This window comes from Paenibacillus ferrarius, from assembly GCF_002027705.1.
Classification (GTDB): Bacteria; Bacillota; Bacilli; order Paenibacillales; family NBRC-103111; genus Paenibacillus_E; species Paenibacillus_E ferrarius.
Genome location: NZ_MBTG01000008.1, coordinates 57,672 through 115,342 on the forward strand (window position 1 = coordinate 57,672; position 57,671 = coordinate 115,342).

Below are 57,671 nucleotides of genomic sequence, written 5' to 3' on the forward strand. Positions count from 1 at the left end.
AATGTTCCTCTTTCAGTAGTATAGTAGGATAAGAAAGCGTTGTCTATCAATTAATATATACGCACTAAATCGTATTGTATTAAAGGGTTGCTTTACTTGCCTCTGTTACTTTAGTAGTATAACAAGTATCGAATAAATGAGGAGCTGTAAACATGTCCAATGACGAGATCATATTAACCCCAGAGGGTTTACGCAGTTTAGAATTAGAGCTTGAAGACTTAAAAACAGTTAAACGCAAAGAACTGGCAGCCCGGATCAAGATGGCTATCAGTTACGGAGATCTGAAGGAAAACAGTGAATATCATTCTGCCAAAAATGACCAATCCTTCATGGAGACCCGAGTTTTGACAATTGAAAGAATGCTGAAAAAGGCTCGTGTTGTGAAGAATATCGACACCTCCAAAGTTCAGGTTGGCTCCATTGTTGTCCTGAATGATGTAGAATTTGCTGAGAAAATCGAGTACAAAATCGTCGGCACCTCTGAGGCTGATGTTAATGAAAACAAAATTTCCTATGAAAGCCCGCTTGGTATCTCGCTTATGAATAAATCGGTTGGCGATACAATAACGGTTAATGCCCCTATGGGTGTCATAACCTATGAGCTGCTTGAAATCAGAGTGTAACAAACACATTCCAAAGTAAACCAGAAAAAAGGCGTAGTCATGCAGCATCTGCTGTCGGACAACGCCTTTTTGTATGTCATTTATACGCCAACTTCCTGAAACAGATGCAAGGCGCGTTCCAACTTCTGGATGTAAGCCGCGTCGTGGCTCGAGCACATAAACTTAAGATCGCCCCGTCCTTCTCCACGGAGTTGACCGCGATGCTCTAAGAGTTGAATCAGCCGATTAACGGTTCCTGCACTGCCATCAACAATTTGAATATGCGCTGGCAAAATGGTTCTCAAAATTCGTCTATAAAAAGGATAATGCGTACAGCCCAGAACAACAGTCCCATAGGAACTTAGATCATATTCCGATAGTTTCCCTTGAAAATATGCGATAATAGACTGACCTTCCACCTGAAACTTCTCACAGTATTCAACAAGTTCAGGGAGCGGCAGCGAATCTACCATCCCTGTATCATCTATGCGTGAAACCAAATCTCGATACTTGGATTCCTTCAGTGTCAAAGGTGTCGCGAACACGAGCACTCTTTTGCCTGAAGAACGGTTCATTTCAAGTGCTGGCTTAACCGCAGGCTCCATCCCGATAATAGGCATATCATAGAGCTTTCTTAACTCTGTAATCGCAATGCTGGTCGCCGTATTACAAGCAATGACAAGAGCTTTAACCTCTTCCTTGTGAATCGCTTCCACGCACTCTTTTACGAAAGCAAGAACCTCTTCCTTCGATTTGGTCCCATAGGGCACATGCAGCGTATCTGCAAAATATAAAAAATCCTCATGCGGCAGCTGCTTCATGGCTTCGTGCAAGACCGATATTCCGCCTATCCCTGAATCAAAAAAAGCTATTCTCATTGTATTCACCCTATATGTATTCTGGCTTAATTAGAGCAGCCCTGCCGTAACCAGGCCGTTGCGAATGCCTTCATCGTCCACATGCGTAGTTACGTGATCGGCATAAGGCAGCAAATCCTTGTGGGAATTCCCCATCGCAATGCCAAATCCGACAAAATCCAGCATCTCCATATCGTTCAAACCATCGCCAAATGCAACAGCATCTTCCGGCTTCAAACCTAGAAGCTCCAGCATCGCGGCGATTCCTTGTGCTTTCGAGCCGCCGGCAGGCAATACGTCCATCGCTTGCTGATGCCAACGGATCAGCTTGAATTCCTTCTGTAATTCTTCATACAACTGCTCATCCCCATCTTCACAATGCAGGAAAATTTGGTAAACATCATTCGTTTTCCAGAAATGCGGATCATAGGCAGGCAAATCTACTTTCAAGGACGATACGGCCCCAATTACAAACGGATGATCTTCCGTGTCAGTGAAGTAAGCATGCTCTCCTTCAAATACCAGAGAGTGCTTGTGTTTTGCAGCCAAATTGACCAAAGCTTCGATGCTGCTTTTGGCCATAATGCGCCTATAAAGCGGCTCGCCGCGGTATACAGCGTAACCCCCGTTTAAGCACACGTAGGAATCTATGCCAAGCTGCTCAGCTAACGGTTTAATGAAATAAGGCGCTCTCCCCGTGGCAATAACGGGCTCAATGCCTTGCTCTTTCAATTGATGAATAGCTTGTATCGTACTAACGGGAACTTCTTTCTCTTCGTTAACTAACGTACCATCAATATCAAAAAAGACAATTTTGTACACGGTGCGGATCTCCCTTTCCCTAGGCGGCAGCACAAGCTGCCTACCAACTCTCTTTCTTTCATTAAACACCAAATAGCGATAAAAAACAAAGAAAAAGAGAATCCTCTCGGCTCCTCTTCTCCGCTTTTATACAATTTCGTCAATGATCCCATGCGTCAACGCCTCATCCGGGCTCATATACCAATTCCGCTGATTCTCCTGAACACGGAGCAATTCGTCGGAACGCAGCTTGGTTTTCGATAAAATGTACTCGTCATAGATGTTTTGCAGCCTCTGTGTTTCATCCACACGGTTCTTTAGATGCTCCAAATGCCCGTCAATATGTGTAGAGACCGAATGATACATAAATGTACTTAGTTTGCCGGCGTGCCGTTTATGGCCGCTTACGGCGATCAGTAAGCTCATGCTAGCAGCAAGTCCATACACGTAGGTATGCACAGGCGTCTTGCTATTATCAATTACATTAATCAAAGCCAAGCCATCATACACACTGCCACCGTTGCTATTAATAATCAGGTCAATGGGCAGACGCTTGAAATCCTTCTCTCGCTTATCCTTGTCATCATCATATTGATTAATTTTCATGATTTGTTCCACAATTGTTTTCACAGAGCTTTTATTTATGCCATCGAATAGATACAAGGTTCTGTCATTCATAACATGCCTCCTGTCCGTATGGCCTACTGATACAGTTAGTCTATTCTCGTCTTTTAAACTTTGTAACTACCGATTATTCTTTTCTCAACTTTTGGGCTAAGTGTTCCATCATCCAAAAAAGAAACCCCACAACTGAATCATCAAGTTGTGAGGTCGGAAAAGGCTATAATGGCTCCATCTCATGCCGGTATTGTTCAAGTGAAATATAACGCTGATCCTTGATCGCGACACCCTCGGCTTGCAGCAAAAAGCTTTGCATATGGGATCCTTCATCATCTTGAATCGCGATTTCACCCTGCGCATTGATGACTCTATGCCAAGGAAGACGATGTTTGGTGCTCATCGCATGCAATATGCGCACCACCTGCCTTGCTCCTCTTGGACTTCCGGCGAGTCGAGCGATCTGCCCGTATGTCATGACCTTCCCCTCCGGGATAGCCTTGATGATCTGAATAACGCGCTGCGTAAATGGTGTCATTGCGCTTCTGCGAATTTAATGCAAACCGGCTTAGACAGCTTAAGCTCGCTTCCGGTTGGAGTCAGTTTCCCTGTTGCCGCGTCTCGAGAGAAGGAGACAATATTGTCCGTGTCTTTATTTGCAACAAGCACATATCGCCCATCCGGAGAGATCGCAAAATTACGCGGGTGCTTCCCTAGCACAGGCGCATACTCAACGAGCGATAATAGGCCCGAATCAGCGTCGATTGCATAAATCACGATACTTTCATGTCCACGATTGGAGCCATAAAGGAATCGGCCATCAGGCGATACATGAATATCTGCGCAGGCATTTTCTCCTTCAAATGTATCAGGCAGTGTAGAAATGGTTTGGCTTTCCGTTAACTTGCCGTTTTCCTCGTCATAACGGAAAGCCGTAATGGTAGAGCCAAGTTCATTGATGACATAACCGAATTGATACGACGGATGAAAGGCAAAATGCCTTGGACCTGATCCCGGAGTTATCTGCACTTCATGATGGGGAACAAGCTTCTTCTCTGAGAGGTCCAGCTTGTACATGATAATTTTATCTAAGCCCAAATCACACACGCCTGCAAACTGGTTCTTGCGATCCAAGAAAACAGAATGCGCACGTGGTCTGTCCTGCACGGACAAGACACTTGCTCCTTGGTGCTGCTGAATATCAGCGGTAGCGCCTATGCCCCCATCTGGAAGCACGGGAGACAGCCCAACCATTCCTCCATGGTAGCTGGCGACCATAACGACTTCATTTGAACGGTCCAATGTAATATGACACGTCGTTGCCGGCAGCGTGATCACATTGTTAATAAACGTTAACTCCCCGGAAGAAGGATTAATGTGATAAGAGCTTGCTGCTCCACAGCGCTGCTGATTGGCATCTACGCCTTCTGTGAGCGAGTAAAGCTTCCAATTCTTCGCATCAATCGCCACAAAAGTTGGATTTTGCAGCCCCTCCACTTGATGCGCAACTTCTAAGCTGCCGTTCTCCACATCATATTGGCAAGTGTAAACTCCGGGCTGATTCGATTCCGCATATGAACCTATAAAGGCAAATGTCTTTTTGTTCGTATCCAAGCATGCCACTCCCATTCTTCAACTATGTATAAATTCATTATCTCAAATCCCCTTCTCAGGAGCAAGCGTTCGGCAGGTGACCGAGGATTGCAGCAATGGTTTGACCGCCAGCATGCGCCGACGCACAACACCCGCCCAGGATTCGTCATGCCCGCCCAAGCTCCAGCAAGCTAGAATTGGCATCTTTCCCGATTATCCCAGCTGGCACCCCGCTTCGAAATCAGGTATACTTTAAATATCTAAATCAAGCTGGTCGTGAAGCACACGCTGCTTTCCATGATGCCGCTCAGGGTTCATTCCTGGTCGGACATTAAGGAAAGCGGCGTTTTGTTTTATTACCGGGCAAATCTAAGGAAGATAGGATGATGGGGATGAAATTTGAACAAGCGTTCGAGGCGTTCATGTCTGCACAAATTATTGCGGAGACGAACAATCGCCGGCGAGAACGGTTAGAGCGTGGACTGGGACATGCGGAAACAGAGTTCCTACGATGTGTTTGGTATCCTGCAGCAGGACATTTCAACCATTTATACCCTGAATGGGAGGTCAGAGATTTCTCCAATGGATACCGCTACTTGGACTTTGCCTATATGCCCGGTGAAATAAAAGGAGCAATCGAGATTCAAGGCTACAGCTCCCACGCCAGAGATATCGAAATATGGCGATTCAAGGACCAGTGTTTTCGCCATTGTCATCTGGCTTTGGACGGATGGGTCGTCATGCCGATTGCCTTTCCTTCGATCTCAGAGTCACCCAAGCAATGTCAGCAGCTTATGCTTTCTTTTATCGAAAAATTCATTTCAGGCGCACGCCCCGAATCTTTGTCTTGGGTTGAAAGCGAAACCGTCAGATTCGCACGAGGCTTGCTTCGTCCCTTCCCACCCTCCGAGCTTGCGGCTCATCTCAAAGTAAGCACGAAATACGCAAGGATGATTCTGCAGCGTCTATGCGGCATGCAGTTGCTAGTTGTAACCAAAGGACAGGAACGTGCCCGCATGTACCAGCTTAATCTAGCGGTTTAATCTCGAAGTGACAGGCCTGGCTGCGGAAAGTTTGGGCAACAATGCGCTCGAGAAGGAACTATGATCCGCTATTTGACTCTAAATCTGATAATTGTTGCTGAAAGGGAAGTATGTTCCCTTATTTCACCTCTGAAGGGTGATATTCCATCAGTTTAGGCAAATTAGCGTACCGTAGTTCCGTCTGACTAGCTAAATGGCTGTTTGGATGATGAATAAGGGAACATAGTTCCCTCCCGATAGTTAAGGGCTTGATTTGAGCAAAATCAAACAAGCGCCACGCCGCTCTCACCCAGCGGTTTAGGCGAAGCGCAGCTGTGTACGCCAAGTGCAGCCGCGTACGCCAAGCGCTGCTGGGTACGCAAAGCGCTGCTGCGTACGCCAAGCGATGCTTCGCACGCCAACCCCTGCCGCATACAAAAAAGAAGGCCGGACTCACGTCCGCCTTCTCTTGTCAACCATTAAACCTTGCGCGAAGTCAGCTTCGCTTGAGTGAACAGCAGCAGGTAGTCGTAGCCGCCTGCCTTGGAGTCCGTTCCCGACATGTTGAAGCCGCCGAATGGGTGAACACCTACCAAAGCTCCTGTACATTTGCGGTTGATATACAAGTTGCCGCAATGTACGGTGTCAAGAGCCTCAGCGATACGCTCCTCATTGGTTGAGAAGTAAGAACCCGTCAACCCGAATTCTGTATCGTTGTACAGCGCGATTGCTTCTTTCCAGTCTTTGGCTTTGGCAATAGCCAAAACAGGCCCGAAAATCTCTTCTTGCATTAAGCGCGCTTTACCGCCTACATCTCCAAACACCGTTGGCTGAATGTAGTAGCCATTGCCTTCTGCCTTCCCGCCGCCGGCAAGAAGGGTGCCTTCTGTTTTCCCGATTTCGATGTAATCCAGAATTCGATCATAGGAAGCTTTGTCAATAACAGGACCTGCCGCAAAGTTAAGCTCAGGCAGACCGCTCTGCAGCTTATTCGTCAAGGCGACCACTTTATCGACGACTTGATCGTAGACGGATTCTACGATGACAGCACGAGAACCAGCCGAACACTTCTGGCCCTGGAAGCCGAAAGCCGAAGCTGCAATCGCAGCAGCAGCTGCGTCGAGATCAGCCGTTTCATCTACGATGATCCCGTCTTTGCCACCCATTTCAGCGACAACACGCTTGATCCAGATTTGCCCTGGAACCGTGTCCGCCGCAAGTCTGTTGATACGCAAACCGACTTCTTTGGAACCTGTGAAGCTAATAAAACGCGTCTTCGGATGCGTCGTTAGATAGTCTCCCACTTCAGCCCCGCTGCCCGGAATAAAGTTGATAACACCTGCAGGAAGACCTACTTCCTCCATCAGCGCTACAAATTTATGCGCAATAACCGGTGTGGTTGAAGCAGGCTTGAGAAGCACCGTGTTACCGGAAACAACCGCCGCTGTCGTCATCCCGACACAGATCGCAAGCGGGAAATTCCAAGGTGGAATCACAACGCCAACGCCTAAAGGAATATAGGAAATGCGGTTGTTTTCTCCGGGGATTTTCACCAGCGGCTGCGTCTCATTGATTTCACTTAAACGAATCATTTCTCGCGCATAGAACTCGATAAAATCAATAGCTTCTGCGGTATCTACATCCGCTTCCACGTAATTTTTACCAGATTCCAAAATCATCAAAGCAGAAAACTCATGTTTGCGAGCACGCATTAAAGCCGCAGCTTTGAACAAATATTCCGCGCGTTCTTGCGGGGGCACCTTTTTCCACGTTTCGAACGTTTCCAGCGCCACATTCATTGCTTTCTCAGCAAGGGCTTGATCCGCTTTACTCACATAACCGATCACTTCATCTAGATTGCCCGGATTAATGGACGTAATTTTGGCTTCAGTCATGACTTTTTCAGCACCAATACGAAGCGGGTATTCACGACCTAGTTCATCTTTCACTTTGGCAATAGCCGCCTGCAGCGCTTTTTGATTCACCTCAAGGCTAAAATCAGTAAAAGGCTCATTAACATAAGGACTAACAGTTGTAAAAGTACGCATGGGATCTCTCCTCTCAAATTGGGGAAGCTGAATTGTACCTATCTCAGGTTTTGATTACTTGAACATATTTTTCAGAACAAACCAGACATTTGCTGGACGTTCAGCCAGTCTTCTCATGAAATAACCAAACCAGTCTACTCCGTAAGGCACATAAATACGAACTCGGTAGCCTTCTTTGACTAATTGTTTTTGCAGCTCATCGCAAATCCCGTACAGCATCTGAAACTCAAATTGATCGTTCGAAATTCCGTGTTCGCTGACAAATTGCTTGGTGTGCTTAATAATGGCTTCATCATGACTGGCAATAGCGGTGTAATGTCCGTTGGTCAGATGTTTTTCAATGATTTTTTTATAATTCTCATCGACCGCGCTTTTATCCGGGAAAGCTACCTGTGGAGACTCCTTATAAGCGCCCTTCACAAGCCGCAGATTAGCTCCAAGAGAAGCTAAATCGTCGATGTCCTGCATCGTACGGAACAAATAAGCTTGGATAACAATACCGACATTGTCATAGTCTTTTCGAAGTTCCCTGTAAATATCTAACGAGATTTGGCAGTGCGCATAGTCTTCCATATCAATCCGCACAAAATTGTTATGCACGCGCGCACGTTCAAGAATACGTTTCATGCTGGTTACGCAAAGGTCTCTGCTAATATCAAGCCCCAGAGAAGTCATCTTCAACGAAAGATTGGACTTCACACCGGACTCAGCAATCGCATCTAACGTCTTTATGCACATCGCGGCAGATTCCAAAGCCTCTTCTTCGCTAAAAACAAATTCGCCTAAATGATCCAGTGTCGCAACACGGCCATCCTGATTAAGGCCTCGAACCGCCGTAATCGATTGTTGAATCGTCTCTCCGGCTACGAAACGTGCCGCGCCGAAGCGTAAACCATATTTTTTGGCTAATCGGTTGGCTGTGCGACTTTTGCCCAAGGATTGAAACATATTTTTCATAATAAGTTCCATATGTGTTATTCCCCCAATGGAATTTGTACAATAGTGTTTAATTATTTAATTTTATTGTACACTATAAACAATAATTTGAACACTATTTGTTCAAAAATATATTTTGAGTAACTTTAAACACTTTTATCGGTTATCCTTCATCATACTCACATCCATCGTCCAGCGTGTTGAATCACCTTGGTATTCATGGTAAATTTAAAGCAAATGAACGCTACACAAATGAGGTCAACTATGTTCAAAAATGAACACCTTTCGTTGAACACCAATTTCGTCAAATTACCATTGGAAACAACACTGGAAGAGCTTTCTTCCTATTTACATCAAGGCACCGCTGTTATTGCTTCACAGAGCAGCGAGATACATCTGTTCACACCGGAAGATGCAGCACTCCTGCCCGTCTTCTCAGCCAACAACCTGCAAGAGGTATTGTCCAAAACCAATTTTTTTGCTGCCGCGTGGGCAGATTGGGACGAATCGGGCCTGATTTCACAGCTAGATCAGACTGCGCAGCGCCCGCTGCTCTTCAAGGATGAAGCTGGACAGATTCGGGGATACTCCCTTTTATCAGCTTGCTTACAAGCCGTAATAACCGAGCAGCACAAATGGTCCTCTTATTTCTCAGCACTTGCCGAAACGGTTACTGATGCCGTGACTGTCGTTGATCGCAATGGCGAAGTGATATGCTGGAATTCTGTCGCTGAAGAGCTTTATCATTTGCCAAGCGCAGATATTTTGGGCAAGCGAATTGGCGAGCATTTTGATGTCGAAACGCTGATGGTTCTGAAAATATTAGACGAAGGCCGTGTGATTCGTAACACTTATCACCGCCCTCGACCAGATACCCATGTCTTAATCAATGCCTCGCCGATCAGAGACGATAATGGCCTTATCATCGGCGGCATCGCAACGGAACAAGATATCACACAATTGGTGCGATTGAATGAACAATTAACGACCGCAGATTCCTACGGCTTGCCGCACAAAGAGCACTCGGAAGATTTATTTACCTTAATCAAAGGAAAAGGTCCTGCGATCGGCAAAGTTATCCAATGGGCCAAAAAGGTTGCAGCAACAGAAACACCCGTCCTCCTTATTGGAGAATCGGGTGTTGGCAAAGAGCAGCTTGCTCATATTATTCATCAATCCAGTCCTCGAGCGAATCAACCGTTTTTGACGGTTAATTGCGGCATTGTGCCCGCGGGATTGCTTGAGGCTGAATTATTTGGCTTCCAAGGCGGGACGTTCAGCGGCAGTGACAGCGGGCAGGCCGGCAAGCTGGAACAAGCCAAGGATGGCACCTTATTTATTAATGAAATCGAAAAACTTCCACTGGACCTGCAAGCCAAGCTCTACCATTACATCACGCAGCAAACCATCGTTCGCTCCGGCGGCAGCCTGCCGATCAGCTTAAGAACTCGGATTATCATTGCAACGAGGGAAGATTTAGCCAGCAAACTGGTTAATCAGGAATTCCGCTCCGATCTTTATTATGCGCTCAATGTCATCTCCATTCGCATCCCGCCTTTGCGTGATCGTATTGAAGATATTCCAGCCATGGTGCAGATGTATCTCAAACAATTCTCCGCGCAGTATCAGAAGCCGGTTCCAACGCTTTCGCCAGAGGTTATCCTGGCTTTGACCAATTACACGTGGCCAGGCAATATCCAGGAATTAAAAAATGTCATAGAGCGATGCATCATTCTTAGCGATGAAGACATCATCACTCTTGATCATTTACCATCCGTCTTGCAGGAACTGCAGCCTAGTCTCATTGCGACAGAAGCTGATTCCCTTGTGATTCTCAAAGCCAAAGTATCGGAAGATGAAGAAATCACATTAATTGAAGAAGCTTTGCTCAAAACTGCAGGAAACAAAAGCGCTGCTGCCAAGCTGCTGGGTGTTTCCCGCGGCACTTTGTACAATAAGATCAAAGAGTATCAATTAGAATAAACCTCAGCTCGGCAGCTTGATTGCCGGGTTTTTTGGTGTTGGTCGAGCATTTTCGACCTGCGAGCAGCCCCTTCGGGTTATTCAAGTTTACTTATTGACCGCTTTTCGCATATTGCTCAGTAAACTCTTGGATGACTTTGTCGCCACCGGCTTTGCGCCACTGTTCAATCGCCTGTTTCCAGCCGGCTTCATCCAATTTGCCCAAAATAAATTTCGTGCGGGCATCATCAATGATCGGCTTTAATTCACTGCCTTTGGTCGTCTGTGTTTCGGAGACGAGTGGATTGGTCGGATTATTCACCGCAATGGCTTCATTATCCTTGATCATCTTGCCATACTTCTCCATCAGCGGCGTTTCTTTGCCTGTCGTTTTGGCTGTATATTTAGCTATTTGCAATTGCAGGTAACTCGAACCAACCTCGGTATCCTGCAGCTTTTGATCAATGAATACCGGCTTGCCGTCTTCGACTTTATAATGCTTGCCCTCGACTCCCCATCCTAGCAAATCCAGCATCTTCTGATCGGAAAGCTTATCGTAGAAGCCAAGAATCTGCTTCAGCTCCGCCTCTGTTTTCACACTCGATTTGGGGAACATGAATACGCTGTTGTACCCAACCCCGCCTGGCAGCCTTTCTCCCTTAGGCCCTTTGAGACGACTGACAACATCCACATCCGCACCTGGGAACGTCTTGGCAAGTGATGCCTGATAACCAGCACCATCAATCATATTGGAAATGACGGCCCCTGCCTTCCCTTGGTTAATGTCATCCTTCTTCTGCTGATTGTTTAATACAGGGAAATCCTGCTTGATCAGCTTTTCATCATACAACTTTTTGTAAAATTTCATCGCTTCAAAATATTCAGGCGCCAAGAAATCCGGGCTTAGCTTGCCGTCCTTCACTTCCCAGCTATTCGGCGCACCCATGATGGACGCTATGACGCCGAAGCCATCCATCGTTTTCTCTTCCGTCAAGCCCACAGTATCAGCTTTTCCGTTCTTATCTGGATCGTTCAAAGTAAACGCTTTTAACACATTGTACAGCTCATCAATCGTTTTGGGTTCGCTTAGACCTACATTTTTCAGCCAGTCGCTGCGGAAAATAATGCCGTACGTGGATAAATCACGGGCACGGTACAAGCCATAAATCTTGCCGTCCACTTTAATATTGTCGAACACGGACTTATTCATTTTGGATAAATTCGGGTAGTCCTTCAAATACGGACCAACCTCCCAAAATACACCTGCACGCACGGCGCTCAAAATATTCGAATCCTTGTTATTTTGCACGAGAAGCGCCTTAGGCAGCTCACCCGAAGCAATCGTAACATTCACTTTTTCTTTATAGGAAGAATTGGGCACCCAAGAGATGTCCAGCTTGGTATTCGTATATTCCTCAATCTTTTTTTGTACGTCGCTGTCCGCTTTAGGCGGCTCCGCGTACATTAATGTCATGATGCTAAGCTTCAATGGCTCTTTACTTTCGGGCTTGCTGCTCGTTCCGGCACTTCCCGCTGCTGGGCTTTTCTCGCTTCCACAGCCAGCGAGTAGAACAGTGCCAGCCAACATCCCTATCGCCGCAATTCCGGCTTTCTTCATTCCCGTATGTCTTTTCATCGTGGTATTGCCTCCCTATATTCTTATTTTATATGAATGAATCCCAATCACAATACAAAAGGGACACATTTTAACCTTTCACGGAACCAAGCATGACCCCTTTGGCAAAATGCTTTTGCAGAAAAGGATATACAATCAAAATTGGCACCGTAGAGATGACAATGACAGCCATCTTAATAATTTGTGACGGTGGAGCAATATAATTCTGATCGAACTGGGTGGAGTCGCCGATTCCGCCTTGCGAGAGGATCACGATTTGCCTCAGCCAGACCTGGATTGGCCACATTTTGGAATCATTGATATACATAATCGCATTGAAAAAAGTGTTCCAGTGTCCCACGGCATAAAAGAGTGCGAAAGTAGCCAGTACCGGCGCTGATAACGGCAGCACGATCCGAAAAAGCAAGCCAACATCGCTGCATCCGTCAATCTTCGCCGCTTCCTCAAGCCCCTCCGGCAGCTGCCGGAAAAAGCTGACGACCACAATCAGATTGAATGCGCTGATCGCATTCGGAATGAGCAGCGACCAGTAGCTGTTCAGCATGCCAAGCGCTTTCACAACGAGAAAGGTTGGCAGAATTCCGCCATGAAACAGCATCGTGAAGACGATCATCATCATAAAGAGCTTGCGCCCGGCAAAATCCGATCTGGACAAAGGATAAGCCAGCAGTGAAGTGAACAGCAGATTAATAAATGTCCCAACGACAGTAATTCCAATCGTAACAAACAGACTGTTCACGATCGTTTGCGTGGAGAAAATGTAGCGATACCCTTCTAAGGAGAAGGAGGTTGGGAAAAGGATAAAGCCACGTTTCAGCACCTCTGCCGGCTCTGCGAACGAAACCGACAAGATGTAAACAAACGGCAGCAGTGTGACTAACGCGAATACAAGTAAAAACGTATAATTGAAGCCGTCAAAAATGCGGCTGCCCAAACTTTTATTGATCATTTTGCACCTATCCCTTCTTAGTACAGACCGCTTTCGCCGAATTTTTTGGCCAACCGATTAGCGCTGACGACCAGCACCAGCCCGATTAGCGATTTGAATAAGCCGACTGCCGTACTGTAGCTGAACTGGCCTTGCTGGATACCGACATTGTAGACATAGGTATCGAAAACCTCGCCTACCTCGCGGTTCATCGCATTCAGCATCAAGAAGATTTGTTCAAAGCCGGTATCCAGAAACGAGCCGAGTCGAAGGATGAATAAAATGACGATCACACTGCGTATCGCCGGAAGTGTAATATGCCACACCTGACGAAAGCGGCCTGCTCCGTCAATCTTCGCAGCTTCATACAATTGCGGATCAACCCCAGCTAAGGCTGCGAGGAAAATAATCGTTCCCCAACCGGTTTCCTTCCACACAACCTGCGAAACGATCATCGTTCGGAACCATTCGCTGGAAATCAGAAACTCAATCTTGGGAAAACCCATGGAAGCCAATACATCATTGACAATCCCGCCTTCGGTTGTGAAAAAAATGTAGGAGATCCCCACCACAACGACCCACGACACAAAATGCGGGATATACACAATCGTTTGAATGGTTCGTTTAAAAGCCTCTTTGCGAATTTCATTTAACAGCAGGGCCAGTATGATCGGCAGCGGGAAAAAGAAAAACAGATTGTAAATGGCTAAAATAATCGTATTCTTGAACAGCATTGCGAAAGAGGCATCAAAGAAGAAACGCTCGAAATGCTTAAGCCCCACCCATTTGCTGTGCAGCATGCCCAGGGCGGGTTGATAATCCTGAAAGGAAATCAGCAGCCCCCACATGGGGAAATAGCGAAAAATAATAAAGTAGAGCATGCCGGGAAGTGCCATCAGATACAGCCACCTGTTTTTGAATAGACGGTTAAATCTTCGGCGGGCGTCGCTCCGTGTAACCGTATCCGATTCTAACGGCTTGGAAGTCAGTTCCACTGTTCATCGTCCTCCTTGTTTGTTATGACAGCGTTAGCATATCGAAGCCTGAAATTGCCTTCAATAATCAACAGCGCTCCATCTGCCTAAAACACGCAAAACCAGCGTAAATCCAGACTTTATAATCATTAGCGACCCTACTTATAATCATTGAAAGCTTGTGTACTCCCCAAAAAAGCAATTGCCTAACGAAAAGGAACTATGATCCGCTAATCGGCTCAGAATCCGATATTTACAGCTGAAAGGGAAGTACGATCCCTTATTTCACCTCGCTAGTGAGAAATTCCAGCAATTTAGACAAATTAGCGTACCGTAGTTCCGACTAACTAGCCAAATGGCTGTTTGGATCATGAATAAGGGAACGTAGTTCCCATTCGCGCGAGTTCGTTACCTATCAGGTCGCAACTACCCCACAGCTGGCTCACCTCATCTTCATCTTCATCTTCATCCTCATCCGCATCCGCAGCAGCAAATAAATAAGAGGCAAGCCCTTTGCGCTCCAAATCATCTAAATTTCTGTATAGCAAAAAACCTTGGCCCATTAGCCAAGGTTTGATCTGCTCCTTTGATTACAAGCAGCTATTGCTCTGCTCGTTTCTGTTCTCTGTATTGACCGGGGGTCATTGCTTCCAGCTTACGAAACTGACGGATGAAATTTTGTGCATTCGTATATTGCAGGCGTTCAGCAATTTCCGTAATCTTCATTTCCGTTCCACTGAGCCAACTTTTCGCCATATCATGACGGTAGCCAGCTAAATAATCACTAAAATTCATGCCCGATTCTTTGCGAAACATCCGGCGTATATAATGTGTGCTGTAATTCAAACGCAGTGCGCACTGCTCAAGTGTCAAATCACTGTCATAATGCTCATGGATGAGATCCATTACCGAACGAGAAATGCTTTTGCCCGACGATTCATGCCGTTTGCGCGTCAATTCTATCATCGGAGAAATCATTTGCGACTTGAACCACGCTTCGATTTCCTGCGGCGTCTTCAGTCCAAACATTTGTTCATACTCATTGCGATGATCTTGAGAGAACAGTTCTCCGGTATCCCCCATCTCATACAAGACGCGGATCAGATCCGTCAGCAGCATAGCAAAGGACATGCGGTACAGATTAGGATCGGACTCTACTCGCAGCACATCTTGAATAAATTGGTGAAGCAGCTCCTCTGCCTTATCCTTATCCAGAAAGACTATCGCCTGGGTAAGCTCTGAAACCAAATGATGCGGATAGTATTGCCGCGAAGCCTGCTTCGGCTTCAAGTCATCCAAATGCAGAATCGCCTTTTCGCCGAGTCGAATCCGATATTGCAGCGCTTCTTTGGCTTCGAGAAATGCCTGAGAAGTCGCAAACAAATGCGTATAAGGCCGGCTTATGCCTATACTAACTTTGAGCCCAAGAAATTCCTCGGCAGCGTTCTGGACCGACATGGCCAAAGCGCTCCACTCGCTTAGCAGCTCCATGTGATTGTCTGCATCGCTGCCAACAAGCGTAACTTGATAGTTTCCGATCGGCATCGCCTGAATTCGCTGCGGAATAGGAATAAGCTCTGAGGCTATGTTATTAATCGCAAACAACAGAAGATCCTGCTCACTGAGACTATAGCGTGTTTGGGCTAACGTATCAATTTGCAGCACCAATACCGCGTAACTTTGCCACACAGGCAGTTGAAAGCGCTCCGCTTTCTCCTCCATTTCACTGCGGTACAGCTCGCCTTGAAAAAGCTTCAACATGAAGTAATCAACCAACTGCCCCGACTGAATCTTCATTTGTCCTTCCAATTGTTCCTTGGACTGATGAAGGGATGCGAATTGATTCCCGATCCAATGCAGCTCGTCTTTGACAACAACTCTTCCGCCAGACGGTTTGCTGTGACTCATCGTAAATTCCATCAAGTTTCGTACTGGAAAATAGATCCGCTTGGAAGCCCAATATGACAATAGCGCAGCAAACAGGAGTAAAAGCACACACGCTGTTAAGGTAGCCCAGCCAATAGAAGCCGATTCTTTCTTAGCCTCCTCCAGCGGAATGACAGAGACATAAGTCCAATTATTGTACCGAGATTGGTTATAAATCACGCTGTATGGTTTACCTGACACAGTGCTGTTGAAATACCCCTGTGTTTTCTCGGCTTTCTGCAGCTCTTCGGACCACGGTTCGGAGAGGATGTTTTGGCCGATTCTCTCGGGATTGCTGTGGATGATAATGTTCATCTTGTCGTCAACAATCATCGTTTCTCTCGTCGAGAAACCACCAGTCAACAACTTGGCCAACTCGGCGCTCGACATTCGGACGAATAAGTAGCCTTTGGGCTCAGCAGCCAAAGAAGGAATCGCTTTCATTAACTTGATGCCGGTAAAAGCTTGATCCGAATCAGGCAGCCAGCGAGAGTTGTAAGCCGAATTCAGGTTGACCGCTGCCTTGGTTTTATCTGTGCCAAAATAGAAACCGCCATCTTTGATATACCATTTGTTCTGAATGCTGTGGAGCTCGGCTGTTTTGACACCCAGCTCATAGGTTTGTACACCCAGAAGACCTTTTGCCAACAAATCAATGTCTTGAAAATCTTCTATTTCCATTTTTTTCGCAACCGAATTGACGACAAACGGTGTCTCCGCGTATCTTCCGGATACTTGATCGACGACCTTAAGAATCTGTTCAACGCGGCTTTGCGATTGCTGCAAAATGAAAACATTCGCTTCATTCACCTTTGTTTGGACGGTCGAAGTCGATTGGAAGAAGGCATACACACCTAGGAATAAAAGCGGAACCGTGCTAATTAACGTAGTAGATACCAAAAGCTTGATTAGGAATGAGTATCGTGAGGGCATGGCATCCTCCATCAACAGAATTAATGGTTCCCATTGTAACATATGCATGCGATTTTGAGGACAGGCATTTCTCAGAAGCTGCCAAATGGATACCCGAAGAAAAAACCGCTTACACGGAACACTCCCCGTGTTAAGCGGCTTTGAACCTTATGTATTAGTTGTCTCCGAAGCCATATGTTTTCGTACCCTTGACTCCGGGCTTCACTGCAAAAATCCCTCCGGCATGCGGCTGCTCCGCCATTTGCCCTGGCTGAATTCCCTTGCTGGCTGTCGTTATATACAGGGTGTCTAACTCTTCTCCGCCAAAGACGCAGGAACTGACCTTTGCTACAGGGACTGGAATGCTTGCCAGCTTCTGAGCGGTTTTGGGATCCCAGCGGGAAACCTGCCAACCGTCCCAATGTGCAATCCATAACATGCCTTCTGCATCACTGGTCATTCCATCCGGAAAGCCTTGTTCCGTTTGAAAATCAATTAAGACTCTCGCGTTGCTGATTTCCCCATTCACTGCATCGAATGCAAACGCATAAACAAGCTTTTTCAGCGAATCGATGTAATACATTTCTGTCTCGTCCAAACTCCAAGCAATACCGTTGGAAACGCCAACGTTGTCTACGACTTTGCGGCAGCTACTCTCATTGTCCAATACATAAAGAGCACCCGTTGCCTCTGTTTCTGCTATTTCCATCGTTCCTGCCCAGAATCTCCCCCGAGAATCACACTTGCCATCATTAAAACGGTTGCCTGGTTGATGCGACTCTGGGTCAACCAAGGGAGTAAGCTCGCGCGACTCCAAATCGTAGGCTTGAAAACCGGATTGCGTAGCCAACATCACCTTATTCGCGCCGGCGCTGACGACAGCACCCACATATTCGCCGACAGGAAACTGTTCATTATGGCCCGTGACAGGATCGAATTGATGAAACGTCTTCCCCACAATATCAACCCAATACAGCTTTCGCTGTGCAGCATGCCAGCTGGGGCCTTCCCCTAATATTGCCTTGGCATCCAGTACAAGCTTGACGTGATCAGCACTCATCTTCTATTCAGCTCCTTTCTCTCAATAGTAAACCGAATACCGCGAGATTGGAAGATGCAGGAATATCGACATTGTGAAAGCTTGTACGACTCGGATCCCGCCGATGCTGTCAGAATGAATGCTCCATTTTAAATGATAATAGTTCTCAGTGACTATGTGTAAATTTAATCGCCTCTTGAGAATTTTCTTTGGAAATCTGGCAAGCAGCATGATAGAATGTAGTTTTACAAACGTATTCTGCCATTTAATCAGGAAGGTATAGGTCATCATCATTATGAATTCTTCAAATTTATTGCGTTCTTTTAATTTTTTGTATTTCGCCCTTCTGGCCATGTTCGTTTCCTTCCTTCCCGTTTATCTGGATGCGCAAGGGCTTCCTGCGACCAAAATTGGATTGATTATCGGAACAGGCGGTATCATTACGATTTTCTCACAGCCTTTATGGGGAATGATAAGTGACAGAACCAAAACGATTAAAAAAATTATGCTGCTTCTCTTGGGATGCTCGACAGTCGTTGGTTATTTCTTATATGCCTCCAACAGCTTTGTCATCCTGCTCCTGTTTACGATGCTGTTATACTTTTTCTTAATGCCTTTGGACCCTTTGACAGAAAGTCTGAACTTCCAGACAGCAGAAGCAAACGGAGTCAGCTATGGCTCTATTCGAACGTTTGGCGCCATTGGCTACGCCGTGATGTCACTCGCTGTTGGTTATGCGATTCAATATTTAGGCATCAATAGCCTTGCTTTCCTTTTTGCAGGCATTGGCATTATCAGCATTCTGATCTGCTTGCCCTTGCCGGATGCTCCAGTAACCGGGAAGCCGATTACGTTGAAGAGCCTAAAGACGTTCCTAAGCAATAAAGAAACGATCTGGTTTCTGGTGCTCATCTTTATTATTGCTGTACCGCAGCGGATCAATGATACTTTTCTTGGTGTTTATATTCGCAAATTAGGCGGCAGTCCTGAATTGGTCGGGCAGGCTTGGTTTCTGGCAGCGGGCAGCGAGATACTCGTGTTCGCTTTAAGCTTCTGGTGGCTTCGCAAAGGAAAAGAATTAGCGATTATTGGTTTCTCGGCTTTCTTCTACTTCATTCGCTTCTTCCTATCCGCTTGGGTGACAGAGCCTCATATACTCGTATACTTGCAGTTATTCCAAACTTTCACCTTCCCGATCTTTTATTCCGCGGCTATTCAATATCTGTACCGCATCGTACCTGAGGAATGGCGCGCAACAGGACAAACCGTACTCGCTTTGCTGTTCTTCGGCGTTTCGGGAATCGTCGCCTCTTACTTAGGCGGATGGTTCTATGAAAGTTTTGGCGGGAAACCTTTATATCTATGGATTTCAGGAATGTCTTTTATCGGCCTGCTGTTTAGTCTGGTTTTAAGTGCAATCTATGGAAAAAGGAAGATGGTATCCTAAGCATTTTCTGTTAAAATGGAAAGCACAGAGATCGAACGGGGGCAAACAACATGGACTACATTATTTTGGATATCGAATTCAACGGCCGTAAATTTGCGAGTGAATTGCCGATGGAGGTCATCGAGATTGGGGCTGTCAGGTTAAATGCTTCATTAGAGCCTGTGGACGAGTTCTCGTCTCTGATCAAACCGGTTTATTTCTCCAAGCTAAACGGATTTATTAAGAAGAAGACCGGCATTCCGCAAGAAGATATTGATCAAGCTGAAGGTTTTCCCAAGGTCATTACGAATTTCGTGAACTGGCTGAATCGCAGCGGGGAATTCCTTCTTATTACCTGGGGCGGCGAGGATCTCAAACGCATCGTCTTTGACACACGGATGCACAAAATGGATGACGGATTCTGGATGTCAGCTTCTTATTTCGATTTATTGAAGGGCTTCACCCGTTACAAAAATGTAACGAATGATGTGAGTGTCGAAGGGGCGCTGCTTGATTTGAATATCACCTCCGAGGGTTCGGCTCACAGAGCGCTTGATGATGCCCGAATGACAGGCGATGTATTTCGAGCGATATTTAGCGAGCTTGATTTCGAGCGCAAGCAGCAGTACGTCGACGTCTATGCGAATGCGAAGGAAAGAAGGCTGGTCAAGACCGCCATTCGAGCGATTACCGCACAGAAAGTCGTTCCAACTTGGGAACTGCTTGTCGAGCATTATTTCACAGAGAAAATGGCCATAACAGATCCAAGAAAGCTCGCGGAGCTGCAAGCATTATTTGCCGTGGAGATGACCAAAGATCAGCGTCCAGCCAAAGCGCCTACACAGAAGATATAAGCATAATTATTTCATCCGCCATATAAAAAGCCAATCCACTAGACCTCCTTTCGGACAAGTCTAATGAATTGGCTTTTCTTCTTCCGATGGATCAGAACTGGTCAACACCTAGACGGTTGTGGTAGGATATTGGCAACAAATTCTGTTCAAGTCGGTTCGACACATTGTGTTTAATATGAATCAATTCTTCGAACAGCTCCGCAAACCATTCTTTATCTCTTGCAGCCAGCGCTACATCAATCAAGCTTTTGACTTGTTCTTCTATATCAAATGCAGCTATAGGCAATTTCTTCACATCATGATGAACAACCTCTATCACTTTTCCAATCGCAGCGTCATGATCGGATGCGATGACATAAATGCGCGCCGTTCCTTGCCGGGTATCGATAGATTCCACATAGCCATGAATCAATTCATCTTCGTTCGTTGCTGCCATTACCCAATCACTAATTGTAAAGTTCATCATCATCACCGCCACTTCTTAGTAGTAAAGACTTTATACTGTAATTATAATTATTACAGTATGTATTGTCAAGTACTGCTTCTTAGGACTGCGTCCTATTTATTGGGTCCACTGGCGGTGATGGTGCTGGCCTTTTTATTTTTATAAGTAGTCATGACGAGGATTAGTAGTGGATATAGCAGTCCCAGCAAGATCGCTTCCGATGTCCAGGTTGTCGTATCCCATTTGGTTTTATACACAAAATTCGGGTAAACCACCAATGATAGCACGCTCGTAATCATCCCTAGAGGAAAGCAAAGTATTTTCCCCTGATTGGGCAATTGGAACACCTCACCGAACCCCGTCATCATCGCATAAAAATAAAGAGTTAGCTTGAAGTACACAAATACAAACCAAAGGAAGGCAACAATCACTTCAATTCTCTGCAAAAAATTCCCTACATTGATTTTCCTCGCTAACACGTACGTCGGATAGATTTGCGTTTCTGAATTGGCTGGCCCCAAAACCATCGTACTGACCAAAACCAGAATCATCAGAAAAATGCCGCTCAATAAGCCTCCAATTACGAAAGCTTTTCCTATTCCGGGCTTCCATACAAGCGTTGAATTAAAAGCCGCAAAGGTAATAAATAAAGGCAGGTAGGAATAATTAACAACCTGCAGAGTACCTCGAACGAGCGACATCCCCTCCAACTCGCCGATCGGAAGCAGCATCTCCGGTTTAACCTCCGGCATAATCAATAGAATAAACATAACGAATAAAAGAATAATCCAAGGGAAAAATATTTCCGCTGTCCGTGCCAAGTTGGCTATTCCGAAATTCGCTCCAAGCATGGCGGTGATGATAAATAAAACGTGAATGGCTTCAACTGGCGTATCCGGCATGATTTGTGTCGTAATGAAGCTGCCGATATAAAATAATACCTGGGCACAAATAATCATAATTGCAAACGTAATCAACAAACTAATCCCTTTGCCGAGCCAACGTCCAAACAGCCTTTCATTCATTTGAAAGAGGTTCAGCCCTTTATTTCTCTTAAAAATAAGGATATAAAGAGCTAAAAACAAAAGGCCGATACTGGTCCCCACGATCTGCAATATCCAGGCATTCTGCTTCGCCTCATTCGCTAACGCAGATGGAACAACGAGTATCGTCGTTCCAACCATAAAGAGGAGAACAAGAATCATGATTTGGCGAGATGACAGCATTTCATTCATCTTCAGGCACCTCCTTCCGTTATACCTTAAATGAAACCCAGAGAAAGAAGCAGCTTCGTGAGAGGTCTCATGGCAAACTCGATCCAATCCCCCGGATTAAGGAAAGGCAGACCTAGCGTCCTCCAAATCACCAGAAAGTTTCCTATTGCCAAAAAGATCAGATACACGCTCACGTTCCCTTTTGTCCCGCAATTACGAAGCTTCGGAATTTCAAAATAAGCTGCGAGAACCGAGATCGCAAATACACTGATTCCCAAGATCATTGCTTCCTACTCCTCTTTTTCCGTTACAGGCGATTTACCGATTGTTCCTGTGTTGCTCATGCTCGAAACGACTTCGATATGGATCGGTATCTGCGCAAAGCGCTCGTCCCAATTGCTTTTGTTCTTCTTCCAAAATTTGTAGTCAGCATGATGAACGGCAATGCCGAAGCCAAAAATATCGGTTCCGAGGCTTATGGCTTTCTGAATTGACAGCTCCATAAGAGACTTTTCAGCCGTTGACACCTGTTCGTTGATCTTCTCAATCGTCGCTAGATCCGACAAATCAATTTGGCATTCAACACTTGAAATGTTCCCATTCACACTGCTGTTCACCCATATTTCCGGGTTATTGTTCGTAACCTTGCTCCGCAACTGCGTGTGCACATGAGAGATATCTATGCCTAACTTGCCGCCACCGGGACAAGGAATATGAAGCGCTGTTCTTTGCACACGGTCTGTGAGAAGCGAATAACCTCTCGACTCATTTTCATCCAGCCACCCTACAAGCTTGTCCTTCTTTAAAACCCCAATGCCCGCATGTTCGAATTTGACCGAGGGGGCAGATAATTGCAGATTTGCCGTTTCTTTTCCTTTGGTTTTATCCCCTAGAATTCGAACTCCGCTGAGCACGGGGTCCATCCCTTCTCCCAGAATATTGTTCGCTACCTCATCCATTTTAACGGATACCACATGGGACCATTCCTTATTCGCCACCTCTAACGCATTGAATAAATAATTGGATGGAATCTTCTCCAGCGGTGTAAGAACGCTCAAAACTTCCTTCGCTGTGCTGTCTCTGGCAATCACGACATTGAAATCAGAACGTATTTCATTATCCCGCATCAGAAAATCAAGCGGCTTCGCAATACCGTGCTTAGCAACACGCTCCGAGAAGACCACGATGCGAATATGGGCAAAAAATATTTTCCTTGCCACAGAAGCCGACAACCGGCGAACCGCTTCATTCAAGGTCGCGCCTTTCGCGGAATACACGATAATCGAAGTGTTCATACTTTCTTGCTGCTTCACAAAGCTTCCCGGATTCACGATCTGTACCGTGAGTACGTACTGATTGTCTTCCAGATCAATCCCAATGCCTTGCGCGATAGAGAGGGAATTCAATTCTTTACGGCTCCAGCAGCCGCTAGTCAGCAGCATCACAGCTATTAAACATACAAGAAGCCATACTCTGCTTTTTACACCCATCTCAACAGCACCTACCTCAGATGACTTGGCTACATTTGTTAGAAGGGCTTACGCTTACTTAGTATCCTTGTTATGGTTCATGCCGCGAATCCGCGAAAAAGTCGCTTGGAAGGGCAAGCGAAATAACGCATCCCGTTGCTTCTCCAACTGGAGCGGAGCGAACGGACTTAGATACGGGACACCGAAGGATTGCAAACTATTCAAATGCATGACAAGCACAAGTAGTCCGATAAAGATGCCTACCAAGCCGAAAGAAGCTGCGAGCGCCATCATCGGAAAACGCAAAATGCGGATCGCATTGGACAAGTCATACGACGGAAAAACAAAGCTGCATATTGCCGTTATGGATACTACAATAACCATGGCAGCCGATATAATACCTGCTTCCACAGCCGCTTGGCCGATTACCAATGTGCCGACAAAAGACAGCGCCGAGCCAACGCTTCTAGGCATCCGAAGTGCAGCTTCCCGCAGCACCTCAAACGTGACTTCCATCATCAAAGCTTCAATAAAGGCTGGGAAGGGCGTCCCCTCTCTTTGTGCGCTTAAGCTAATCAGAAGAGAGGTTGGGATCATTTCCTGATGATATGTTGTAATCGCCACATACAAGGAAGGCGCCAATAAAGCGATAAGAAATCCGGCGTATCTGAGCATTCGAATCAAGGTACTAATATCAACTCGATGATAATAATCTTCTGACGCTTTCAGGAACGTTTCAAATAAGGCCGGGGCAATCAGTACAAAGGGCGTCCCGTCTAATAAAATGGCGATTTTCCCACGCATTAGCTCGAGCGCAATGACATCCGGACGTTCCGAATTGTACAGGGTGGGGAAGACTGTTATCTGTTGATCCTGAATGATTTCCTCCACGTTGCTGCTTTCTAATACACCATCAATCCGAATCTTCTTCAAACGGTCGCGCACTTCCGTCACCAGCGATTCGCGGGCCACACCTTGGATATAAATGAGAACCATATCCGTTTTCGTGACTTGACCAATTTGAAAGGACTCTAACCACAAATTAGGATCTTTAATTTTTCTGCGGATCAAAGCTGTGTTCGTTCTTATTGACTCTGAGAATGCTTCCCGCGGTCCGCGAATGACCGTCTCTACATTCGTTTCTGTCACACCACGGTCCTTCCAGCCCTTGGTGTTTGCGGCAATACCGACCGATGACCCTTCTATTAAAATGACGGAATCACCCGACAATACATGATTTAGCAAACTTTCCATATCCGCTACTTGATTGATCTCACCGATCGCAAGCGTATAGGATTGCATAACGACCAATGGATCATCCTCAGGATCTGCAATGACGGAGTCCGTCATTAATGATCTCATAATGAAATCATTAATCGTGGTTACATCAACAAGTCCGTCTGTATAAATAATGACAATCGACTTTCCAATGGCATGAAACGTGCTTTCGCGAAAAATGATATCCGCGCTGTATCCTACGCTTCGTTCGATATAGGCTATATTGTCTTTAAGACTGCACTGGATTGGAGTGGTGGTTGTCTCTTTCTGACTGGCAGGTTGCGGTGGTTCTATATTCTTTTTGGGACGCAGCCAATGAGCAAACATGTTGGATTCCCCTAGAACAATATGACATGCCTACATTATCCCCTCTAAATTCTGGTATATACATCCCTGCAAATGATCAAATTTACATTCTTGCGATCACTATTTATACTTAGAAGATTGTAAGTTACTATTATTTCTCAACAAGGAGCTTTTCCAATGAGCAATTCTCCCCTTTTAACTGATAGCCAATGGCCGAAGCTGCTCGAGTATGTTGCTGAAGCCTACAATGAGGTTACGCTGAGTCGAGGGTTTACTTTGTTCAAGCAGCAGCAGGTCACCGCACTTAATGTGACTGAGGCTCGCAGGGTGCAAGCCGTTGTCGAAGAAGCTGAGACCTACAAGGTTTCTTTGATCCTGGATAAGCTTAGCTTGAGTCTATGCTCATGTCCTATGCAAAGTTCTTGCAAGCATCTGGCAGCGGTGATGATGGAGCTCGCTGATCGTCTAGGTTACCCGGCAACCCAAATCATGAACGCGAAGCTGTATCTCAAACGGGCGGCGGACTCCAATATCGATTCCAGCCTCAAACAGCTGCCTAACATGGATGTGCAGGGATGGCAGCATTTTCTGAATCAATACGCTTCATCTATTAAGCCATCTTACGATCAAGGCATCTATGTAGAAGCACTCCGACAACACTTGAACAATTTAAATAAAGTCACTCCTGATTTTCCAGCGATAGATTCGCTTTTTTTCGAGCTGCACAAATGGCTTTTTATTTTCCGAAAAATCAAAGAGCAGATGACGCTGACCACTTCATCTTATTACACGTCTTCCACCATCTATCGCTTTTCAGACGAAATGCTGGAGTGGCTTAAGACGAAAACAGACACCGTAAATCCCGCCGCCTCCAGCGAGCGGATTGATCAAACCTTAGCCTATGTGAGAGAGCAAATGTCTGAAGACTCCGGTCACAAATATCATGATTTCGGGGTATATACGGCACTTTGGAAATACTGGATTACGCCTTATTCCGAAGCTGACCGCTTGCTTATCCAGGAACAAGACCACCTTGTAACCTTGGCCGAAGTTTCACCGTCCCCTTCCGTCTCGGCGGCGAGAGCTTACATCTTGCTGCTGCAAGGTAAAAGTGATGAAGCCTGGGACGCTTTGGCAACGAGTTCCTCCTTCAAGGAGCTGCCTGCCGCATTATTCCTTACTTTATTGAATCAGCTGGCTGAGGCTCAACAATGGGCAGGGCTAGTGACCTGGCTTAGTAAGTCAGCACCTTTTTTCAATATAAGACAAAACAAGAAGCTTGAGCTCTATGCCGACTTTTGGAAATTAGCTGTCAGCCATGAGCCTCACGCAGAAGAACAGATGTGGCACATTTTCGAGCAGTTTTTACCGCATTCGCTTGCCATCATCGAAGCTGTCTTGTATGAACAAGGGAAATGGAAAGCTTGGCTGGAATTGCAGATCGTTCTGGGACATGACCCCCTCCACCATCGCGTGAGTGTTCTGCAGCCGATTGAGAAAGAATCGCCGGTACTGCTGCTTCCCTACTATCATCAAGCCGTGGATCATTATGTAAGCTTGAAAAATCGTCATGATTATAAGGCAGCAACCAAGCTGCTGAAACGATTAGAAAAAGTGTACAAAAAGATGAAGCAGCCCGAGCGATGGGACATTTTCTTCGCCGGCTTTGTGGAGCGATACAGCCGGCTTCGTGCTTTGCAGGAGGAACTGAGGAAAGGAAAGCTTATGGGATGACTACAAAATTGCATGACATGACGATATATACAACGCTATCAGAATCCGGAGATGCCCTAATATGGGGAACTCAGGACGGACGGGATCTGCCAGGGGAAATGCTGCGCAAAGTTTTGTTTGCCTGGCATGAGCCCTCTTACTATGGCACAACCTTGGGGATACAAGCAGCGGGTGAAGTATCTGTGGCCATTTTGCCCGTGGATATGGTCCTTAGTTTCTTTGCAGCCCCAGGCTTCATGGACATTCTGCGTTGGGAAGGCGGCAATGGCACAGCCAATGGACTGCTTGCAGCCGCTCCGATCTTATATCAAGCTGCCAAAGAAGGTCATTACGTACCGAGCTATCAAGCCTTTCGTGAGGGGAGGCTCGAATGGGTTTGGGATACGGAGTCCACAGAGCTTCAGCAGTTGGATTGGGATACGCTTCAAGGGCGCCATGGCTTTGATTCGGAGATAGCAGGCTTACAGGCCGCCTTTTCCGCGGTTGTTGCCACTGAACATTATAACAGCGAAGCTTCGCTTGCTGATCTGCGGCGTGAATATCCGGCGCTGTTTCATGGGCGCAAATCCGCGCCTTCAGCCATAGATGCTTTCACGGAGGAAGAGTGGCTTCAATCTCTGGGCTGGAAGCCGGATACAACCCCCTTCCGCCCAGCTCTGCAGCTCTTGGAGCCGGACGAAGACGACGACGACTGGCGAATTCGGCTTGTCCTGCAGGATAAGCATGAAGGCGCTCTGGTCACGCCGATTCGGCTATCCTTGGATGGACAGGCATCTGGAACTTGGGATAGCAGCTGGACTCCCTCCATCAAGGAGCGTTCTCCCGGCTGGGTGACGAGATTGACAGAGGCTTTGCCTGGCATGCATGACGGCAGCGAGCTTTTGGCGGAGCCGCTTAGCAATGAAGCGGCTTGGACCTTCCTTACAACCGACAGCCTGCGCCTGCTGGAGGACGGCTGGAATGTCATGCTGCCCGGCTGGTGGGAAGCCGCCTCCAAGCGCAAACCTCGGCTGCGCGCCAAAGTGTCCAGCGAAGCCGGCGGCAGCGGCGGCAAAGCTCAATCGCTTTTTGGCCTGAACGCCTTGGTCAACTTCGATTGGCGAATTGCCATTGGCGATTCGGATCTCAGTGAAGCGGAATTCGCCGCCTTGCTCAGCCGCAACGACCGACTTATCCGGTTCCGCGGACAGTGGGTCTACCTCGATCCTGCTCTGCTCGAGCAGATTCGAAGGCTGATGTCCAGTGTGAATCCGGATGAAGGCTTATCCTTGCAGGATATTTTCCAACTGCATCTCCTCCAGGCATCAGAGCAAGACGCATCGTCATCCAACAGCCTGACAGAAGAGGAAGCAAAAGCGCAAGATGAAAGGGTTCAACTGGAAGTTGAGTTAAATTCGCATCTCCTAGCCCTGCTGCACCAATTAGGTTCGCCTTCTGAACTGAGCTTGTTGGACATTCCCAAGGGATTGCAAGCCGAACTGCGCCACTACCAGAAAGAAGGCTTTACATGGCTGAGCTTCCTGAGAAAGTTCGGATTGGGTGCCTGCTTAGCTGATGATATGGGGCTAGGGAAAACCGTCCAATTCATCACTTACTTGCTGCATCATAAATCTGAAGCGGAGCAGCCCGCCCTGCTCATTTGTCCTACTTCCGTCCTTGGCAATTGGCAAAAGGAGTTAGCCCGCTTCGCTCCGGAATTAAACGTCGTTCTCCATTACGGCAAAGGGCGCTTAAGCGGCGAAGCCTTCTCGAGCTTATTGAAAGGTACGGATATCGTACTCACTTCTTATACAACAGCTTTAATGGATCAAGAAACGTTGCAGGAAACGGTCTGGAGTTCGCTTTGTCTGGACGAAGCACAGAACATCAAAAACGCTCAAAACAAGCAATCTGCAGCCGTTCGCTCGCTCCAGGCCAAGCATCGTATTGCCTTGACAGGAACACCAATTGAGAATCGCTTATCCGAGCTTTGGTCGATCTATGATTTCTTGAATCCTGGATACCTTGGGAATCAGCGCGGGTTCCAGCATCGTTTCGCGAATCCCATCGAGAAGCATCAGGATGAAGAACGAACGCTTCAGCTCCAGAAGCTCGTCAAGCCTTTCATGCTGCGCCGCAAAAAGAAAGATCCGGCGATCCAGCTCGCCTTGCCGGACAAGCAGGAAATGAAAGTCTATATCAACCTTACTCCGGAGCAGGGTGCGCTCTATGAGCAAGCGGTTAAGAACCTGATGGAACGTATGCAGAAGCTGGAAGGCATGGAGCGCAAAGGTGCAATTCTGGCTGCCCTAACCCAGCTTAAGCAATTATGCGATCATCCTCTTCTGTTAACGAAGGAAGCGATGCTTTCCGAGGAATCCCTCTTATCCGAGATCAGCCGCGAGGCTTTCATCCTGCGTTCGGCGAAGCTCGAGCGGATTGTCGCCATGGTTGGCGAGCTCCGTGACGAGGGCGAATCCTGCCTGATTTTCACCCAATACGTTGGCATGGGCCGAATTCTCGCTGATGTATTGCGGGCCCAGCGGAATGAACCTGTCCTGTATTTGAACGGGAGCACATCCAAAACGGAGCGCGACCGGATGATCGATACGTTCCAAGCAGGAGACGAGAACAGCCCGGGCATCTTTGTGCTTTCGCTGAAAGCCGGCGGTGTGGGGCTGAACTTGACCGCAGCCAATCACGTATTCCACTTCGATCGCTGGTGGAACCCAGCCGTGGAGAACCAGGCGACCGACCGCGCGTATCGCATGGGACAAACACGCAACGTTCTGGTGCATAAGTTCATATCACTTGGCACCTTGGAAGAACGGATCGACGAGATGCTCGAGAATAAAATGAGCCTGAGCGAGAACGTCATTTCTACTTCCGAAGGCTGGATTACGGAACTGTCGAACGAGGAACTTAGCGACTTGTTTGCGCTTCGCAAAGCCTGGTAGTCGGGACTGGGTTCCGCGTCAGAGCAAGCCATGTATTAACTAAAAAAAGTGCAGGCTGCTTCTAAGAAGCAGCCTGCACTTTTTGTTCTCTTTTTAGTGAAGTCCCTCTAGCACGACTTCTGTTTTTTTCACGGCTTCCGAGGAATGTTCTTTGCCGCGACGCAGGAAGAAACCAAGGACAATCCCTCCGACAGCAATAAACAACATCACACGGAAAGTATGCCCGAAGGCCTCTGGCGCCACTGCCAGCATGGCTTTCTGCATATCAGCCGGACCCGTGATCGGGATGTTCTTCTCAGCAATCGTTGACGTCACTCGCGAAGAAAGAATAGTCACCAGTGTCGCCACAGCGAAGGAGTTGATAACTTGCTGCATCGCACTTGTTAACGAAGTCACGCGGCTAACCAAATCTTGCGGAGCCTTCTTGATCAAGTGAGAGTTCAGCGGCATCATCATAAGGCCCATACCCGCGCCCGCCATAATGAGCGGCAGAATCAGATCAGATCCTTCTGTCGTTAAGTTGACATGCGAGTATTGAAAGATAGCGCCGGAAACTAGGCTCAGTCCAACCACAACTAACCAACGCACACCAATCTTGTCAAATAAGTAGCCGCCAATTGGCATCATGACCGCTGACGCGATCGCTTGCGGGAACAGCGTCATTCCTGTATCAAAAGCGCCATAGCCGCGGGCTTGCTGAAGAAATTGCGGAAGCAGGAAGATGGCCCCGAATAAGGAAAATTGCAAAACCCATTGCACAAAAATACCAAAGGAGAAATCTACCGATTTGAACACGCGCAGCTCTAGCAAAGGAATCTTAGCCTTCAATTCAACAATGATGAAAGCGATCAGGGCAACGGCTCCGATGATAATTCCGCCAAGCGTTTTAGCAGAAGTCCAGCTTTCCGCGCCTTGTGTAATGCCGTAGGACAAGGCGGCAAAAGCAATAGGTCCAAGAATCATGCCTGGCAAGTCGAAGCCGGCTATTTTCTTGCGGGCTACCGCAGGCAGCTTCCATAGTCCGAAAATAAAGCTGAAAATACCGACAGGAAGATTAATCAGGAAAATCCAATGCCAAGAATGGTACTCTACCAGCCAACCGGCCAAAATAGGTCCGATTGCAGGAGCCAACAGGATTGGCACACCCAGCATACCCATGACTTGACCGATTTTCCTTGGAGGACTGAGTCGGAACACATAGGCCATGGCAACCGGCATCACGAACCCGCCGCCTAAACCTTGCAGAACGCGGAAGATAATTAACGATTCGGCACTATTTGGCGTTGCGCATAAGACCGAAGCGATCGTGAACAATAAAACGGAAGTCAAGAATACATTTTTGGCTCCGAAACGATCGGATAACCAACCCGCCAATGGAATAACCGCGGCTGTGGCTAACATATACCCCGTTACCGTCCATTGAATCGTTGGCAAATCCGTTTGAAAATCAACAACCAATTTCGACAAGGCCACATTCATTGCTGTGGAGTCGAGGATAACCATAAAAATACCTGTTATAATAGCAATCAACGGCACCAATATACTGCTAATCTTAAATTCCGGTTCGGTTTCACCGGATGTTGTTTTCTGACTCATTTCCTGCTCCTCCTTCGACAATCGCTCTCTTTTTATGTTACAATAGTAACGGACAATTGTCCGCAACCCCATATTACGGACAATTGTCCGTAATGTCAATTAATTATTTTGTTAAGGATTGTTTTCAGGAGGCGTACGCGCATGAACCATACCGATGACCCCAAAGACTCGTTGTATAATCTAGAGTTCGAAGCCAATACAATTTGCGGCCGACGTGAAGAAAAGGATTCCGAGTATCGAAGACGTATTCTGACAACGGCGCGAAACCTTTTTCGAACACATGCTATTGAAACCGTGACCATGCACCAAATCGCCAAAGAAGCAGGAGTAGGTCAAGGTACACTCTATCGCCGATATGCGCATATTGGGGAAGTTTGCAGCGACTTATTGCGTTCAACAACTTCCCAGTTCATCGAATCTTTGGAAAAAAGTTTGACCGATCCTGCTCCAGAGACTAAGGCGATGAGTCAAGTATCCAATTCGATCAAGCTGATTATCGACTTCATCGATGATAAAGCCTCCCTGCTCTCTTCGGTCAATATGACTTATAACGATAAGGGCAGCTTCTATTTGCACAAAAAACCGATTTTCATTCGTTTGCATAACATCCTTGCTCCTCTAATAGAACGTGCTGTTCAACAAGAGGAGATTCAACCGCTGGATGTTACCCTGACCGTGAATACCATACTTGGCTCTCTCATGCCTGATCAATATATGTACCATAGGGAAATACTTGGATACACGAAGGAGCAGTTCACTGAAGGTATTTGCCGACTGTTTGTGAAAGGAATTTAACAGCATGAAGACAGATATGAATGAAAGTCAACGGACTTTCTGGAAAAAGTACATCGCCAAGGCCAAGCTTGATTTATCCTATGCGGCTTATACCAAAGTTACTAGGGCCTGGCAAGACGAGAATGACGCTTGTCCTTTTAATCGACTCTATTACATTCGTGAGGGCGAAGGCTACGTCCGTATTGGCGATCGCACCTATTATCCCAAGCCAGACGAGCTTTATCTGCTCCCCGCCGGAAGCGATCAGGCCTACGGCACGATCAGCGAGCATACTTTCGGCAAATATTGGGCCCATTTCACAGCAAAAATCGGGGATTTGGACTTATTCCAAATTCTGCAAACCTCCCCTTTCATCAAGGTGAAAGACCCGGACGCCCTCCAATCAACCTTTGAGCAGCTCATTACCTACCGGCAAAGCGATGAACTGACCTCTGAATTCAGACTCAATGCCGTTCTAATGACATGTATCGCTGATTTCATTGATCAATGCGATAAAGTCAAACTTAATTTGGCTTCAACCCCAACTTTTGAGAAAATGAACAGCGTGCTGCTCTACATGGAACAACACCTTGCTGAGAATGTTTCTGTAGATACATTGTCTCGCATCGCTCATTACCATCCGAACTACTTTATCAATGCATTTAAACAATTTACGGGGTATTCCCCCATTCAATATATGAATCATCTTCGTTGCGAGAAAGCCAAGGATTATCTGATGATGACGGATCTAAACGTTTCCCAAATCGCTGACACCCTCGGCATGGAGTTATCGTATTTCTCACGCATGTTCCGTGAGCATACTGGCTTCAAGCCTACGGCTTTTCGCGATTTGAAGCCGCAGCTGGGTGAGTGAGTGAGTGAGTGAGTGAGTGAGTGCTCTTGTTTGCTCCATATGCTAACTCAGGCGGAACTGGGGTACGCTATTTCGGAAAGCAGTTTCTGATGTGAAGAGGAACTGGAGTACGCTATTTGATGAAATATCGCCATTTTGAGGCTGAAATGTGAAAAATAGCGGATCTCAGTTCCCTTTGAACAGGTTTTGTGCTAGTTTTCAGTGAAATAAGGGATCTCAGTTCCGTTTCGTCTGGGTTGAGGGGCTTGAGGGGCTTGAGGTAGTAGGGTGCTTGGGGATACTTGGGCGAATTGGGCTACTTGAGGTACTTATGCTACTTGAGGTGCTTGGGCTACTTGAGCTACTCGTTTCTTTCTCTTTCCTTGCTTTTTTCATTGTGTTCAACTGGAGTTTGGCTGGGTTTGGCTCTTTGTTGCTCCATATGCTAACTCAGGCGGAACTAGGGTACGCTATTTCGGACAAATTAAGCAGTTTCTCATGTGAAGAGGAACTGGAGTACGCTATTTGATGAAATATCACCAATTTGAGGCTGAAATGTGCAAAATAGCGGATCTCAGTTCCCTTTGAGCGGGTTTGGTGGTAGTTTTCAGTGAAATAAGGGATCTCAGTTCCGTTTCGTCTGGGCTTAGGTACTTGAGGGGCTTGGCTACTTGAGGTACTTGAGGTACTTGAGGTACTTAGGCTACTTGGGCTACTTGGGGTGCTTGGGATGCTTCGGCTACTTGAGGTACTTGAGCTACTTAAGCTACTTGAGGTACTTGGGGTGCTTGGGATGCTTCGGCTACTTGAGGTACTTGAGCTACTTGGGCTACTTAGCTACTTGAGGTACTTGAACTACTTGAGGTACTTGAGCTACTTAAGCTACTTGAGGTGCTTAGCACTTGCTCACCCTGCCCCACTCGGCGTATCTAGCGCACTTGCCGCGCTTTGAGCACACAAGGAGTTATAACAAAAAAGCGGCCTGTGACCTGCCGTTCCTATAGGGAACAAGCAGTTTCACAGGCCACACTTGTTTACGGATAGAAAGCGTTAACTTTCGTCGTAGTTGGACACCAGCGGGAGTTTAATAAATACTTAATGAGCGTATTTTTAGCCCGCTCTGTACCGATGTAGTGCAAGGATTCCGCGGCATGTGCACGCACATAGCGGTTTTCGTCATCCAGCGCAACTTCCAGCTGCGGCACTGCCGCTTCGGCAGAAGCACCTAAGCGAGATAAAGATAAGCTCGCCATGAAGCGGACCTGCGCGTTCGCGTCTTGCAAGGCTTTTGCCAAGCTAGCCACAATCTCATCGCTTGGTCTGTCTACGAAACCAAGCGCATCGACGACAGCGATGCGGACCTCTTCAGCTGGATGCTCAAACAGCTTAACTAAAGCCGGAGCAGCTTCAGCCGCCAGTCCTCTTAATTCACCAAGTGCAAACACAGCACGCACGACGATGTCCTTATTTTCACTAGTTAGGGCTGCGGTTAACCCTTTAACCGCACCACTTCCGGCAACGGACAATCCGTAAGCAGATACGCGGGACACTTGCTCATTGTCGCTGTTCAGTCCCTTAAGCAAAGCTTCAATCCCCAGTTGCCCTCTGCGAGCCAAATCATAAGCAGCGTTGATCGCCGTAGGCTCAAATCCAGCCAATTGGCTGGCCAGTTCCTGAATGTGCTCCGCATCCGGCGAAGCGGTTTCAGCCAAACTGCCAATTTCCCCAGATAGCCAGTTCCATGTTTCTTCCCACATGAGGTCATGCTCAGCGATCGGCGCAAGGAGATTTGTTGGTCTCTTCCAAGCACGCTCTTGGTTGTTCCAGCTTGGCTGCTGCGGCATCTCGGTTCGCATGAACTCAAACTTCAGCATATAGCGGGGCTGCCCAAGGATGTTCGGCGTAGAACGGTGCCAAATATCGTAATGAATCAACGCGAAGGTGCCTGCTTCCCCGTTTGCCAATACTTCGCCTGCCTGTTCACTCGACTCAAAGTTGCGGGATTGATGATTTTGCGTGCCTGGCAAGATGCCTGTTGGCCCTAATTCCACGGGAGTGTCCTGCGGAAAGTACATAATCATTGCCCAATTGGGATGGTGATTGCGCATGCGATCATAACCCCAATAGCTGTCCTTGTGCCAGCCTCCGGCTTTATCAGAGGCATTGAAATGTCCATGTCGATGCGCATGCATCATATAGTTGGGTCCCAGCACGCTCGTAAGTGCGCCAGTAACTACGGGGTGATCAAACACTTTTTGCAAATCCCGGATGCGGGGCAATAGATTATTTCCAGGGTTGCCTTCTTCGGTGTAGACTGTGTTTAGTTGTTCCAGAAGATTCGCATGAAACTCGGCGGAGAAGTCTGTTTTGAGCAACAGGCACCCGTTGGTTATAAAGGTTCTCATTTGTTCGTCTGTCAATAATAAAAGGTTATTTTCCTGCATGTTGTTCTAGCCTCCTTGGCATTTGTATGATTGCAGTAACAATATCCTTATTATAAGAAAGACGCTGCCAACAAATAATAGACGATCTTAATTAGAGGTAGCACAAAACTAAGATGCCCTTTCCCCTTCGAATTCGGAATGAAAAGAAAGCGAGGACACCCATGACATACCCACAGGATCTAATGGAACAAACACCGCGATGGGACAACAGCTATCCTATCTGGTTTTATCGCAACCGCCCTGCGAATGCGAGTAAGGATGCCAATATCCTTTATCTTCATTGGCATGAGCATTTTGAAATCATTGACATGCAGTATGGCAAAGCCTTGTTTCTTATCAATAGCCAGCCTTACGAAGTCGAAGCCGGTGATCTCTTGTTCGTCCCCTCTGGTGCATTGCATGTTGGCTATAGTACCGCAAATGAAGAAATGGAGTATGTCGCGATTGTCTTTAACGCTGCGCTGCTTCGCATAGTACCTCCTGACCCTGTTTATGAACGGCATATTCTGCCTTTTCTTGATGGGCGAGCTCATTTACCGGTGAAGCTGCTGGCAAATGATGAGCTTGCAGCCCCCTACCGGAACTTAATTCGGGAATCAACGACCGAGTTTGAGCAGAAGCAGCCTGCCTACGAGCTGGTCATTAAACATAACTTTCATCTTCTGTTCACACGGCTTTCGCGGCAATTCCTTGGCGATAAATTCGCAGCTAAACCCGCTCCGAAGCGTCACTCGGAGTCCTTCAAACCGTTGATTCAGTATTTGGAGTCCCATATCACAGAACCACTTACTGTGGAAAAAGCTGCCCGGATGGTGAATTTGAATCCCTACCATTTTTGCAAAACATTCAAAAGACTGACTGGACGCACCTTCATTGATTACATCAATTGGCTGCGCATTCAGGAAGCGGATCGCTTGCTCCGGGAAACGGAGTGGACCGTCTCGGAAATCTCGGAGCGGATCGGCTGCGGAAATGCCAACTATTTTACAAAGCTATATAAGAAATATAAGCAATATCCGCCTTCAGAAGCACGACGAAGACTGTTCTCCCCTTGACGAGCAGCGACTTATCCAACATCATCTTAGTCTTGTGCTAACTTCCGTGAGAAAAGTCTTTATTCAAGGCTGCTTCCCTTCCTTAAACTAGATATAAACATAAGGGAGGAATATTTCATGGCCCATGATTATGCAGCGGGAACAGATAGTCTCGTTATGAACGAGAAAGATGATGTTGCTACTGTTCACAGGTTCAGCTGTCGTCCCCCTTATCAAAATTACCGCCAACAAATACACATTTAGCAGGAAATTCGCGAGGCAGCCGAGGGCAAGCTAACAAAGGCCGAAATATTGGGTCACCAAGAATTCAGCATTAACCGGATAGGTCCCAGCTTATAGGAGCGAGGGCATGACATACCCGTACACGGCGATGAAGTGACAACTGCTTCCGACAAGCACAAACAAGTGCCAAATGGTATGATGATACCTTAAATTTCGCCAAAGAAAAAACATCAGTCCGACCAAATAAGCGATAACGCCAAGCACGATCCAGGTCACAGCGATCATTGGAAGCCGATGGTACAACGGAAGGATTAATGACATCATGAAGCCTCCCATGATCATGTAAAAGATCAGCCCCCAAGGCATAAACCGTTTAATAATAAAAGAAACGTAACGAACACCGACCAGCGCCAGCGCCCAAATCACAACTAATAACGTATAACCAATGAACCCTGGCAGCGTAATGAGGAGAAATGGGGTATATGAACCCGCTATCGCGATGAAAATGGAAGCATGATCCAGCTTCTCGAAGCGTTCACTCCATTGGCGGGAGCGGGAACTATGCAGGAGTGTTGAGGACAGATACACAAGACAATATGATGTGCCGTAGATTAAATTACTGATCGTATAAGTCCAATCTTGGAACATCGCAGCACGCTGAAGCAGCAGCACAAGTCCTATAGCACTTAGTATCACGCCAATACCATGACTAATGGCATTTAAACGTTCTTCCCTCAAATGAAGACCGGTTTCCATGACAAGGGGTCACTCCTTTCTGACCATCCTAGTTTTTCCCACGGTCAGGACTAGTATGTAATCAGATAGGAGCGACCCCTGCGTTATTTCATGGATTTAACGGTTTTATTGAACAGCTGCCTCCAACTCGCTCGCAGTTCATTTCTATGGGTGTAGGCAATTAACAACAGATTACCTACCCATACCCAAATGACCGCGCCGCTGAATCCCCTTATAGGCAAATAAATGCCAATAAGCAGCAAGCCAAGGACAACCTGCGTGCCGTCTGAAACCGGCGATGTGGGCTTGCCTTTGCTGATAAGCTTTATGACACCTAAGAAAACAGCTAGAATGATGGCAAGAGCAAGTGAAACCTCAAATCCGCTCAAAGCACTCCATACGCCAAATGTCACCGCGATCGCTTTGCCTCCCTTGCCACTAAGGAAAGGCGAAAAGGCATGCCCGACAATTGGTGCCAGCGCAACGGGAATCACCGCATAGCCCTCTATCCGGTTGCTGCCAAGCAACAACATAAGGATCAGATAACCTTTTAGAAAATCAAGCACTATCCCCATAATTCCCCATCTGAATCCCGCCGCTTTCCAAAGATTCAATGCGCCAGGGTTCCCGTCTCCAACCGTTTTCAAATTAGTCCGAACAATGCGGCCAAGCCAATAAGAAAACATCAAAGAGCCGCATACAAAAGCGCATAACGTCCAAACGATAATCATAGTGCTCGCCTGCTTCCTACTTTGACTTTCCTTCCTTTCCAGGATACATGGCCTAGGAATACAACTTGATAGGCGGAATACAACATGACATATATGAAAAATAACGTCGATAGGACATGCAGGACCGGCATGAGAACTCCAAAAACACCGACATATTTAATAAAATAAAATAATTGCAGCATATACAGCAAATACCCGATGAACAGCGGCAGCGCCCATGAGGTAGGTATAAATACAAAAAAAGAATCTGACACAATCAGCCCGATAACCCAAAAAGCTACCAGTACGATGGTGCCTCCTCTCAACTTGGATGTTCCTAATACAGCCCCTTTGCCGAAGCCTTGAATCTGGCTTTTCATCCCTTCTGGGTACATGCGAAAAGAAACAAGGCCGCTTCCCAGAAAATTCGTGACGCCAATGCCTGCCCGCACAAAGGCCGCGCCGAGGTTCAAATCATCTAACATTTCTGAGCGTATGCCCGCATGTCCTTGGATCGTTTCGTAATCTTCTCTTCTCGTGAGAATGCAGGAGCCATACAGACCTTTTTGGGGATTATTTGTCTCAAATGGGGATGTAAAGGCAAATACGCCCAAAAAATTAAATATGAGCGCCAGCCTTTCAACCCATTTCACCGTAAAATGAAAAGGAACGACAGAAATAACTCCGCCGGCTTGATGTCGAACTTTAACCAATGTTTCAAGCGCCCGCGGTGCAAGCTTAATATCGGCATCAAGAAAAGCGATAAGATTGCCGGAACACTGCAAATATCCGTTCCAAACCGCCCAGTTCTTGCCCGTCCATCCTTCAGGAAGACTAGGATTCGCAATCACCGTTGCACCATAACTTTCGGCAATAGCTTGTGTTTCATCGTCCGAAAAGTCGTCCACCACAATAATTTCATACGGTTCCAGCGATTGAATCTTCAGCGCATGAAGAAGCTGCGGCAAATTGCCTGCTTCATTCCGGGCAGGGATAATGACAGACAGCGTTACCTTGCTCAAGTCCAGTTCTTGGCTGACTTTAAGCACGTTTTTACGAAACAACAGGAATCCTGAGAGACATCCGATTCCACATAGACATAGGATCCATATCGCCATCCACGAAACCTCCTCTTCCCTTCACTCGCACGCCCCATATAAGTGCTGACTGCTTCACTAAGAGAGCCAGCTTGTATTGATATATATGAACTTTGGCATGATTTTAAACCCATCCTTTTGGCTGGGCAGCCCGCTTCCCTCATCCATCCGAATGTACAAAAATAGCCATCCACTTCCCCATAGCGGGAAAATGAACGGCCTTGTTAACGAGCCTATTTTGAAAATAACATCAGTATAGCGATTAAGCCTAAAACAAACGACGTATATTGCATCGGAATGAAAAATAAGGTATGAGGCGTCCCCATTTTGAATTGCTGATTCGTTTGCGGATCCACGAGCACCCGTCCGGCGCTTTTATTCAATGCTTTGCCGCTGAACCAGATGCCCACTGCTGCTGCAATCAAGGTAAGCGTGTATGGCCACCCATGCAGGATGCCTTTGGAAGATCCATAAATCGCACTTTCAATCATCATGCCAATGACGAAACCTGCCATCGCCATCAACACCGCCAAAATTCCCCAACCTTTCCAAATTACCAACGTCTTGTTCCCCCTCTATCTATCATATTTTTGCAATGATAAAGGTTCGACAACATCCAACATTTCCCTGTCATCCATTTCTAAAATTTCAACAAAGAATTTTTAATGAATTCTTTAGAATTCATGCGCTAACATGGCCCTCTGCTTCCTGCGTACGAACATTTCCCGGATTATGCTATAATGGTCAATATCAACTTACTGGAGGCATTCTGGCATGAAAATATACGTCATTCTCTCCTTCGACGGCGAGACCATGGAAAATGTGTATGTCGGTCCTGACGAGGAAAAAGCGCTGTCGCTTAAGCCGGCTGAGTTCGATAACTGTGAAGCTCTTTTCGTCGAGATCTGGGAAGACGGAGAGAAAACCGATGATTACCGGTTAGAATAAAGAAAACACGAGAGCTGCATAGCTACAATTGAAAGGCGGAGACCTGATGGAACATACTTTTACCGTCCAGCCCCTAACCTATAACACCTTCGAAGACGAAACCGAACAGCTGGACCAATGCAAAGATTGGGGCTTGCTTTCAGAGAAAGCGGCCAAAACGAAAGCCTTCTTCTACAAAGGAAATGGCATGAACATGCCTTGCCGCATCGTAGGCTTCGTTGATAAAATGACGGCTGTCATCGCCTTCGACAACGAACAGCTGCACTGCATTCACCCCTCTTACCTGAAAGAAATGCAGGCTGCTAACTACAGTCAAAGGCTGACAGCAACGGCTGAGGACGCTGTTTCCGCTGAAGCTGCCGAGGGTGCGGTTCAGCAAGAAGAAATCTCCGCTGTAACTGATCTAGCTGCGGACGAAGTGCCTGCTGAAGTGAACAACGTTCAGCAAGATAAAGCGGACAAGCCCCCTTCTGCCAAAAGCAAAGCCAAAAAAGAAAAAGCTCCCAAGCTGGAGCTTCCTGAAGACAAGGTGAAAATGATCGCAACCGTCAAAGAATTTACAACGGTACCGAACAATTTCTCAGATACGGAAGATGAAGTCGTGATCTACGAAGCCGTCTCCATCTTGGAGCCCGCGCTCATTGTCGATACCGCGTGGTCCAGCCACAGCAACACACTGAAAAAGTTGGAGCTTGCCATCGGCGACACCCTCACCTTCGAGTGCAAAATCGTCGCCAAAAAGCTGTCCAAACATCCCGTGCCTTACAAAATCAACAACCCGGCTAAAATGCAAAAAGTAACTGCCGAATAAAAACAAGGCATGCCTTATGCTATACTCTAAGCCAGCGTAAGCCTATGTATGGCCTTCATCATAACCTTCAATCTCACGTTACCGTGGCATTGGAGGTTATTTGGCTTCCTGTTTGACTGGCGATAAGAGTGCCTCTATGCAAAAGAGATCACTCCAGCCATGACTCTGCCTGATGGTTATACTGCCTGCGTAATCTCTAGAGCTTGCGCGCAGGTTTCATGTATAATAAATATGCTCCTATTAAGGCCCAAGGGAAGTGCCTCTTATGACATATATTCAAAATCTGGGTTTAAACGAAATGCCGCTTTATTTTACGCATCGCCGGCAAACGATCGGCAGTGCTCAATACCAAGGTACGTTTCATGCCCATCAGGGCGTTGAAATTCTGTTCATCCATGAAGGACAAGGGACATTGATCGTCGATCAGAAGAGCTACGAAGTTACCGCTGGCATGTTATGTATTTTCCAACCTTTCCAGCTTCACCATATTCAAATGAACGCCGAGCAGCCTTTTATTCGTTCCATTGTGCATTACGAGCCTTCGCTTTACGAGCCCTATTTCGACAAATGGCCTAGCTTGCTCGCTTTCTTCAAGCATATCTATACGAACAAACTGCCCGCGCCCTGCCTCTATGCGATAGGCGAGCCCGAGCCGTTGTTATCTTTGTTTCCAAGTTTGGAGGAAAAGCTGCCTGACTTGCCCAGGAAAGATTATCTGGAGGAGTTTTCCTTATTTCTAATTGCTTTTTTCCGCGCATTCAGAACGATCTGGGAACGCAGCGAAATCAAGCGAAGCGTCGCCGGTCCGACACGCATTAAGCATCAAGCTGAGCGCATACTCAGCTGGTTGGAGGGACATTACACGGAGCCGCTGCGCCTGGAAGTTATGGCTAGCGAGCTTCATTTATCCCCCCACCACTTGTCCCATTTATTCAAAGAATGCACAGGCGGCAGCATTTCTGACTATGTGGCGGCACGCCGCATCCAGCAAGCTGTTATGCTGCTGAACGCAACGGACCTGTCCATTGCCCAGATCGGTGAAACCATCGGTTTAAGCAACACTTCTTATTTCTGCAAAATGTTTAAAAACCACATGGGCAGCACGCCCCATCAATTTCGCAATCAACGTCAAAAGTAAGCTTGACGGGAGAATACCCAGATTATCCTTGTGTTAGATGAATCGCATCGCGCTGCGCAATTAAACATAATTCCGCTGCCTTGAACGTATGCTCCTGCGTCATAGCAAGCTCTGTGCGATTCAGACAATCAAGAATCAGTTGGCCGAAATAAGGGAAACCAACTTGCCCTTTGACTGCAAAATGCTGCTCCCCATCTTTATTGACCAGATACACATGATCACCCGTCTGATCTCTGGCAATGTCTACATATTTGCGAAGCTCAATGTAACCTTCTGTTCCTAGAATGGTCAAACGCCCATCCCCCCATGTGCTGAGCCCGTCCGGCGTCATCCAATCTACACGGAAGTACCCCGTCGCTCCATTGTCTCCGATTAAGGTTGCATCGCCGAAATCTTCAAACGTAGGATGCTGCGGATAGTTATAATTCGCGACCTTACTATGAACAACCTTGGCGTCCTTGGCCCCTGTAAAAAACAGAAACTGCTCGATTTGATGACTTCCGATATCACACAAAATACCGCCAAACTGCTCCCGATTGAAAAACCAATCCGGTCGACTGGATAAGCTAATCCGGTGGGGTCCAAGACCAATGACTTGGAGGACTCGGCCAATCGCCCCTTGTTCAATCAATTGACCCGCGTAGATCGAGCTTTCAACATGCAACCGCTCGCTGTAGTACACAGCAAACTTCTGGCCTGTTTCCGCAACCTTGGCACGAGCCGCTTCCAGCTGCTCTAGTGTGGTGAACGGCGCTTTATCCGTGAAATAGTCTTTCCCGCTGGACATAACCTTTAATCCAAGCGGACCTCGATCGGATGGAATAGCAGCACTGGCTACAAGTTTGACATCCGTATCCTGCAGAATTTCATCCAAGGATGCGGCAGCACGCACTCCCGGATACGTGCTCACGAACTTGTCTACCTTGGCCGGATCAGGATCATAGACCCATTTTAATTCACCGCCGGCTTCTTTCAAGCCATTGCACATTCCATAAATATGCCCATGATCCAAGGCTGCTGCCGCGAAAATAAATTCTCCAGGCTGACACACTGACTTGAAGGTACCGATGGGCGCATAATTCATTCCGTCACTTTTTTGCATAATCGTTAATCCCCTATTCTATGTTATTATTTATAGTTGCTTCCTGTTGAGATGGAACTGTTTGCTGCGAAATTTTCTATCGACGTTTGCTTCTCGTAGAAATGAGTGGCATTTAATTGCACACCTTCACGTGTATAAAAAGCATCCTCCGGTCCAATCGGAAGTTTCACAAGCTGTCCGGTACTGGCCGATTTGTAAATAGCCGTAATGAATTCAAGCGTCTTCCGACCGCTATAGCCGTCTATTAATAACGCTGCACCGCTTTCAATCGCTGTCAGCACATTGTCAATTTGACCCGCATGTCCCTCGTATGCCACGTCAGGCAATGCCTCATAATAAGCCTGCAATTCAGCTTCGAGTTCAGGATTTGCTGCTGGGAACCCATTGGTCAACGCGCTGGAAGCTTTAACTTTCCAAGGCGTGGAGACACGGGCATGCGCTCCTTGGAATATCAACTGCTGCTCTTCGCCGTGATGCACGACCGAGCTTGTCAGCTGGCCCAGCGAGCCGTCTGGATAGCGCAGCATCGCGATGGAAATATCCTCGACCTCCGCATTATCATGCGCAACATTGCTCATGAATGCCTGCACTTCGCACGGGCTGCCCATCATCCAAAGCAATGCGTCGATATGATGCACCGCGTGATTCAGCGTAGGTCCGCCGCCTTCCTTTTCCCAAGTGCCACGCCACCACAGATCGTAATACGAATGGCCTCGCCACCAGAAGGAATCCACTTGAACATGCAAAACCTTGCCCATCAGACCGCTTTCGAGGACCGATTTCATTTTCATCATCGGCGTCTTGAACCGGTTCTGCGCGACTACTGATACTAATTTACCTGTCCGCTTGGCTGCCTCATTCATGAGATCGCATTCTTCCAGGGAGGATGCCATCGGTTTCTCCACGATAACGTGTGACCCCGCTTCAAGAAACTCTACAGTCAGGGAAGCATGTGTATAAGGAGGCGTACATATCGAAACGAGATCAATTCCATCGACAAGCAAGGTCTTATAATCCTTAACTGCCTTCGCGTTCAGCTTGTATTGCTCGATGCGCGCTTGCGCTTTATCCTCATAGATATCGCTTATCGCAACAATCGTACAGCGCTCGGGAAATTGCAAATAGGCTTCAATATGTGCGGCGGCAATCGCTCCGGAACCAACTATGGCTACTTTGAGCATCTCTTCATCCCCCTTTGGCTTCTTGGTACCAGTGTATCAAGAATACGGTTTCAAAAGTGACGTGACTTTGTGTAAAAATGCCACTATTTTGCGGTTTTCCTCTCAACGTCAGCCTTCAGACTAGGATGCAAATTGGACTGCGCATTCCCAAAGACAAGGACGCTCATACCTGAAACGGAACTGGAGTACGCTATTTAGCTCCATCTGGTTCAAATAGATGCACAAGAGGAACTAGGGTACGCTATTTTACTGATTCTGCCTGCAAATAGGCAGTTTACATAGAAATAGCGGATTCCAGTTCCTCTTCACTCCAATTTCGCTTATTATTTGCCAATTAGCGGAACCCAGTTCCCTTTTCACCATATTTTCGCATGGCAAACAACCCCCGAATCCACGTTTCACGGAGTACGCGCCAGCGGCGCTGCTCCATAGACGGGTTTCAGGGGTCTAGTTTTAGCTTATATCTCGTGTTCGCTCATGCGGCAAACAGCTCAGCCTGTCGCCTGCACGAGTGACGGCCGATTCTCCCATACCGTGCTGGGCACCTCACGGCGCAGCACCGGCATCACTTCGGTCGCAAACCGTTCGACCTGCTCGCGCTGCTCTGCTTCGGTTAACCCGTCAACACTGATGCTCAGCACCTGATGTCCATATGCGGCTTGGTAGTTCAGAATCTTCTCGATCACTTGCTCCGAGCTGCCAACGAGTACAGGACCATTCTGAATATTGTCCTCCAAATCCTTGAAGGGCGAGTTATTATGCTGAGCAGAAGCGGTTGCCCGGAAGGCATCGTAATAAGGGCGGTAACGCTTGATAGCTTCCTCCGAGGTATTCGCCAAATATAAGCTTCCGAAGCCTGAGCCCACGACGGCTTTGGCCGGATCATGCCCATAATGAGCTAAACGCTCGCGATAATGATCAATAAGCGCTTTATACTTCGCCTGTGGATGAAACGTATTCGAGGAGAAAATAGGCTCGCCATATTTCGCCGCAAGCTCTGTAGAAAGCTGGCTCGACGCGCTGCCATGCCAAATGGGAATCGGCTTCTGAAAAGGCCTTGGCTGAGTCGTCACGCCATTAAGCGGGGTGCGATATCGTCCTTCCCAAGTGACATTTTCCTCTTCCCATAGCCTTTTGAGCAGCGCATAACGCTCGGCGAGCGAGTCCCACTGCTCCTCCTCGGTAATTCCAAATAGCGGATAGTGGCGAGGATCATTCCCTTTCCCGATGATGAGCTCCAACCGGCCGTCGGATAGATGATCCAGTGTCGCATAATCCTCCGCGACCCTGACGGGGTCAAGCACACTGAGCACGGTTACCGTCGTCAACAGCCGAATTGTTGAGGTTCTCGCAGCAATCGCTGTCAAAACAACAGCTGGCGAGGAAGACAGGAATGGCTCTCCGTGCCGCTCCCCTACGCCATAGGCTTCAAATCCCAGCTCCTCGGCAAGCTCAGCCTGCTTGAGTACATTTTCGAATTTCTGACGTGTTGTCAGTGTTTCACCAGTTAAGGCATTAGGGAGATTCATCATAAGACTGAATAAAGCGAATTTCATTATCGGTTATCTCCCTTCAGCGTTGCAAATCCTTTTGGTAAGCCAGCACTAAGTCCCAATTCCCGCTATAAATAGGCACGCGATAGTAGCCCACTCGTTCATAGAGCGCAGCAGCTTCCGGTTGTTTGGGTCCCGTTTGCAGCTTGATGCTGGTATAGCCGTACTCAAGTGCAAGCCGTTCCGCTTCGGCCAAAATAGCTTGAGCTACGCCCTTACGGCGAAAATCGGGACGCGTGTACATGCGTTTGACCTCAACCGTCGTTTCGTTGATCGGACGCAAAGCACCGCAGCCTACCGGGTGCCCCTCCGACCGCGCAACGATGAAAGCCGAACGAGGCACCTCCACATCGGAAGCTTGGAAGCCAGCGGTCCCGTCAGAATCATAGAGCCGTCCCAATTCTTCGCTTAGCTCGCGTATTAATTGCTCAGATTCACTTGCTCGGATATCTTCTTTGGCAGCCGTTATGATAGAAATCATCGGTTACATTCACCTCTTTTATAATTAGGAAACAGCTTTATTGATGTAAGCAAAATAAGCATCTGCGAAGCTCTGCACCCCGCGAACAATCTGATCTTCGCTCACATAACTGAAACAGAGCCTAGCGTACTGAAAGCCCTCCGGATTGACATAGAAGCTCTTGCCATCCACGAAGCTCACGCCTCGATTGGCCGCATCCTCCAAGAAGTCGCTTGTATTCACTTCATCCGCGAAACGAAGCCAGATATAGAAACCTCCCTCTGGAAGATGAAATGTGACATGCTCGCCGAAGCTATTCTTCACCGCATTGGCCATAACGTCCCTTTGCTGACGGTAATGGTCGATCAAGCTGTCCACATGCTCCTGAAAAGCAAAACCGTCCAATAGCTTCGCGACGATTTCCTGCGTAAATACACCGATGCTGCCGCCTAGATTCAGCAGCTTTATTTTGGCAATCACATTGGAGTCTGCAAAGATCCAACCGAGACGAAGCCCAGGCGCAATGATCTTGGAAAACGTATTGAGGTAAATGACTCTCTCCGGAAATAACGTGTAAAGCGGTGGGTACCGGTTGCCTGTAAAATTCAGTTCGGAGTAAGCGTCGTCTTCCAAAATAAAAAAATTATAAATTTCCGCAAGCTGCACAAGTCGCTTTCTACGTTCAACAGATAACGTGACACCGCCAGGATTATGATAGGTTGGCATCGTGTATAGAAACTTGGGCAGCGGTTTGCCATTCTGCTTGGCATTCAGCAAGGCATGCTCAATCAAATCTACACGAACGCCTTCTTCATCAATCGGAAAAGACGTGATTTCCGCCTCAGCCGTTCGAAAAGCTTGCAGCGCGCTGAAGAAAGAAGGAGACTCCACCCAGACGTGATCCCCGGGCTCAACAAGAATTCTCGTCGCCAAATCGATGCCCTGCGTTGAGCCATAGGTCACCAAAATTTGATCAAGCTCTACATGGATGCCATGCACTTGGGAGCGTGCCTGAATCCACTTCAGAATTTGCCCAGGACCAACAGAGCCTGAATATTGCAAGGCCTTCCTCCCATGCAGCGTGACCGCCTCTGCGGCCGATTGGGAAAGCTGTTCGATGGGGAATAAATGCGGCGCAGCGAAGCCAAAGGATAAATGTACATGATCCTGCTTCGTGACCGTCGTGCTGCCAATGGATGGGGTTGCCGGTATCCGTTTGGCAAAAGAAAAGGAGTCTACTGTTTGCGACATCGTTCGTTCGTTCCTCCACCTGTTTGTATTTAGGGTCTAACGTAGTTGGGATTCCACGCCAGCCACCATTTTTCCAATAATTTCGCGGCACTGTCCGATAATTTACCAAGCAAAGCATAGATCAGAATACTTAACACAATGACATCCATTTGGAAAAATTCCCGTGCATTCATCGCCATGTAGCCTAGCCCTGATTTGGCAGCAACCGTTTCTGCAACAATAAGCGTAAGCCACATAATCCCCAAGGCGTATCGAAGTCCAACCAAGATGGAAGGCAGCGCCCCCGGCAAAATGATGTGCCAATACAAAGCGAGGCGATTGAGGCCATACACTTTGCCCATTTCAATAAGACCCACATCGATCGAACGAATCCCATGGAACGTATTGAGGTATACGGGAAAGAAGACACCCAAGGACACCAGCACAAGCTTCGCCGGTTCATCAATCCCAAACCAGATAATGACCAGCGGAATTAAGGAAAGATGCGGAATGGTGCGAACCATCTGAATCGATGAATCCGCCAGCTTCTCCGCGACACGAGAAAAACCGTTCAACAAGCCCAGCAGGAACCCAATGCTTCCACCTATAAGCAGCCCGCTAAGCGCCCTTTTCGAGCTAATGGCTATGTGGGTCAGCAATTCCCCTGATTTCAGCATGGCCGCAAAAATACTTAGAACCTTCAAAGGCTGTGGCAATACATTCGCGCCAATAATCCCCGTCGTCGTCAGAACATGCCAGGCCAGAACTAATAGAATAGGGATAATCCAAGGAGCGACGACATAGAAACGTTCTCTTCCCTTTGACTCTTTCACTTCTGCTCACCTACCTTTCGCTGCTTGGCTTTTCCTACGGCGTTGTGGTTATTTTTTTCAATTCTTCTTCAAAAGCTCTGCTCCAAGTTGCACTGACATCAATTTTGCTCTTTAACAGCCCAACGCTAGTGAGCGCATCGGCGACATCCTGCTCCGACGCAATCGCTTTGTCGAAATTGGAGGATATCTTAGAGGGGCGCTGAATCTCTCCCTTTTTGAGAGTGTCCAATGCCTGCTCCACGGGCTGCTTCGTATTGGCTGCCGTAATTTCTGCCCATTTTTGCTGATTGTTGCGTGTCCATGCATAAAATTTATTCAACCTGCCTAAAAAATCTACAATAGCGGCATGCTTGGCGGGATCGTTAATGGCATCGGGGGTAGCCTCATACAAGAAATTCCCCGACAGAATATCCTTGGCGCTTGCCAGCTCCGCAGCTCCATTCTGGTGCGCGGAGATAATGGCATTCCCATAGCTGGCCAACGCATCTACTTTGCCGCTGATCAAAGCGCTAAGCCCATCGGAGGTTGAGAGCGGAACGGCTTCAATATCAGACCAGGACAGACCGGCATTTTGCAGGATTTTGACTAAAAAGTAGTGGGCTGTTGTCGCATTAACGTAAGCGACTTTCTTTCCCTTCAGCTCGGCGACGCTTTTGATCGGAGAACCTTTGGGAATCACGATTTCTTGGTTGAGCGTCGTTGATTCAAAGGAAGCGATCACTTTGAAATTGCCGCCGTTCGCTGCTTGGGAAGCAAAAATAGGCGGGATTTCACTTGTTGAACCCAAATCCAGGTTGTTGGCAGCCATCGCTTCCAATTGCAGATTCCCGCCCTGGAAGACGCTGAATTGCAGCTTATACGGGGTATCTGTAAGACCAGCTTCCTTAAAGCCAATCTCCAAGCTATTCCACCCTGTTTGACCGACTCGCAAGTTTACTTTGCTTAGATCAACCGCAGGCGCTGCCGCAGTAGACTTCGCAGCGGCTGAAGGTGAAGCAGCAGGGGGACTTGACGTTTTGGCATCTCCAGATGAGGTGGCTTGATTGGCACAGCCTGCCGCCAAAGCAGCTATAAATAATGAAATCATGGCTAAACTAACTCTCTTTTTGGCTATCGACATGTGTGGTTAACTCCCCTTTTATGTATAAATTATTTAAAGGTTCACATAGGCAGACTTGATAATTCGCTGCCCCCACCTATCCGCTGATAGAATGGCTTGCGCGAGGCTTGCTTCATTCACGGCAAAAGATAAACCTTGAATCGCTTCCTTGCGGAGCTGGACGCCTTTCGCAATTGCGATGGCAATTGGCTCGGAATCCTCCACTATGCCTAGTTCTTTCAGCGTAAGCGGCAATCCCAATTGATGGAGCAGAGCAGCAAGCTCTTGAATTTCAGCCTCTCCTCGTCCCTCCAAAACAACCTGTGCGAGTAATCCGAAAGCGACCTTCTCGCCATGGAGCGTCCCGCTCGTTTCCGGGATAAACGTCAAGCTATTGTGAATCGCATGGGCAATCCCGGCTCTGGGCGTTGATCCTTGCGTACTTCCCGCTAAGCCTGCCAGCACAATGACGGCGTCAACTGCCTCCTTGAAAGCGGGCGTTACTACCCCAGTGCCTGCAGCTTCGTAGGCTTGCAGCGCATGCGTCTTCAGCCGTTCGAGCGCAAGTTTGGCCGTCTGCGTGGCTATGCGAATATCCAAGCCTTCGGGCTCCTCATTGTGATTGACCACCGTTTCATACCATTTCACCAGGGTATCTCCAATGCCAGAAGCCAGATAGCGCTTGGGAGCAGCAGCCAAAATACGAAGATCTGCCAACACGATGGCCGGTGAGCGTTTCAAAAGCAAATACGAAGAAGAGCGGCCTAACTCATCGTACAGTACCGATAGTGCAGCCCATGAAGCGCAAGTTGCCGCAATCGTTGGAACGGCCACTACTGGAACTTCTAACCTTTCCCCGACAGCTTTGGAGAGATCCAAGGCTTTGCCGCCGCCGATGCCAATAATGACATCAACTTGCTTTTCCGCCGCGATATTAGAGTAGGTCTGAATCTCTGTTGTTGTCACCTTCCCGCTAAATACCGCGATGGAATAGATGATTTCCGACGCCTGCAGACTTGTGAGAAAAGACGAAGTCTGAATGGCCTCCAACGAATTTCTGCCCGCAATAATGAGCGCTTTCCGACCTAGTGGAGCAATGAGCACTCCGCTTTTTGATAAAATGTCCGACTCATTCCAATAACGCTCCGGTGCTTTAAACGAAATCATACTTCATATCTCCTTTCACACGGTTGGTTTATCCTCATAATTCACATCGTTTATATCGGATTTATTTCCATACTGTACCATCTGACCCTCTCCTCGTCTAATTGATGTTTCCTATTCTTTAATAGAATTGTTCTATTCACTACAGGGGCATGACAAATAACCGTTGATTGGGACCCTACCGATCGCAAAAAACCTGCGGATGTGCAGGAATTTTCGGACGAATTGGGCTAAAAAGTGGAAATTCCTGCAATTGTGCATGTATTTCCAGCTTTTCCAGCCCCAAATCCAGAATCAACCGCAGAAACATGCACAATTGCAGGAATTTCGTGATTGAGGCTATTAGCGGAGCAAAAAAGATGCACAATTGCAGGTTTGTGAGATATAACCGTGGCTAGAGGTGGAAGGAGTCCATGAGAAGCCCTCTATCGAGGCCATTCAAAGAAGAGCAACCACGCGTAGAGGCAGGCTTGTTCGCCAAACAGCCGGTTTCGGAAACCGTATGGTGCGCAAAAAGAGCTGCCCTCAAGTAGGTTTGTCTACTTAAGGGGCAGCCCCTTCCATGATTTGATTTAAGTAAGCGAATCTTCCCTGCTTTTTAACCAAAGGATATCCACACAATAAGCGAGCATGATTCCCAAAGCATATCTGATCAAATCAACTTTAAGAAATCCTTTCCCCAGAACGAGGGAACCCACGACAGTCTGCCTGAGGTCAACAAGCCACTCTGCTTGATACATCTGACTAAATTCAATGGCATAGCTGAAAATCAAACTCAACGCAGCAGCCCAAATAAGGCTCTTCTTCACGAACAGGCATCGAAACCCAAAGTAGACCATACTCGCCCAGAGCATATCACCTGCATGGCTGGCAATGAAACTAGGTAATGCCTGCGAGAACTTTCTAGAGCTTAAGCCCAAGCCTATCGTTATGAGAACAAGGGCCACATACCAAAGACGTTTCTTCAGACGAAACGGGTCATCCGAATCGTTATTTCTCATCACGAACACGTCTTAATTTCCGAAATACTTGATAAAAGGAACGCTTGCCTTTCATAATTCCAACTAATTGCGCACCTGCAAGAATTAATAAAGCGACCAATAATAACAGCATCACAAGCGTAATCGCTGAATTGGATGCTTTGGTCAGTATAATGGCGCAAATGCCCAAAAAGGCTGAAACCGCATATAGCGTATACACCGTGCGGCGACGGCTAACGCCAAGATCAGTCAATCGGTGATGGACATGGCCGCGATCTGCCTCATACAGAGGGCGGCCTTGCAATCCGCGCCTTACCATAGCAAGCAGCGTATCCAGAATAGGAACACCCAGTATAAGCAAAGGGATAATAAATGAAACGAATACAGCCTGCTTGAACCCCAGTATGGATAAGACAGCTAGTACAAATCCAAGAAATGCAGAGCCGGACTCGCCCATAAAAATTGAAGCAGGCTCAGAATTAAACAAATAAAATCCAGCCAAGCTCCCTAGCAGCGTCAAGCTGATAATCAAAACAGGAATGTTGCCGGTTATAGCAGCGATGATGCCAAGAGAGAGACAAGAAATACCGGCAATCCCTGTGGCAAGACCATCCAATCCATCGATCCAATTCAAGGCATTAATTAATCCTACAATCCAAAAAATGGTCAGCAGAATAGAGAACCAGCCTGGGAAATAAATGTCGTAAGCAAATGGAATATGAATTTGGTCAATCGTGAATCCCGAGAACGCTACGATCGAGGCAGCAATCAACTGCCCTAGCATTTTCCATTTGGCCGATAACGTGTAGACATCATCAAGCACCCCCACCAGCTCAATGACACAAGCAGCGATGAGCAGCGCCCAGAATCCGGGAAGCGCAGGCACTAATTTCGAGTAAAATATAGCGATTGCCGACATAAATGAAAGGAATATCGCCAGCCCTCCCAACCGAGGCATAACGCTGTCGTGCATGGTCCGGTGGTTGGGAACAGCTACAGCCCCTATGGCAACCGACAGCCGCCTAATCCATGGCATGATGAGCACCAAAATAACACCGGAAGTAAGTACAGCCGCTAACGAAGAAACTAACAAATTTGATCAACCCCTTATCAATCGTTATGTGTTTAACCTCAATTCCATTCGTCATGTAAATCGAGGTTTTACGCATTCCTAATGTTTCTGCTTTCTTCTTTGTTCCAGTTCCTTCTTCAAAGCATTTTCAACGGATTCAGCCAGCATATCGAATTTCTCCGCAACGGAATAGGAAAGAATGACGCCGCAATGGGTGCAGCGGTGCAATTGAAGCTCCGTCATTTTCGAACAAGTTTTACATCTAATCAATGTTATCCAGCCACCTTTACAACCCTATGTAATAGAAACGTCAGCAGCACACCGGAAACCGATATTCCCCGTGGAGCTGTCCGGTGTATTTTTGCTGCGGGCTGCCACACGATACCTGTTGCAGTAAGAACGATGGCAGAGGTAGGAGCCGCCACGCATCGAGCGCGCTTCTCCTTTCGGCGGACCGGAAGGGTTGTCTCGCTTGCCTTTGGCATGATAGGTTGGGCTGAACCAGTCAGAACACCATTCCCACACATTGCCCGATACATTATATAAGCCGAAGCCATTTGGCTCGAATGCCCGTACAGGCGCAGTTCCGGCATAGCCGTCACTTTTATTATTTTTATCTGGGAACTTCCCCTGCCAAATATTACACATATGCTTGCCGCCCGGCTTCAGCTCGTCTCCCCACGGATAGCGCTTTTTGGTCAAGCCGCCGCGAGCAGCGAATTCCCACTCTGCTTCTGTCGGCAGCCGTTTCCCGGCCCACTTGCAATACGCCATGGCATCGTTCCAAGATACGTGAATTACGGGATGATCCATTCGCTCTGCAAGATCGGAATCGGGACCTTCCGGATGCTGCCAATCCGCACCTTCCACGACCCACCACCAAGGTGTTTGCTGGACGGTCGTTTTCACATTTCGAGCTGTTGCTTCGGATACGAACAAATGAAAAACAAAAGACCAACCGAAGGCTTCCGCCTCCGTTTTATACCCCGTTTGATCTATGAACTGCTTGAACTCCGCATTCGTTACCGCGCAGGGATCTATATAGAAAGGCTTAAGCGTAACTTCACGGATCGGCCCTTCACCATCCGAAGGGAAGCCTTCCTGATCATCTGTCCCCATCAGAAAGGTACCGCCATTTAGCAAAACCATGTTTTCCCTGTTTGATGCCGGGGCATCGTTCCTTGGCTCGATCTGAGCATCGGGAGAGTCGGATTGCTGCGCCTGCGCGGTTGAATTGCGGCTTGCTGAGCAGCAGGCTGACATATTTGTTTCCATAGCAAGTTTCCTTTCTCATCATGAATTAGCGACTGGATTACTCCTTGATTTCATAACTTACAAAAGCCAATTGACGGCTGTCCGGCGACCAAGAGTTGACATTCAGCGTACCTTGTCCTCCAAATAGGTTAACTAATGGATAGGAATCCCCGCCTTGGCTGGACATCAAGCGAATCCCGACATGCTTGTTCGGTGGATGATCTCCTGGAGCGACATCCCCTTTGTTATACGATATAAAGGCGACGGATTCACCGTTCGGGGAAACATGAGGGAACCAGTTATTGCTCTCATCGAACGTCATCTGGGTCTGCTCGCTGCCGTCCCTTTTCATGCGCCACACCTGCATAAGTCCCGTACGCACGGAATTAAACCATATATGTTGGCCATCTGGCGCATATTCAGGGCCATCGTTAAGACCAGGAGCATCCGTCAACTGTGTTTCCACACCGCCGTTTGCAGGAATGGTGTAAATATCATATTGACCGTTTCGCGCAGCGCAATAGGCCAATTCGCTGCCTTCCGGCGACCAGCCATGCAGATAGCTTGGTCCCAGAGGAGTGATTAAGACAGGATTGCCGCCTGTCAAAGGAAGCGTATAGATGCGGGATTGCCCATCCTCCTGCGTATGATGGCTGACTGCAATAGCCGAATTGTCAGGTGACAACACATGATCATTGTTGCAGCGCAGAGCAAAGCCCGTATTGATCAAAGTGCTCTCCCGCTTCGCGATATCAAAGGAATAAATTCGCCCTTGACTGTTATAAATGAGTCGTTTGCCGTCTTGCGTCCAATTCGGCGCTTCAATCAAGTCGTAGAATTCGGCGTGAACTATGCGTTCTCCCGTTAAGCAATCAACGGTTTCAAGCCTGCTGATTACGTTGCAGTGTTCACTCTTGTTAGGCTCATGAATTGCAGGCATGTCTCATCTTCCCCTTATCATACTACTCGGATCTTTACTTCGTATACCTTTGCTTACTGATTATTTCAAGATTCAATGCCAAAAACCTTCTCATGATTATGGGAATTTCGACAAATCCAGCCACGAAAGATAGTGGGAAATGCCTGGCTTGGGCTATGCTATAATAAAAGGGCTTCAAACGAAAACTTGGGAAATTGAAGGTGTCTGCATGGATTATTTGCTGCTATCTCGTTTAGCCAGACTGGATGTCAAATGGATTTCAGAATTAGTTGGCAATGAACATTTTGCCGGGCCGAAATCGAACCCTTTTTTTGAGCTGCTTATGGTCACAGAAGGGCCTGTGTATTTAGAGGTGGGCGAGGAGCGGCTGGAACTGCGCAGCGGTGAGACATTCCTGTTGATGCCTTGGGAAAAGCATGGCTGCTGGAAGCCCATTGGTGCGCAAAGCGGCTTCTATTGGGTGCAGTTTGCTGCGGACCCTGGGTTGATCCTGCATAAGGAAGACGCTGCTGAACGCTATCCTGCCGTCATCCCAGCGATGCAAGATCTCCGCACATCCCATTCGGACAGTTACATGGACTTTCTACTGCTCCCACGGCAAAGCAAGCCGTTTAATCGTTATGAGCTGCTGGGGCTTTTCGAAAAAATACATCAGCAATTTCATGTTCCTAAAGGATATTTCCGCTATCGCGCTACGCTGCTGCTTGGGCAAATCCTGGAGCTGCTTGCGCAAGATGTTTTGGACCAAAAGGACTTGCAAGCCGAAGTTTCTTCTACTTTTTTGCTCTACCGCCGGCTCGTTAATCTGCTGGATGAAACGTACACGACCAATCCCTCCAGTGAAGATTTGGAGCAGGCCCTGCATCATAATTACGAATATTTATGCCAAATTTTCAAAAAATACGCAAGCACGACCATCGGTTCCTATGTTCATCAACTGCAAATCCAAAAAGCGAAGCATCTGCTCACCAGCACTTCACGTATGATTCGCGATATCGCAGAGGAAGTTGGCTTTCAGGATCCGTATTATTTCTCCCGAATATTCAAAAAGCTGGAAGGCATCAGCCCCCAGCAATTTCGAGATATATAAGATTTAGCAACAAAATTTAACTATTATGCCTTCGGTACTCCGTTCATAAGCACTATCGGAATGAGTCCTTTGGTCGGCCGGCCTTGTGAAGTAATTTCGACAATGAGATCATATCTGGCTTCCTGCAAGCCTTGAGGCTGGATCGTGAATTCAAGCTCTGTTCTGCCGACATTGCAGTGGTAGTTCTCCAGCGATGAAGCAACCTTCGGACCTGGCGAGATGCTCCATTCTGCCGGCAAATGCCATTTGATCTGCAGCCATTGCTGCATAAACAACTGATTGTCGATGATCAGTTTAATCTTCTTAGCTGTTCCATCCTGAACAAATGGCGCTTCCTGATAATCAACAATCGCTGAGAAGATCGTGAAATCGTAAGGGACTTGGAAGGGGCTTTGTTCCAGCTTATCCGCGAAGCTGCGATTCAGCCAAGCATTCACGCGCATTGGCTGGCTTTGCAATTGAGCGCCTTCTTTCATTGCAATCGTATACCCTTCCGCTCCTGAAAGCACGTCGCAAAGCTCACTGCCCAAGAACGAAGGCGCCAAACGCAGAATCCGTTCTGTCAATTCAACGACAGTTTTCGGAATGCGCAGACCTTGATCGCCTAAATTAAGACACAGCGTCTTAATGCTATCGCCAATAGGATCCGTCCATTTGGTTGGAATACTTTCAGCCCCGCCGATGATGCCCAGAATTGAGCCAATCGTGGCTGCTGTGCAATCGGTGTCTTCCCCGCAGTTATTGGCAATGCAAATGCTGTTGCCGAAGTCGCCTTCGCCATACAACCAGCCTATGAGTGTAATCCCCACATTGCTCGGCGCATCATAGCCCATCTTGCCAATCGGAACGTCCTGCGGCAAATCCTCTGTAAGCATCCCCAGAATCCCGAAGCTCCCTGGCACATCCGACATCACTTGAATACGAGCTTCCTGCCATGTCAGTCCTTTTTCATACGCATCTATCGCAGATGCCACACCTTTGGCAACACCGGATTCAGCAGGAATATACGACAGACCGATCTCGATCAGTTTATTTCTGTCGCTTTCCACAAAGGCTGCGCTCTCAATGGCAGCAAAGAACACTTCAGCATATACACCTTCATGGCTATGATCAACAATCGCATCTTCATAAGCGTATTTGACCGCAATATCGGGATTCCCCGGGGCAAGACACGCCCAAATTTCCGAGCGGATGTAGGCGCCGTTGCTGTCGCGGTAAACATTGTCCACATAGCCTGACAAAGGTGGAACGATGCCTTGTCTGAGATTGTTTTTGCCAGCGCCATATTCGCCCCAGTTCGGAACAATATAGGAAAGCCAGTATTCACCCAGAATAGAAGCCGTCACATTGCGGCCATACTTCTCCACAGCATTCAGCCACACAAGCTGGAGGTCTAAATCATCATTAGGCAAAGGCTCTCCATTTAACTCTTGGGTGTAAAAATCAACATCAAATACGCCACGCTTGCATTCAAATGGAGCCCCTAGGGTGCCACCGACATTTTTGCCAATCCAGCAGCCCATCAATTTCGATCTATACGTCTGTAAACTCAGCTTCATCTCTGTTCCTCCGCCTTATCCTTGATTTGCTTGCTTATTTAAGCTGAGTATAACAGGCGAGAAGCTGAGTCTACATGAAGAAATCTTAGTTCCCAGACTTACAAATCATCAACTTTGTCCATCCCTTTGAGGCGGCCTTATGTAGCCTTCTACTTCAACTTGGTTTGCAGCAGCTCTACCAATTGCTTGCCTGGATCGCCGAAGCCGCGGTTTCCGCCACCGTTGCCAGCTGGACCTTTGCCATCTCCTTGCCCT

55 protein-coding genes (1 of these 55 only partly in view) are annotated in these 57,671 nt (G+C 47.4%); 14 read left to right on the forward strand and 41 right to left on the reverse strand.

Translation table 11 applies throughout. The features are described 5' to 3' along the window. Window positions 1–152: 152 nt before the first annotated feature. Window positions 153–623, forward strand: a complete 471-nt coding sequence (gene greA / locus BC351_RS09810) for a transcription elongation factor GreA (RefSeq protein ID WP_079411269.1) — start codon at window positions 153–155, stop codon at window positions 621–623. Window positions 624–703: 80 nt separating this feature from the next. On the opposite strand, the gene murI is transcribed toward greA, so the two are convergent. The 6 genes from murI to BC351_RS42155 all read right to left on the reverse strand — a co-directional run bounded on the left by murI (window position 704) and on the right by BC351_RS42155 (window position 4,675). Next, window positions 704–1,480, reverse strand: a complete 777-nt coding sequence (gene murI, locus BC351_RS09815) for a glutamate racemase (RefSeq protein WP_079411271.1) — start codon at window positions 1,478–1,480, stop codon at window positions 704–706. Between the two features lie 30 nt (window positions 1,481–1,510). Continuing rightward, complete coding sequence (locus tag BC351_RS09820; protein ID WP_144028345.1) at window positions 1,511–2,290, reverse strand: Cof-type HAD-IIB family hydrolase; 780 nt, start codon at window positions 2,288–2,290, stop codon at window positions 1,511–1,513. Between the two features lie 117 nt (window positions 2,291–2,407). Next, a complete protein-coding gene (locus BC351_RS09825; RefSeq protein WP_079411275.1) occupies window positions 2,408–2,938 on the reverse strand; it encodes an ATP-dependent Clp protease proteolytic subunit in 531 nt (176 codons plus the stop codon). Between the two features lie 163 nt (window positions 2,939–3,101). Then, window positions 3,102–3,416, reverse strand: a complete 315-nt coding sequence (locus tag BC351_RS09830; protein WP_079411277.1) for an MGMT family protein — start codon at window positions 3,414–3,416, stop codon at window positions 3,102–3,104. Beyond that, complete coding sequence (locus tag BC351_RS09835) at window positions 3,413–4,492, reverse strand: lactonase family protein (protein WP_244208942.1); 1,080 nt, start codon at window positions 4,490–4,492, stop codon at window positions 3,413–3,415. Before BC351_RS09835 ends, BC351_RS09830 begins: the two co-directional genes overlap by 4 nt. A 42-nt stretch (window positions 4,493–4,534) precedes the next feature. Beyond that, complete coding sequence (locus BC351_RS42155) at window positions 4,535–4,675, reverse strand: hypothetical protein (protein ID WP_158082039.1); 141 nt, start codon at window positions 4,673–4,675, stop codon at window positions 4,535–4,537. Between the two features lie 182 nt (window positions 4,676–4,857). On the opposite strand from BC351_RS42155, the gene BC351_RS09840 reads away from it, so the two are divergent. Further along, complete coding sequence (locus BC351_RS09840; protein WP_079411281.1) at window positions 4,858–5,514, forward strand: transcriptional regulator; 657 nt, start codon at window positions 4,858–4,860, stop codon at window positions 5,512–5,514. Window positions 5,515–5,777: 263 nt separating this feature from the next. Here the strand turns inward: BC351_RS09840 and BC351_RS41490 are convergent, their stop codons facing one another. From BC351_RS41490 to BC351_RS09850, 3 genes are read right to left on the reverse strand one after another with little or no spacing between them, the layout of a single operon-like run. After that, complete coding sequence (locus tag BC351_RS41490; RefSeq protein ID WP_144028334.1) at window positions 5,778–5,969, reverse strand: hypothetical protein; 192 nt, start codon at window positions 5,967–5,969, stop codon at window positions 5,778–5,780. A gap of 3 nt (window positions 5,970–5,972) precedes the next feature. Then, complete coding sequence (gene pruA, locus BC351_RS09845; RefSeq protein WP_079411284.1) at window positions 5,973–7,541, reverse strand: L-glutamate gamma-semialdehyde dehydrogenase; 1,569 nt, start codon at window positions 7,539–7,541, stop codon at window positions 5,973–5,975. A gap of 54 nt (window positions 7,542–7,595) precedes the next feature. Beyond that, window positions 7,596–8,510 (reverse strand): proline dehydrogenase family protein, encoded by a 915-nt coding sequence (locus BC351_RS09850; protein WP_079411286.1) that lies wholly within the window; start codon window positions 8,508–8,510, stop codon window positions 7,596–7,598. A 231-nt stretch (window positions 8,511–8,741) separates the two neighbouring features. Between BC351_RS09850 and BC351_RS09855 the strand changes: the two genes are divergently transcribed. Next, window positions 8,742–10,460, forward strand: coding sequence for a sigma-54 interaction domain-containing protein (locus BC351_RS09855; RefSeq protein WP_079411288.1), 1,719 nt, complete (start codon window positions 8,742–8,744; stop codon window positions 10,458–10,460). Between the two features lie 91 nt (window positions 10,461–10,551). On the opposite strand, the gene BC351_RS09860 is transcribed toward BC351_RS09855, so the two are convergent. The 6 genes from BC351_RS09860 to BC351_RS09885 all read right to left on the reverse strand — a co-directional run bounded on the left by BC351_RS09860 (window position 10,552) and on the right by BC351_RS09885 (window position 17,875). After that, on the reverse strand, window positions 10,552–12,075 hold the full coding sequence (locus tag BC351_RS09860; protein ID WP_079411291.1) for an extracellular solute-binding protein: 1,524 nt from the start codon (window positions 12,073–12,075) through the stop codon (window positions 10,552–10,554). Window positions 12,076–12,145: 70 nt separating this feature from the next. Beyond that, window positions 12,146–13,024, reverse strand: a complete 879-nt coding sequence (locus BC351_RS09865) for a carbohydrate ABC transporter permease (protein ID WP_079411293.1) — start codon at window positions 13,022–13,024, stop codon at window positions 12,146–12,148. A 17-nt stretch (window positions 13,025–13,041) separates the two neighbouring features. Continuing rightward, window positions 13,042–13,899, reverse strand: coding sequence for an ABC transporter permease (locus BC351_RS09870; protein ID WP_079411625.1), 858 nt, complete (start codon window positions 13,897–13,899; stop codon window positions 13,042–13,044). Window positions 13,900–14,345: 446 nt separating this feature from the next. Further along, window positions 14,346–14,525 (reverse strand): hypothetical protein, encoded by a 180-nt coding sequence (locus tag BC351_RS09875; RefSeq protein WP_144028335.1) that lies wholly within the window; start codon window positions 14,523–14,525, stop codon window positions 14,346–14,348. Window positions 14,526–14,577: 52 nt separating this feature from the next. Beyond that, entirely contained in the window at window positions 14,578–16,836 is a 2,259-nt protein-coding gene (locus BC351_RS09880) for a helix-turn-helix domain-containing protein (RefSeq protein ID WP_158082040.1), read from the reverse strand. A gap of 154 nt (window positions 16,837–16,990) precedes the next feature. Further along, the gene (locus BC351_RS09885; RefSeq protein WP_079411301.1) at window positions 16,991–17,875 is read right to left on the reverse strand and encodes an SMP-30/gluconolactonase/LRE family protein; all 885 of its coding nucleotides are present in this window, start codon (window positions 17,873–17,875) and stop codon (window positions 16,991–16,993) included. A 274-nt stretch (window positions 17,876–18,149) separates the two neighbouring features. On the opposite strand from BC351_RS09885, the gene BC351_RS09895 reads away from it, so the two are divergent. Together BC351_RS09895 and BC351_RS09900 are read left to right on the forward strand one after the other, a co-directional pair. Further along, on the forward strand, window positions 18,150–19,301 hold the full coding sequence (locus tag BC351_RS09895; RefSeq protein ID WP_079411306.1) for an MFS transporter: 1,152 nt from the start codon (window positions 18,150–18,152) through the stop codon (window positions 19,299–19,301). Between the two features lie 50 nt (window positions 19,302–19,351). After that, entirely contained in the window at window positions 19,352–20,134 is a 783-nt protein-coding gene (locus BC351_RS09900) for a 3'-5' exonuclease (RefSeq protein ID WP_079411308.1), read from the forward strand. Window positions 20,135–20,225: 91 nt separating this feature from the next. On the opposite strand, the gene BC351_RS09905 is transcribed toward BC351_RS09900, so the two are convergent. The 5 genes from BC351_RS09905 to BC351_RS09925 all read right to left on the reverse strand — a co-directional run bounded on the left by BC351_RS09905 (window position 20,226) and on the right by BC351_RS09925 (window position 24,867). After that, window positions 20,226–20,603, reverse strand: coding sequence for an IDEAL domain-containing protein (locus BC351_RS09905; protein WP_079411310.1), 378 nt, complete (start codon window positions 20,601–20,603; stop codon window positions 20,226–20,228). Window positions 20,604–20,692: 89 nt separating this feature from the next. Continuing rightward, window positions 20,693–21,814 (reverse strand): GerAB/ArcD/ProY family transporter, encoded by a 1,122-nt coding sequence (locus BC351_RS09910; protein ID WP_079411312.1) that lies wholly within the window; start codon window positions 21,812–21,814, stop codon window positions 20,693–20,695. Between the two features lie 26 nt (window positions 21,815–21,840). Beyond that, window positions 21,841–22,077: a hypothetical protein gene (locus tag BC351_RS09915; protein WP_079411314.1), complete on the reverse strand. Its 237-nt coding sequence runs from the start codon at window positions 22,075–22,077 to the stop codon at window positions 21,841–21,843. A 6-nt stretch (window positions 22,078–22,083) separates the two neighbouring features. Beyond that, complete coding sequence (locus tag BC351_RS09920) at window positions 22,084–23,283, reverse strand: Ger(x)C family spore germination protein (protein WP_079411316.1); 1,200 nt, start codon at window positions 23,281–23,283, stop codon at window positions 22,084–22,086. Window positions 23,284–23,337: 54 nt separating this feature from the next. Continuing rightward, window positions 23,338–24,867, reverse strand: coding sequence for a spore germination protein (locus BC351_RS09925; protein ID WP_079411318.1), 1,530 nt, complete (start codon window positions 24,865–24,867; stop codon window positions 23,338–23,340). A gap of 156 nt (window positions 24,868–25,023) precedes the next feature. On the opposite strand from BC351_RS09925, the gene BC351_RS09930 reads away from it, so the two are divergent. After that, window positions 25,024–26,580: an SWIM zinc finger family protein gene (locus BC351_RS09930; protein WP_079411320.1), complete on the forward strand. Its 1,557-nt coding sequence runs from the start codon at window positions 25,024–25,026 to the stop codon at window positions 26,578–26,580. Next, window positions 26,577–29,516 (forward strand): DEAD/DEAH box helicase, encoded by a 2,940-nt coding sequence (locus BC351_RS09935; RefSeq protein WP_079411322.1) that lies wholly within the window; start codon window positions 26,577–26,579, stop codon window positions 29,514–29,516. Before BC351_RS09930 ends, BC351_RS09935 begins: the two co-directional genes overlap by 4 nt. Window positions 29,517–29,609: 93 nt before the next feature. On the opposite strand, the gene BC351_RS09940 is transcribed toward BC351_RS09935, so the two are convergent. Next, window positions 29,610–31,112, reverse strand: coding sequence for an MDR family MFS transporter (locus BC351_RS09940; RefSeq protein WP_079411324.1), 1,503 nt, complete (start codon window positions 31,110–31,112; stop codon window positions 29,610–29,612). A 141-nt stretch (window positions 31,113–31,253) separates the two neighbouring features. On the opposite strand from BC351_RS09940, the gene BC351_RS09945 reads away from it, so the two are divergent. Both BC351_RS09945 and BC351_RS09950 read left to right on the forward strand, forming a co-directional pair. Beyond that, window positions 31,254–31,907, forward strand: a complete 654-nt coding sequence (locus tag BC351_RS09945) for a TetR/AcrR family transcriptional regulator (RefSeq protein ID WP_079411326.1) — start codon at window positions 31,254–31,256, stop codon at window positions 31,905–31,907. A gap of 4 nt (window positions 31,908–31,911) precedes the next feature. Further along, a complete protein-coding gene (locus tag BC351_RS09950; RefSeq protein WP_079411328.1) occupies window positions 31,912–32,760 on the forward strand; it encodes an AraC family transcriptional regulator in 849 nt (282 codons plus the stop codon). 1,013 nt (window positions 32,761–33,773) lie between these two features. On the opposite strand, the gene BC351_RS09960 is transcribed toward BC351_RS09950, so the two are convergent. Further along, a complete protein-coding gene (locus BC351_RS09960) occupies window positions 33,774–35,183 on the reverse strand; it encodes a HEAT repeat domain-containing protein (protein WP_079411332.1) in 1,410 nt (469 codons plus the stop codon). Window positions 35,184–35,344: 161 nt separating this feature from the next. Here BC351_RS09960 and BC351_RS09965 point away from each other — a divergent pair, with 161 nt between their 5' ends. Continuing rightward, window positions 35,345–36,238, forward strand: a complete 894-nt coding sequence (locus BC351_RS09965) for a helix-turn-helix transcriptional regulator (RefSeq protein ID WP_158082042.1) — start codon at window positions 35,345–35,347, stop codon at window positions 36,236–36,238. A gap of 333 nt (window positions 36,239–36,571) precedes the next feature. Here the strand turns inward: BC351_RS09965 and trhA are convergent, their stop codons facing one another. The 4 genes from trhA to BC351_RS09990 form a co-directional block, all read right to left on the reverse strand. Continuing rightward, window positions 36,572–37,216, reverse strand: a complete 645-nt coding sequence (gene trhA / locus BC351_RS09975; RefSeq protein WP_079411336.1) for a PAQR family membrane homeostasis protein TrhA — start codon at window positions 37,214–37,216, stop codon at window positions 36,572–36,574. 83 nt (window positions 37,217–37,299) lie between these two features. Next, complete coding sequence (locus BC351_RS09980; protein WP_079411338.1) at window positions 37,300–37,926, reverse strand: glycerol-3-phosphate acyltransferase; 627 nt, start codon at window positions 37,924–37,926, stop codon at window positions 37,300–37,302. Beyond that, the gene (locus tag BC351_RS09985) at window positions 37,923–39,023 is read right to left on the reverse strand and encodes a glycosyltransferase family 2 protein (protein WP_079411340.1); all 1,101 of its coding nucleotides are present in this window, start codon (window positions 39,021–39,023) and stop codon (window positions 37,923–37,925) included. Before BC351_RS09985 ends, BC351_RS09980 begins: the two co-directional genes overlap by 4 nt. A 212-nt stretch (window positions 39,024–39,235) precedes the next feature. Continuing rightward, window positions 39,236–39,562, reverse strand: a complete 327-nt coding sequence (locus BC351_RS09990; RefSeq protein ID WP_079411342.1) for a hypothetical protein — start codon at window positions 39,560–39,562, stop codon at window positions 39,236–39,238. Window positions 39,563–39,776: 214 nt separating this feature from the next. On the opposite strand from BC351_RS09990, the gene BC351_RS42705 reads away from it, so the two are divergent. From BC351_RS42705 to BC351_RS10000, 3 genes are all read left to right on the forward strand, one after another. Then, the gene (locus BC351_RS42705; RefSeq protein ID WP_167388012.1) at window positions 39,777–39,950 is read left to right on the forward strand and encodes a hypothetical protein; all 174 of its coding nucleotides are present in this window, start codon (window positions 39,777–39,779) and stop codon (window positions 39,948–39,950) included. Between the two features lie 46 nt (window positions 39,951–39,996). Then, complete coding sequence (locus BC351_RS09995) at window positions 39,997–40,761, forward strand: hypothetical protein (RefSeq protein ID WP_079411344.1); 765 nt, start codon at window positions 39,997–39,999, stop codon at window positions 40,759–40,761. 265 nt (window positions 40,762–41,026) lie between these two features. Next, entirely contained in the window at window positions 41,027–41,899 is an 873-nt protein-coding gene (locus BC351_RS10000; RefSeq protein ID WP_079411346.1) for a helix-turn-helix transcriptional regulator, read from the forward strand. A 22-nt stretch (window positions 41,900–41,921) separates the two neighbouring features. Here BC351_RS10000 and BC351_RS10005 read toward each other — a convergent pair whose 3' ends face one another. The 13 genes from BC351_RS10005 to BC351_RS10060 form a co-directional block, all read right to left on the reverse strand. After that, window positions 41,922–43,001: a Gfo/Idh/MocA family protein gene (locus tag BC351_RS10005; protein ID WP_079411348.1), complete on the reverse strand. Its 1,080-nt coding sequence runs from the start codon at window positions 42,999–43,001 to the stop codon at window positions 41,922–41,924. Window positions 43,002–43,027: 26 nt separating this feature from the next. Beyond that, the gene (locus BC351_RS10010) at window positions 43,028–44,182 is read right to left on the reverse strand and encodes a Gfo/Idh/MocA family protein (RefSeq protein ID WP_079411350.1); all 1,155 of its coding nucleotides are present in this window, start codon (window positions 44,180–44,182) and stop codon (window positions 43,028–43,030) included. A gap of 491 nt (window positions 44,183–44,673) precedes the next feature. Next, window positions 44,674–45,738: an LLM class flavin-dependent oxidoreductase gene (locus BC351_RS10015; RefSeq protein WP_079411352.1), complete on the reverse strand. Its 1,065-nt coding sequence runs from the start codon at window positions 45,736–45,738 to the stop codon at window positions 44,674–44,676. 16 nt (window positions 45,739–45,754) lie between these two features. Beyond that, the gene (locus BC351_RS10020) at window positions 45,755–46,216 is read right to left on the reverse strand and encodes a GNAT family N-acetyltransferase (protein ID WP_079411354.1); all 462 of its coding nucleotides are present in this window, start codon (window positions 46,214–46,216) and stop codon (window positions 45,755–45,757) included. Between the two features lie 24 nt (window positions 46,217–46,240). Next, window positions 46,241–47,446, reverse strand: coding sequence for an aminotransferase-like domain-containing protein (locus BC351_RS10025; protein WP_079411356.1), 1,206 nt, complete (start codon window positions 47,444–47,446; stop codon window positions 46,241–46,243). Between the two features lie 29 nt (window positions 47,447–47,475). Then, entirely contained in the window at window positions 47,476–48,258 is a 783-nt protein-coding gene (locus BC351_RS10030) for an ABC transporter permease subunit (protein WP_079411358.1), read from the reverse strand. Window positions 48,259–48,292: 34 nt separating this feature from the next. After that, a complete protein-coding gene (locus BC351_RS10035; protein ID WP_144028336.1) occupies window positions 48,293–49,378 on the reverse strand; it encodes an ABC transporter substrate-binding protein in 1,086 nt (361 codons plus the stop codon). Window positions 49,379–49,411: 33 nt separating this feature from the next. Then, complete coding sequence (locus BC351_RS10040; protein ID WP_079411360.1) at window positions 49,412–50,524, reverse strand: iron-containing alcohol dehydrogenase family protein; 1,113 nt, start codon at window positions 50,522–50,524, stop codon at window positions 49,412–49,414. Window positions 50,525–51,093: 569 nt separating this feature from the next. Beyond that, the gene (locus tag BC351_RS10045; protein ID WP_079411363.1) at window positions 51,094–51,522 is read right to left on the reverse strand and encodes a ribosomal maturation YjgA family protein; all 429 of its coding nucleotides are present in this window, start codon (window positions 51,520–51,522) and stop codon (window positions 51,094–51,096) included. Next, window positions 51,512–52,594 carry an MraY family glycosyltransferase gene (locus tag BC351_RS10050; RefSeq protein ID WP_079411366.1) on the reverse strand — a complete coding sequence of 361 codons (1,083 nt, stop codon included), beginning with the start codon at window positions 52,592–52,594 and terminating at the stop codon, window positions 51,512–51,514. Before BC351_RS10050 ends, BC351_RS10045 begins: the two co-directional genes overlap by 11 nt. Window positions 52,595–52,672: 78 nt before the next feature. Then, window positions 52,673–52,843 carry a hypothetical protein gene (locus tag BC351_RS42160; protein ID WP_158082043.1) on the reverse strand — a complete coding sequence of 57 codons (171 nt, stop codon included), beginning with the start codon at window positions 52,841–52,843 and terminating at the stop codon, window positions 52,673–52,675. A 24-nt stretch (window positions 52,844–52,867) separates the two neighbouring features. Continuing rightward, window positions 52,868–53,848, reverse strand: a complete 981-nt coding sequence (locus tag BC351_RS10055; protein WP_079411368.1) for a formylglycine-generating enzyme family protein — start codon at window positions 53,846–53,848, stop codon at window positions 52,868–52,870. Window positions 53,849–53,885: 37 nt separating this feature from the next. Beyond that, on the reverse strand, window positions 53,886–54,767 hold the full coding sequence (locus tag BC351_RS10060) for a TolB family protein (protein ID WP_079411370.1): 882 nt from the start codon (window positions 54,765–54,767) through the stop codon (window positions 53,886–53,888). A 148-nt stretch (window positions 54,768–54,915) separates the two neighbouring features. Between BC351_RS10060 and BC351_RS10065 the strand changes: the two genes are divergently transcribed. Continuing rightward, window positions 54,916–55,857: an AraC family transcriptional regulator gene (locus BC351_RS10065; RefSeq protein ID WP_158082044.1), complete on the forward strand. Its 942-nt coding sequence runs from the start codon at window positions 54,916–54,918 to the stop codon at window positions 55,855–55,857. Between the two features lie 23 nt (window positions 55,858–55,880). Here BC351_RS10065 and BC351_RS10070 read toward each other — a convergent pair whose 3' ends face one another. Further along, on the reverse strand, window positions 55,881–57,416 hold the full coding sequence (locus BC351_RS10070; protein WP_079411375.1) for an ADP-ribosylglycohydrolase family protein: 1,536 nt from the start codon (window positions 57,414–57,416) through the stop codon (window positions 55,881–55,883). A gap of 149 nt (window positions 57,417–57,565) precedes the next feature. Next, window positions 57,566–57,671, reverse strand: partial view of a hypothetical protein gene (locus tag BC351_RS10075; RefSeq protein ID WP_079411377.1) — the final stretch only. It continues 599 nt past the right edge of the window; 106 of the gene's 705 nt are visible here — the last part of the coding sequence; the start codon falls outside the window, past its right edge; it ends in the stop codon at window positions 57,566–57,568.

Bases quoted from the DNA above. Each gene is read 5' to 3' on its own strand.
- BC351_RS09830 (WP_079411277.1), bottom strand. From the start codon at position 3,416: ATGACACCATTTACGCAGCGCGTTATTCAGATCATCAAGGCTATCCCG.
- BC351_RS42155 (WP_158082039.1), bottom strand. From the start codon at position 4,675: ATGCCAATTCTAGCTTGCTGGAGCTTGGGCGGGCATGACGAATCCTGG.
- BC351_RS09855 (WP_079411288.1), top strand. From the start codon at position 8,742: ATGTTCAAAAATGAACACCTTTCGTTGAACACCAATTTCGTCAAATTA.
- BC351_RS09895 (WP_079411306.1), top strand. From the start codon at position 18,150: ATGAATTCTTCAAATTTATTGCGTTCTTTTAATTTTTTGTATTTCGCC.
- BC351_RS10035 (WP_144028336.1), bottom strand. From the start codon at position 49,378: ATGTCGATAGCCAAAAAGAGAGTTAGTTTAGCCATGATTTCATTATTT.
- BC351_RS10070 (WP_079411375.1), bottom strand. From the start codon at position 57,416: ATGAAGCTGAGTTTACAGACGTATAGATCGAAATTGATGGGCTGCTGG.
- BC351_RS10020 (WP_079411354.1), bottom strand. From the start codon at position 46,216: ATGATTTCTATCATAACGGCTGCCAAAGAAGATATCCGAGCAAGTGAA.
- BC351_RS09840 (WP_079411281.1), top strand. From the start codon at position 4,858: ATGGGGATGAAATTTGAACAAGCGTTCGAGGCGTTCATGTCTGCACAA.
- BC351_RS09940 (WP_079411324.1), bottom strand. From the start codon at position 31,112: ATGAGTCAGAAAACAACATCCGGTGAAACCGAACCGGAATTTAAGATT.
- BC351_RS09980 (WP_079411338.1), bottom strand. From the start codon at position 37,926: ATGATTATCGTTTGGACGTTATGCGCTTTTGTATGCGGCTCTTTGATG.
- BC351_RS09930 (WP_079411320.1), top strand. From the start codon at position 25,024: ATGAGCAATTCTCCCCTTTTAACTGATAGCCAATGGCCGAAGCTGCTC.
- BC351_RS10005 (WP_079411348.1), bottom strand. From the start codon at position 43,001: ATGCAAAAAAGTGACGGAATGAATTATGCGCCCATCGGTACCTTCAAG.
- BC351_RS09865 (WP_079411293.1), bottom strand. From the start codon at position 13,024: ATGATCAATAAAAGTTTGGGCAGCCGCATTTTTGACGGCTTCAATTAT.
- BC351_RS09860 (WP_079411291.1), bottom strand. From the start codon at position 12,075: ATGAAAAGACATACGGGAATGAAGAAAGCCGGAATTGCGGCGATAGGG.
- BC351_RS10045 (WP_079411363.1), bottom strand. From the start codon at position 51,522: ATGAGAAATAACGATTCGGATGACCCGTTTCGTCTGAAGAAACGTCTT.
- BC351_RS09995 (WP_079411344.1), top strand. From the start codon at position 39,997: ATGGAACATACTTTTACCGTCCAGCCCCTAACCTATAACACCTTCGAA.
- BC351_RS10055 (WP_079411368.1), bottom strand. From the start codon at position 53,848: ATGGAAACAAATATGTCAGCCTGCTGCTCAGCAAGCCGCAATTCAACC.
- murI (WP_079411271.1), bottom strand. From the start codon at position 1,480: ATGAGAATAGCTTTTTTTGATTCAGGGATAGGCGGAATATCGGTCTTG.
- BC351_RS09900 (WP_079411308.1), top strand. From the start codon at position 19,352: ATGGACTACATTATTTTGGATATCGAATTCAACGGCCGTAAATTTGCG.
- BC351_RS09960 (WP_079411332.1), bottom strand. From the start codon at position 35,183: ATGCAGGAAAATAACCTTTTATTATTGACAGACGAACAAATGAGAACC.
- BC351_RS09950 (WP_079411328.1), top strand. From the start codon at position 31,912: ATGAAGACAGATATGAATGAAAGTCAACGGACTTTCTGGAAAAAGTAC.
- BC351_RS09925 (WP_079411318.1), bottom strand. From the start codon at position 24,867: ATGTTTGCTCATTGGCTGCGTCCCAAAAAGAATATAGAACCACCGCAA.
- BC351_RS09880 (WP_158082040.1), bottom strand. From the start codon at position 16,836: ATGCCCTCACGATACTCATTCCTAATCAAGCTTTTGGTATCTACTACG.
- BC351_RS10025 (WP_079411356.1), bottom strand. From the start codon at position 47,446: ATGTCGCAAACAGTAGACTCCTTTTCTTTTGCCAAACGGATACCGGCA.
- BC351_RS10040 (WP_079411360.1), bottom strand. From the start codon at position 50,524: ATGATTTCGTTTAAAGCACCGGAGCGTTATTGGAATGAGTCGGACATT.
- pruA (WP_079411284.1), bottom strand. From the start codon at position 7,541: ATGCGTACTTTTACAACTGTTAGTCCTTATGTTAATGAGCCTTTTACT.
- BC351_RS09915 (WP_079411314.1), bottom strand. From the start codon at position 22,077: ATGATCTTGGGAATCAGTGTATTTGCGATCTCGGTTCTCGCAGCTTAT.
- BC351_RS09850 (WP_079411286.1), bottom strand. From the start codon at position 8,510: ATGGAACTTATTATGAAAAATATGTTTCAATCCTTGGGCAAAAGTCGC.
- BC351_RS09935 (WP_079411322.1), top strand. From the start codon at position 26,577: ATGACTACAAAATTGCATGACATGACGATATATACAACGCTATCAGAA.
- BC351_RS09985 (WP_079411340.1), bottom strand. From the start codon at position 39,023: ATGGCGATATGGATCCTATGTCTATGTGGAATCGGATGTCTCTCAGGA.
- BC351_RS09920 (WP_079411316.1), bottom strand. From the start codon at position 23,283: ATGGGTGTAAAAAGCAGAGTATGGCTTCTTGTATGTTTAATAGCTGTG.
- BC351_RS10060 (WP_079411370.1), bottom strand. From the start codon at position 54,767: ATGCCTGCAATTCATGAGCCTAACAAGAGTGAACACTGCAACGTAATC.
- BC351_RS09825 (WP_079411275.1), bottom strand. From the start codon at position 2,938: ATGAATGACAGAACCTTGTATCTATTCGATGGCATAAATAAAAGCTCT.
- BC351_RS10015 (WP_079411352.1), bottom strand. From the start codon at position 45,738: ATGAAATTCGCTTTATTCAGTCTTATGATGAATCTCCCTAATGCCTTA.
- BC351_RS09965 (WP_158082042.1), top strand. From the start codon at position 35,345: ATGACATACCCACAGGATCTAATGGAACAAACACCGCGATGGGACAAC.
- BC351_RS09905 (WP_079411310.1), bottom strand. From the start codon at position 20,603: ATGATGATGAACTTTACAATTAGTGATTGGGTAATGGCAGCAACGAAC.
- trhA (WP_079411336.1), bottom strand. From the start codon at position 37,216: ATGGAAACCGGTCTTCATTTGAGGGAAGAACGTTTAAATGCCATTAGT.
- BC351_RS10010 (WP_079411350.1), bottom strand. From the start codon at position 44,182: ATGCTCAAAGTAGCCATAGTTGGTTCCGGAGCGATTGCCGCCGCACAT.
- greA (WP_079411269.1), top strand. From the start codon at position 153: ATGTCCAATGACGAGATCATATTAACCCCAGAGGGTTTACGCAGTTTA.
- BC351_RS09885 (WP_079411301.1), bottom strand. From the start codon at position 17,875: ATGAGTGCTGATCACGTCAAGCTTGTACTGGATGCCAAGGCAATATTA.
- BC351_RS09945 (WP_079411326.1), top strand. From the start codon at position 31,254: ATGAACCATACCGATGACCCCAAAGACTCGTTGTATAATCTAGAGTTC.
- BC351_RS09910 (WP_079411312.1), bottom strand. From the start codon at position 21,814: ATGAATGAAATGCTGTCATCTCGCCAAATCATGATTCTTGTTCTCCTC.
- BC351_RS42705 (WP_167388012.1), top strand. From the start codon at position 39,777: ATGAAAATATACGTCATTCTCTCCTTCGACGGCGAGACCATGGAAAAT.
- BC351_RS09870 (WP_079411625.1), bottom strand. From the start codon at position 13,899: ATGGCACTTCCCGGCATGCTCTACTTTATTATTTTTCGCTATTTCCCC.
- BC351_RS10000 (WP_079411346.1), top strand. From the start codon at position 41,027: ATGACATATATTCAAAATCTGGGTTTAAACGAAATGCCGCTTTATTTT.